The 54,806-nt window shown below is 75.6% G+C and carries 52 protein-coding genes (1 of these 52 running past the window's edge); 20 read left to right on the forward strand and 32 right to left on the reverse strand.

Annotated elements, in window-relative coordinates:
• From M0638_RS20715 to M0638_RS20740, 6 genes are all read right to left on the reverse strand, one after another.
• Positions 1-553: ATP-binding cassette domain-containing protein (locus tag M0638_RS20715; RefSeq protein ID WP_248668911.1), on the reverse strand; the 553-nt coding region annotated here is incomplete at its 3' end.
• 26 nt (positions 554-579) lie between these two features.
• On the reverse strand, positions 580-1,713 hold the full coding sequence (locus M0638_RS20720) for an ABC transporter permease (RefSeq protein WP_248668912.1): 1,134 nt from the start codon (positions 1,711-1,713) through the stop codon (positions 580-582).
• Positions 1,713-2,813, reverse strand: coding sequence for a microcin C ABC transporter permease YejB (locus tag M0638_RS20725; RefSeq protein ID WP_248668913.1), 1,101 nt, complete (start codon positions 2,811-2,813; stop codon positions 1,713-1,715). The genes M0638_RS20720 and M0638_RS20725 overlap by 1 nt, the downstream gene beginning before the upstream one ends.
• Positions 2,814-2,824: 11 nt before the next feature.
• Positions 2,825-4,741 (reverse strand): extracellular solute-binding protein, encoded by a 1,917-nt coding sequence (locus tag M0638_RS20730; RefSeq protein ID WP_248668914.1) that lies wholly within the window; start codon positions 4,739-4,741, stop codon positions 2,825-2,827.
• 200 nt (positions 4,742-4,941) lie between these two features.
• Positions 4,942-5,730 (reverse strand): inositol monophosphatase family protein, encoded by a 789-nt coding sequence (locus M0638_RS20735; RefSeq protein ID WP_248668915.1) that lies wholly within the window; start codon positions 5,728-5,730, stop codon positions 4,942-4,944.
• An 8-nt stretch (positions 5,731-5,738) separates the two neighbouring features.
• Complete coding sequence (locus tag M0638_RS20740) at positions 5,739-6,410, reverse strand: c-type cytochrome (RefSeq protein WP_248668916.1); 672 nt, start codon at positions 6,408-6,410, stop codon at positions 5,739-5,741.
• A gap of 314 nt (positions 6,411-6,724) precedes the next feature.
• On the opposite strand from M0638_RS20740, the gene M0638_RS20745 reads away from it, so the two are divergent.
• Together M0638_RS20745 and M0638_RS20750 are read left to right on the forward strand one after the other, a co-directional pair.
• A complete protein-coding gene (locus tag M0638_RS20745; RefSeq protein ID WP_248668917.1) occupies positions 6,725-7,468 on the forward strand; it encodes a 3-deoxy-manno-octulosonate cytidylyltransferase in 744 nt (247 codons plus the stop codon).
• Complete coding sequence (locus tag M0638_RS20750; protein WP_248668918.1) at positions 7,465-8,457, forward strand: prephenate dehydratase; 993 nt, start codon at positions 7,465-7,467, stop codon at positions 8,455-8,457. The genes M0638_RS20745 and M0638_RS20750 overlap by 4 nt, the downstream gene beginning before the upstream one ends.
• Positions 8,458-8,471: 14 nt before the next feature.
• Here the strand turns inward: M0638_RS20750 and pqqE are convergent, their stop codons facing one another.
• The 10 genes from pqqE to M0638_RS20795 all read right to left on the reverse strand — a co-directional run bounded on the left by pqqE (position 8,472) and on the right by M0638_RS20795 (position 17,752).
• On the reverse strand, positions 8,472-9,611 hold the full coding sequence (gene pqqE / locus M0638_RS20755; RefSeq protein WP_408903652.1) for a pyrroloquinoline quinone biosynthesis protein PqqE: 1,140 nt from the start codon (positions 9,609-9,611) through the stop codon (positions 8,472-8,474).
• Positions 9,608-10,558: a pyrroloquinoline quinone biosynthesis protein PqqB gene (gene pqqB / locus M0638_RS20760; protein ID WP_248668919.1), complete on the reverse strand. Its 951-nt coding sequence runs from the start codon at positions 10,556-10,558 to the stop codon at positions 9,608-9,610. The genes pqqE and pqqB overlap by 4 nt, the downstream gene beginning before the upstream one ends.
• A 48-nt stretch (positions 10,559-10,606) precedes the next feature.
• Positions 10,607-10,684 carry a pyrroloquinoline quinone precursor peptide PqqA gene (pqqA, locus tag M0638_RS29260; protein ID WP_408903653.1) on the reverse strand — a complete coding sequence of 26 codons (78 nt, stop codon included), beginning with the start codon at positions 10,682-10,684 and terminating at the stop codon, positions 10,607-10,609.
• 100 nt (positions 10,685-10,784) lie between these two features.
• Positions 10,785-11,153: a hypothetical protein gene (locus M0638_RS20765; RefSeq protein ID WP_248668920.1), complete on the reverse strand. Its 369-nt coding sequence runs from the start codon at positions 11,151-11,153 to the stop codon at positions 10,785-10,787.
• A 33-nt stretch (positions 11,154-11,186) separates the two neighbouring features.
• Entirely contained in the window at positions 11,187-11,984 is a 798-nt protein-coding gene (locus M0638_RS20770; protein ID WP_248668921.1) for a lipid-binding SYLF domain-containing protein, read from the reverse strand.
• Positions 11,985-12,104: 120 nt separating this feature from the next.
• Positions 12,105-12,764 (reverse strand): histidine phosphatase family protein, encoded by a 660-nt coding sequence (locus M0638_RS20775; RefSeq protein WP_248668922.1) that lies wholly within the window; start codon positions 12,762-12,764, stop codon positions 12,105-12,107.
• Positions 12,765-13,009: 245 nt separating this feature from the next.
• Positions 13,010-13,984, reverse strand: coding sequence for an ABC transporter permease (locus M0638_RS20780; RefSeq protein WP_456316049.1), 975 nt, complete (start codon positions 13,982-13,984; stop codon positions 13,010-13,012).
• The gene (locus M0638_RS20785; RefSeq protein WP_248668923.1) at positions 13,981-14,745 is read right to left on the reverse strand and encodes an ABC transporter ATP-binding protein; all 765 of its coding nucleotides are present in this window, start codon (positions 14,743-14,745) and stop codon (positions 13,981-13,983) included. The genes M0638_RS20780 and M0638_RS20785 overlap by 4 nt, the downstream gene beginning before the upstream one ends.
• Positions 14,746-14,933: 188 nt before the next feature.
• Positions 14,934-16,208 carry a hypothetical protein gene (locus M0638_RS20790; RefSeq protein WP_248668924.1) on the reverse strand — a complete coding sequence of 425 codons (1,275 nt, stop codon included), beginning with the start codon at positions 16,206-16,208 and terminating at the stop codon, positions 14,934-14,936.
• The gene (locus M0638_RS20795; protein ID WP_248668925.1) at positions 16,205-17,752 is read right to left on the reverse strand and encodes a hypothetical protein; all 1,548 of its coding nucleotides are present in this window, start codon (positions 17,750-17,752) and stop codon (positions 16,205-16,207) included. Before M0638_RS20795 ends, M0638_RS20790 begins: the two co-directional genes overlap by 4 nt.
• A gap of 208 nt (positions 17,753-17,960) precedes the next feature.
• Here M0638_RS20795 and M0638_RS20800 point away from each other — a divergent pair, with 208 nt between their 5' ends.
• The 3 genes from M0638_RS20800 (at position 17,961) to aroQ (ending at position 21,261) form a co-directional block, all read left to right on the forward strand.
• A complete protein-coding gene (locus M0638_RS20800; RefSeq protein WP_248668926.1) occupies positions 17,961-18,797 on the forward strand; it encodes a metallophosphoesterase in 837 nt (278 codons plus the stop codon).
• A 219-nt stretch (positions 18,798-19,016) separates the two neighbouring features.
• Complete coding sequence (locus M0638_RS20805) at positions 19,017-20,519, forward strand: PfkB family carbohydrate kinase (protein WP_248668927.1); 1,503 nt, start codon at positions 19,017-19,019, stop codon at positions 20,517-20,519.
• A 274-nt stretch (positions 20,520-20,793) separates the two neighbouring features.
• The gene (gene aroQ, locus M0638_RS20810; RefSeq protein ID WP_248668928.1) at positions 20,794-21,261 is read left to right on the forward strand and encodes a type II 3-dehydroquinate dehydratase; all 468 of its coding nucleotides are present in this window, start codon (positions 20,794-20,796) and stop codon (positions 21,259-21,261) included.
• A 277-nt stretch (positions 21,262-21,538) separates the two neighbouring features.
• Here the strand turns inward: aroQ and M0638_RS20815 are convergent, their stop codons facing one another.
• The 3 genes from M0638_RS20815 to M0638_RS20825 all read right to left on the reverse strand — a co-directional run bounded on the left by M0638_RS20815 (position 21,539) and on the right by M0638_RS20825 (position 25,297).
• On the reverse strand, positions 21,539-23,056 hold the full coding sequence (locus tag M0638_RS20815) for a coiled-coil domain-containing protein (RefSeq protein WP_248668929.1): 1,518 nt from the start codon (positions 23,054-23,056) through the stop codon (positions 21,539-21,541).
• Positions 23,057-23,390: 334 nt separating this feature from the next.
• Positions 23,391-24,218, reverse strand: a complete 828-nt coding sequence (locus tag M0638_RS20820) for an MBL fold metallo-hydrolase (protein WP_248668930.1) — start codon at positions 24,216-24,218, stop codon at positions 23,391-23,393.
• 704 nt (positions 24,219-24,922) lie between these two features.
• Positions 24,923-25,297 (reverse strand): antibiotic biosynthesis monooxygenase family protein, encoded by a 375-nt coding sequence (locus M0638_RS20825; protein ID WP_248668931.1) that lies wholly within the window; start codon positions 25,295-25,297, stop codon positions 24,923-24,925.
• A gap of 173 nt (positions 25,298-25,470) precedes the next feature.
• On the opposite strand from M0638_RS20825, the gene M0638_RS20830 reads away from it, so the two are divergent.
• From M0638_RS20830 to M0638_RS20850, 5 genes are all read left to right on the forward strand, one after another.
• On the forward strand, positions 25,471-26,706 hold the full coding sequence (locus M0638_RS20830; protein ID WP_248668932.1) for a C13 family peptidase: 1,236 nt from the start codon (positions 25,471-25,473) through the stop codon (positions 26,704-26,706).
• Between the two features lie 144 nt (positions 26,707-26,850).
• Entirely contained in the window at positions 26,851-28,413 is a 1,563-nt protein-coding gene (locus M0638_RS20835; protein WP_248668933.1) for an acetolactate synthase large subunit, read from the forward strand.
• Positions 28,414-28,726: 313 nt separating this feature from the next.
• Positions 28,727-30,118, forward strand: coding sequence for an efflux RND transporter periplasmic adaptor subunit (locus tag M0638_RS20840; protein ID WP_248668934.1), 1,392 nt, complete (start codon positions 28,727-28,729; stop codon positions 30,116-30,118).
• A 428-nt stretch (positions 30,119-30,546) separates the two neighbouring features.
• Complete coding sequence (locus M0638_RS20845) at positions 30,547-32,121, forward strand: TolC family protein (protein ID WP_248668935.1); 1,575 nt, start codon at positions 30,547-30,549, stop codon at positions 32,119-32,121.
• 144 nt (positions 32,122-32,265) lie between these two features.
• Positions 32,266-33,417: a GGDEF domain-containing protein gene (locus M0638_RS20850; protein ID WP_248668936.1), complete on the forward strand. Its 1,152-nt coding sequence runs from the start codon at positions 32,266-32,268 to the stop codon at positions 33,415-33,417.
• Positions 33,418-33,456: 39 nt separating this feature from the next.
• Here the strand turns inward: M0638_RS20850 and M0638_RS20855 are convergent, their stop codons facing one another.
• The 4 genes from M0638_RS20855 to rplM all read right to left on the reverse strand — a co-directional run bounded on the left by M0638_RS20855 (position 33,457) and on the right by rplM (position 36,463).
• Entirely contained in the window at positions 33,457-34,044 is a 588-nt protein-coding gene (locus M0638_RS20855) for a gamma carbonic anhydrase family protein (RefSeq protein ID WP_456316050.1), read from the reverse strand.
• A gap of 155 nt (positions 34,045-34,199) precedes the next feature.
• Positions 34,200-35,171, reverse strand: coding sequence for an N-acetyl-gamma-glutamyl-phosphate reductase (gene argC / locus M0638_RS20860; RefSeq protein ID WP_248668937.1), 972 nt, complete (start codon positions 35,169-35,171; stop codon positions 34,200-34,202).
• Positions 35,172-35,469: 298 nt separating this feature from the next.
• The gene (gene rpsI / locus M0638_RS20865) at positions 35,470-35,976 is read right to left on the reverse strand and encodes a 30S ribosomal protein S9 (protein ID WP_248668938.1); all 507 of its coding nucleotides are present in this window, start codon (positions 35,974-35,976) and stop codon (positions 35,470-35,472) included.
• A gap of 4 nt (positions 35,977-35,980) precedes the next feature.
• Complete coding sequence (rplM, locus tag M0638_RS20870; protein ID WP_248668963.1) at positions 35,981-36,463, reverse strand: 50S ribosomal protein L13; 483 nt, start codon at positions 36,461-36,463, stop codon at positions 35,981-35,983.
• 256 nt (positions 36,464-36,719) lie between these two features.
• On the opposite strand from rplM, the gene M0638_RS20875 reads away from it, so the two are divergent.
• Together M0638_RS20875 and M0638_RS20880 are read left to right on the forward strand one after the other, a co-directional pair.
• The gene (locus tag M0638_RS20875; protein WP_248668939.1) at positions 36,720-37,025 is read left to right on the forward strand and encodes a hypothetical protein; all 306 of its coding nucleotides are present in this window, start codon (positions 36,720-36,722) and stop codon (positions 37,023-37,025) included.
• Positions 37,026-37,282: 257 nt separating this feature from the next.
• Positions 37,283-38,935, forward strand: a complete 1,653-nt coding sequence (locus tag M0638_RS20880; protein WP_248668940.1) for a thiamine pyrophosphate-binding protein — start codon at positions 37,283-37,285, stop codon at positions 38,933-38,935.
• A gap of 95 nt (positions 38,936-39,030) precedes the next feature.
• Here the strand turns inward: M0638_RS20880 and M0638_RS20885 are convergent, their stop codons facing one another.
• From M0638_RS20885 to nfi, 6 genes are all read right to left on the reverse strand, one after another.
• Positions 39,031-39,672: a hypothetical protein gene (locus M0638_RS20885; RefSeq protein ID WP_248668941.1), complete on the reverse strand. Its 642-nt coding sequence runs from the start codon at positions 39,670-39,672 to the stop codon at positions 39,031-39,033.
• A 268-nt stretch (positions 39,673-39,940) separates the two neighbouring features.
• On the reverse strand, positions 39,941-40,162 hold the full coding sequence (locus tag M0638_RS20890) for a hypothetical protein (RefSeq protein ID WP_248668942.1): 222 nt from the start codon (positions 40,160-40,162) through the stop codon (positions 39,941-39,943).
• 517 nt (positions 40,163-40,679) lie between these two features.
• Positions 40,680-41,063 carry a hypothetical protein gene (locus tag M0638_RS20895; RefSeq protein WP_248668943.1) on the reverse strand — a complete coding sequence of 128 codons (384 nt, stop codon included), beginning with the start codon at positions 41,061-41,063 and terminating at the stop codon, positions 40,680-40,682.
• A gap of 238 nt (positions 41,064-41,301) precedes the next feature.
• The gene (locus tag M0638_RS20900) at positions 41,302-42,555 is read right to left on the reverse strand and encodes an MFS transporter (RefSeq protein ID WP_248668944.1); all 1,254 of its coding nucleotides are present in this window, start codon (positions 42,553-42,555) and stop codon (positions 41,302-41,304) included.
• A gap of 645 nt (positions 42,556-43,200) precedes the next feature.
• The gene (locus M0638_RS20905; RefSeq protein ID WP_248668945.1) at positions 43,201-43,503 is read right to left on the reverse strand and encodes a hypothetical protein; all 303 of its coding nucleotides are present in this window, start codon (positions 43,501-43,503) and stop codon (positions 43,201-43,203) included.
• A gap of 284 nt (positions 43,504-43,787) precedes the next feature.
• Positions 43,788-44,543: a deoxyribonuclease V gene (gene nfi, locus M0638_RS20910; RefSeq protein WP_248668946.1), complete on the reverse strand. Its 756-nt coding sequence runs from the start codon at positions 44,541-44,543 to the stop codon at positions 43,788-43,790.
• Positions 44,544-44,735: 192 nt separating this feature from the next.
• Between nfi and M0638_RS20915 the strand changes: the two genes are divergently transcribed.
• Complete coding sequence (locus tag M0638_RS20915; protein WP_248668947.1) at positions 44,736-45,488, forward strand: MBL fold metallo-hydrolase; 753 nt, start codon at positions 44,736-44,738, stop codon at positions 45,486-45,488.
• A 171-nt stretch (positions 45,489-45,659) separates the two neighbouring features.
• Here M0638_RS20915 and M0638_RS20920 read toward each other — a convergent pair whose 3' ends face one another.
• A complete protein-coding gene (locus M0638_RS20920) occupies positions 45,660-45,860 on the reverse strand; it encodes a hypothetical protein (protein ID WP_248668948.1) in 201 nt (66 codons plus the stop codon).
• 84 nt (positions 45,861-45,944) lie between these two features.
• Here M0638_RS20920 and M0638_RS20925 point away from each other — a divergent pair, with 84 nt between their 5' ends.
• Positions 45,945-46,286, forward strand: a complete 342-nt coding sequence (locus M0638_RS20925; protein ID WP_248668949.1) for an Hpt domain-containing protein — start codon at positions 45,945-45,947, stop codon at positions 46,284-46,286.
• Positions 46,287-46,441: 155 nt separating this feature from the next.
• Here M0638_RS20925 and M0638_RS20930 read toward each other — a convergent pair whose 3' ends face one another.
• The gene (locus M0638_RS20930; RefSeq protein ID WP_248668950.1) at positions 46,442-49,108 is read right to left on the reverse strand and encodes a hybrid sensor histidine kinase/response regulator; all 2,667 of its coding nucleotides are present in this window, start codon (positions 49,106-49,108) and stop codon (positions 46,442-46,444) included.
• 103 nt (positions 49,109-49,211) lie between these two features.
• Here M0638_RS20930 and M0638_RS20935 point away from each other — a divergent pair, with 103 nt between their 5' ends.
• The 5 genes from M0638_RS20935 to M0638_RS20955 all read left to right on the forward strand — a co-directional run bounded on the left by M0638_RS20935 (position 49,212) and on the right by M0638_RS20955 (position 51,868).
• A complete protein-coding gene (locus tag M0638_RS20935) occupies positions 49,212-50,024 on the forward strand; it encodes a substrate-binding periplasmic protein (protein ID WP_248668951.1) in 813 nt (270 codons plus the stop codon).
• A gap of 361 nt (positions 50,025-50,385) precedes the next feature.
• Complete coding sequence (locus M0638_RS20940) at positions 50,386-50,901, forward strand: CinA family protein (RefSeq protein ID WP_248668952.1); 516 nt, start codon at positions 50,386-50,388, stop codon at positions 50,899-50,901.
• 166 nt (positions 50,902-51,067) lie between these two features.
• Positions 51,068-51,214, forward strand: a complete 147-nt coding sequence (locus M0638_RS20945) for a hypothetical protein (RefSeq protein ID WP_248668953.1) — start codon at positions 51,068-51,070, stop codon at positions 51,212-51,214.
• Positions 51,215-51,239: 25 nt separating this feature from the next.
• A complete protein-coding gene (locus tag M0638_RS20950; RefSeq protein WP_248668954.1) occupies positions 51,240-51,491 on the forward strand; it encodes a PepSY domain-containing protein in 252 nt (83 codons plus the stop codon).
• Between the two features lie 176 nt (positions 51,492-51,667).
• Entirely contained in the window at positions 51,668-51,868 is a 201-nt protein-coding gene (locus tag M0638_RS20955) for a hypothetical protein (RefSeq protein WP_248668955.1), read from the forward strand.
• Between the two features lie 219 nt (positions 51,869-52,087).
• Here the strand turns inward: M0638_RS20955 and M0638_RS20960 are convergent, their stop codons facing one another.
• Positions 52,088-52,492, reverse strand: coding sequence for a hypothetical protein (locus tag M0638_RS20960; protein WP_248668956.1), 405 nt, complete (start codon positions 52,490-52,492; stop codon positions 52,088-52,090).
• A 456-nt stretch (positions 52,493-52,948) separates the two neighbouring features.
• On the opposite strand from M0638_RS20960, the gene M0638_RS20965 reads away from it, so the two are divergent.
• A protein-coding gene (locus M0638_RS20965; RefSeq protein ID WP_248668957.1) for a molybdopterin-containing oxidoreductase family protein crosses the window boundary here: on the forward strand, positions 52,949-54,806 show its 5' portion. Its footprint extends 278 nt past the window's final position; only the first 1,858 of its 2,136 coding nucleotides appear in the window; its start codon is at positions 52,949-52,951; its stop codon lies beyond the right edge, outside the window.

Genomic DNA, 54,806 nt, shown 5'->3' on the forward strand with positions numbered 1-54,806 from the left:
CGTCGAGCGCCGTGGTCGGCTCGTCGGCGATCAGCAGCTTCGGGTCGTTGGCCAGCGCCGCCGCGATCATCACCCGCTGCCGCTGCCCGCCGGAAAGCTGGTGCGGATAGGCGCCCAGCCGGTCCGCCGCGTTGCGCAGCCCGGCCCGCTCCAGCAGCGCCACCACCCGCTCGCGCAGCGCCTCGCCGCGCAGCGGCCGGTGCAGCGTCACCGCCTCGCCCACCTGCCGCCCCACCGTGTGCAGCGGGTTGAGCGAGGTCATCGGCTCCTGGAACACCATCCCCGCCGTGCCGCCGCGCAGGCCGCGCATCTCGCGCTCGGAGGCGCGCAGCACCTCGGTGCCGTCGAGCACGATCCGCCCGGCCGGGTTGGTGCCGCCCGGCGGCAGCAGCCGCAGCACGGACAGCGCGGTGAGGGACTTGCCCGAGCCGCTCTCGCCCACCAGCGCCAGCGTCTCGCCCGGGCGTATGGCGAAGGACACGTCCTGCACCACGCGGCGCGGCCCGAAGGCGACGGAGAGCTTCTCGACCGTGAGCAGCGCGTCCCCGCCCATGCGCGCTTCCGTCGGGCCATTTTTCATCACGCCTGGCCCACCTTCGCGTCGGCGCCGCCACCGCCCGCCTGGTCGGCCACCTCCTGCGGCGAGGCCGGCACCGTCGCCGCCTCGGCCGCCGCGAGGGCGCTTCCCCCGGGCAGCTTGCGCGGGTCGAAGGCGTCGCGCACCGCCTCGCCGACGAAGATCAGCAGGGAGAGCACGCCGCCCAGCACGATGAAGCCGGTGAAGGCGAGCCACGGCGCCTGGAGGTTGTTCTTGCCCTGGTTCACCAGCTCCCCCAGCGAGGCCGAGCCCGGCGGCAGGCCGAAGCCGAGGAAGTCGAGGCTCGCCAGCACGGTGACGCTGCCGGAGAGGGTGAAGGGCAGGAAGGTCAGGGTGGCCACCATCGCGTTGGGCAGGATGTGGCGCCACATCAGCCGCGTGTCGGAGACGCCGAGGGCGCGCGCCGCGCGCACGTAGTCGAGGTTGCGCCCACGCAGGAATTCCGCGCGCACCACGCCGGTCAGGCTCATCCAGGAGAACAGGAGCAGGAAGACCAGCAGCGTCCAGAACCCCGGCTCGATCACGCTGGCCAGGATGATGAGGAGAAACAGTTGCGGCATCCCCGACCAGATCTCGATGAAGCGCTGGAAGACGAGATCGACCCAGCCGCCGTAGAAGCCCTGCACCGCCCCCGCCATCACCCCGAGCACCGAGGAGACGATGGTGAGCGTGAAGCCGAACAGCACCGAGATGCGGAAGCCGTAGATCACCCGCGCCAGCACGTCCCGCGCCTGGTCGTCCGTGCCGAGCCAGTTGCGCAGCGTCGGCGGCGAGGGGGCCGGCTGCCCGAGGTCGCGCACGATGCTGCGGTAGTCGTAGGGGATGGGCGGCCAGACCAGCCAGCCATGCGCGCGTATCTCGGCCTGCAGCGCCGGATCGTGCCAGTCCGCCTCGGTCGGCAGCCCGTCGGGCAGGATGTCGCTCTCGGCGTAGTCGACCAGCACCGGGAAGTACCAGTGCCCGTCCACCCTCGCCACCAGCGGCCGGTCGTTGGCGATCACCTCGGCGAACAGGGTGATCACGAACAGCACGCTGAACACCCATAGGCTCACCCAGCCGCGCCGGTTGGCGCGGAAATTGGCCAGCCGCCGCCGGGTGAGGGGGGAGAGCGCCATCAGCGCGACTCGAAGTCGATGCGCGGATCGACCACCGTGTACATCATGTCGCCCACGATCTGCATGACGAGGCCGAGCAGGGTGAAGATGTAGAGGGTGGCGAACATGATCGGGTAGTCGCGCCGTATGGCCGCGTCGAACCCCAGCAGCCCCAGCCCGTCCAGCGAGAAGACGATCTCGACCAGCAGCGCGCCGGTGAACAGGATGCCGATGAAGGCCGAGGGGAAGCCCGCGATGATCAGCAGCATCGCGTTGCGGAAGACATGCCCGTACAGCACCCGCTTCTCGTCCGCCCCCTTGGCGCGGGCGGTGACGACATACTGCTTGCCGATCTCCTCCAGGAAGCAGTTCTTGGTCAGCATGGTCAGCCCGGCGAAGCCGCCGACCACGAGGGCGATGGTGGGCAGCACCATGTGCCAGGCGTAGTCGAGCGCGCGGGTCGGGAAGGGCGCGCCCTCCAGCCCCGGGCTGAGCAGGCCGCGCAGCGGGAACCACTGCAGGAAGGTGCCGCCCGCGAACAGCACGACGAGCAGGATGGCGAACAGGAAGCCCGGGATGGCGTAGCCCACCAGCACCACCGCCGAGGACCAGAGGTCGAAGCGCGAGCCGTCCCTGACCGCCTTCCTGATGCCGAGCGGGATCGAGATCAGGTAGATGATGAGCGTGGACCAGAGGCCGAGCGAGACCGAGACCGGCATGCGCTCGGCGATCAGGTCGATCACCGGCCGGTCGCGGAACAGCGAGCGGCCGAAGTCGAATTGCAGGTAGCCGCGCAGCATCAGCCAGAAGCGTTCGCTGGCCGGCTTGTCGAAGCCGAAATTGTGCTCGATCTCGCGGATGATGGCGGGATCCAGCCCGCGCGCGCCGCGGTAGCGCGGGCCGGAACCGCCGCCCGAATTGTCCGTGGCCGGCGCCCGCGTCTCGCCGCCGCCCTCGCCGCTGATGCGCCCGACCGAGGAGCCCGCCTGACCGCGCAGCTCGGCGATCATCTGGTCCACCGGCCCGCCGGGCGCGAACTGCACCACGGCGAAGTTGATGAGGATGATGCCGAACAGCGTCGGCACCACCAGCAGCAGGCGGCGGAGGAGATAGGCGCCCATGCCGGCCTCGGCTACTGCGTCTGCTGCTGCCGGCGGCCTTCCTCCACCGTGCCGACGCGCGCCTGCTCGATCCACCAGGAATCGAGGGCGAGCGCGTGGCGCGGGTTGCGCGGCGGCCGGCCGAACTTGTCCCAGTAGGCGACGCGGAAGACACGGCTGTGCCAGTGCGGCACCACGTGCCAGCCCCAGAGCAGCACGCGGTCCAGCGCCCGGGTGCGGGCGATCAGCGCCTCGCGGTCGGGCGCCGCGATCAGCAGCTCCACCAGCTCGTCGATCGCCGGATCGGCGATGCCGGCGACGTTCTGGCTGCCGTGCTCGGCGGCGGTGCGGCTGGTCCAGTAGTCGCGCTGCTCGTTGCCGGGCGAGGCGCTCTGGCCGATCACGTCCACCGTCATGTCGTAGTCGAACCCGTCCATCCGCACCTGGTACTGGGCGGGATCGACGGTGCGCACCTTCGCCTCGATGCCGAGCCGCTGGAGGCTCTGGATGTAGGGCAGGGCGACGCGCTCGAAGGTCGGCGTGTTGAGCAGGATCTCGAACTCGAAGCGCCCTCCGGCGGCGTTGCGCAGCTGCCGGTCGCGCACCTCCCAGCCCGCCTGCTTCAGCAGCGCCAGCGCCTGGCGCAATTGCTCGCGGTTGTTGCCCGAGCCGTCGGTGACGGGCAGCCTGAATTCCTCGGTGAACACCCGCTCCGGCACGTGCCCGCGGAAGCGCTCCAGCACCGCCAGCTCCTGCCCCTGCGGCAGGCCGGAGGAAGCCAGCTCGGAGTTGGAGAAGTAGGACTCGGTGCGCGTGTAGCTGCCGTAGAACAGGTTCCTGTTCATCCACTCGAAGTCGAAGACCAGCGTCAGCGCCTCGCGCACCTTCGGGTCCCGGAACAGGTCCCGGCGGTGGTTCATGGTGAAGGACTGCATCCCGGTCGGGATCTCGTGGCGTATCTCGTCGCGCTTCACGAGGCCGCGCCGCACCGCCGGGAAGTCGTAGGCCGTGGCCCAGTCCTTCGCCACGTTCTCGGTGCGGAAGTCGATGCCGCCCGACTTGAACGCCTCCAGCGCCACGGTGTTGTCGCGGAAGTACTCGTAGCGCGTCGCGTCCCAGTTCGCCGTGCCGCGCATCGTGTTGAGGTCGCGCCCCCAGTAGTCCGCCACGCGGCGGTAGACCAGCGTGCGGTTCGGCTCGAACCGCTCCAGCCGATAGGGGCCGGAGCCGAGCGGCACCTCCAGCGAGGGCCGGGTGAAGTCCCGCCCCTCCCACCAGTGCTTCGGCAGCACGGGAAGCTGCCCGAGCACCATGGCCAGCTCCCGGTTCTCGTCGTTCCTGAACCGGAACACGACCCGCTTGGCACCCTCGGCCTTCACCTCGGCAACGTCGGCGTAATAGCCGCGATAGAAGGGCCGCCCGTGCCGGCGCAGGGTCTCGAAGCTCCACACCACGTCCTCGGCGGTGATCGGCTTCCCGTCGTGCCAGCGCGCCTCGTCGCGCAGGGTGAAGGTCACGCCCAGCCGGTCGGCGGGCAGCTCCACCTCGCGGGCCAGGTGGCAGTAATTCGTGCTCGCCTCGTCGCTGCTGTCCTTCATCAGCGTCTCCCAGAGCTGGGTGATGCCGACGGCCGGGGTGCCGCGCAGGATGAAGGGGTTGAAGCTGTCGAAGGAGCCGAGCGCGGTGAGCGCGATCTCGCCGCCCTTGGGCGCGTCCGGGTTCACCCAGGGCCAGTGCGGGAATCCGGCGGGCAGGGCGGGCTCGCCCAGCAGCGACAGGGCGTGGGTGCGGGTGACGCCGCCGCTCCCCGGGGCCGTCGTGCTCCCCTGGGCGCCCCCCTGGGCGCCCCCCTCGGCAGTCCCTTGGGCAGTCCCTTGGGCGCGCGCCTCTCGGCCGGCGGAAAGAAGCGCGAGGGCGGCGCCCCCGGCGAGGAGATCGCGTCGGAACATCGGCCGAGGATGCGGGTTTGCGGGGCGCGGGACAACGGGGCGCGTGGGGCTTCCGGGGCGCCGCACCGGGGCCCGATAGGAAGAGGGGGGAGAGGGCGCCGCCCTCTCCCGCCAGGAAGGCCGGGTTCCCGGACCGCGGCCGGCTTCCGGCGCCGGGGCAGGCCGCGCCGCCGGAAAGGGAGCGGGGCCGGAACCCGCCTTCAGCCCAGCAGCCGCACCGCCTCGTCCAGCATCGCCGCGTCGCCCACCGCGAGCACGCGCCCGCCCTCGGCCTCGGCGCGCTCCGGCGTCAGGGGCCGCCCGTCCCAGCCGGTCAGCCGCCCGCCGGCACCCTCCACCACGGGCACCAGCGCCGCCCAGTCCCACAGCTTCATCGTGGATTCGGCGATCACGTCCACCAGCCCGAGCGCCAGCAGCCCGTAGCCGTAGCAGTCGCCCCCCCAGGTCACGCGGCGGGCGGCGGCGCGCAGCCGCTCGAAGCCCGGCCGGTCGGCGGGGGCGAACATGTCGGGACTGGTGCAGGACAGCTCCGCCTCGGCCAGCCGCGCGCAGGGGCGGCAGCCGACGCGGCCGCCCAGCGGCGCGCGGAAGCGCGTGGGCTCGCCGTCCAGGCCCAGCCAGCGCTCGCCGGTGGCGGGCTGGTCGATCAGGCCCAGCACCGGCCGGCCCCGGTGCAGCAGCCCGATCAGGGAGCCGAACAGCGGGCGGCCGGTGACGAAGGCGCGGGTGCCGTCGATCGGGTCCAGCACCCAGACCCATTCGGCGTCGGGCCGGTCGGCGCCGTATTCCTCGCCGACGATGCCGTGCGCCGGGAAGCGCGCGGCGAGCAGGGCGCGCATCGCCCGCTCGGCGCCGCGGTCGGCCGCGGTGACCGGGCTGGCATCGCCCTTGGCCTCGACCAGGAGAGGGGAGCGGAACAGCGGCCGGATGACAGCGGCGGCGGCGTCGGCGGCCGCCCCGGCCGCCTCGGCCAGCGCCGGGTCGGGCATGTCCGGGCTCAGTGCGCCGGGGCGTTCGCCGGTGCCGGCGGCGAGGCGGGGGCGGCGCCCTGCTGCGGCTGGCTGCCCTGCTCGGTGGCCGGCGGCGTGCCGCCCGGCACGGCGCCGGCGGGAGTCGCGGCGGGCGCCTCGGCCGGCGGCGGCGGCGGGGCGTTGGGCGAGATCGAGCGGATGAAGGCGATCACGTTCGCCCGCTGCTGGTGGTTGCTGATGCCGGCGAAGGCCATGCGCGTGCCGGGAGCGTAGGCGCTCGGCTTGTGCAGCCACTCGTTCAGCATGTTGTCGTCCCAGGGCCCCGGCTTGCCCTTGAGCGCGGCGGAGTAGTTGAAGCCCTCGACGTGACCGTGCGGCGCGCCGTCCACGCCGTACAGGTTGGGCCCGACGCCGGAGCGGCCGCCCTGGTTGAAGGTGTGGCAGGAGGCGCAGAGGCGCTGCGCGAGCTGCTGGCCCTCGGCGACGTTGGCCTGGGCGAGCAGCGGGCCGAGCGGCGGCAGCGCCTCGGGGGCCGCCGGGGCGGCGGCGGGGGCGGCGCCGACTCCCTCGATGTGGATCGCGCTGTGTTCCAGCCGGTGCGGGTGCACCAGGACGCCACCGACCAGCCCGGCCATCATGAAGGCGATGCCGGCGGTCAGGATGGCCCCGAACGCCTTGTTGAGCTCCAGACTGCCCATCTCAGACCGCACCCTTTTCGACTGACGTGCCCGATCCACGTCGGCTGGCGTACCCGACCCGCGCCGGCCGCCATGCCCGACCCGCGGGCGGCGGGCGCATCGGGCCGTCATCCGCGACCCGTTTGCGCCCGCGCGACGCCGCGACTAGAAGCCCCGGACCATAAAGAGGGCGCCAACGCCCATCAACCCACCGGGTCCGGCACCGGAACCTTCGCGGCGGGGTGGGGCGCCGGGGCATCGCCCGCTGCCTCCTCCCGCCCGGCCGGCGCCGCCCGGACAGACTGGCCCGAAGCCTCATCTCAAGCCGCGGAAGCATGACCCCGATCGTCCTGATCCCCGCCCGCATGGCCAGCACCCGGCTGCCGGGCAAGCCCCTCGCCGCGATCGCCGGCCGCCCCATGATCGTGCAGGTGCTGGACCGCGCGCGGGAGGCGGGGATCGGCCCGGTCGCCGTCGCCTGCGCCGAGCCGGAGATCGCCGCGGCGGTGGCGGCGGCGGGCGGCACCGCCGTGACGGTGCCCGAGGACCTGCCGAGCGGCACCGACCGCATCGCCCGGGCGCTGGCGCGACTCGACCCCGAGGGGCGGCACGACGTGGTGGTGAACCTGCAGGGGGACCTGCCGACGCTCGACCCCGCGCTGCTGCGCGCCGTGCTGCTGCCGCTGGCCAATCCGGCGAACGACATGGGCACGCTGGTCGCCGAGATCGCCACCGCCGAGGAGGCGGAGGCGGAGTCGGTGGTGAAGTGCGCCTGCGCCTTCCGCGAGGGCGAGGCGGTGGCGCCGGCGCTGTACTTCTCGCGCCGGGCGGTGCCCTGGGGGGCGGGGCCGCTCTGGCACCACATCGGCGTCTACAGCTACCGGCGCGCGGCGCTGGCGCGCTTCGTCGCCCTGCCGGCCTCGCCGCTGGAGGGGCGCGAGAAGCTGGAGCAGCTCCGCGCGCTGGAGGCGGGAATGCGCATCGGCGCGGCGCGCGTGCCGCACGCGCCCTTCGGCGTGGACACGCCGGCCGACCTCGCGCGCGCGCGCGCCGTGCTTGAGAAGGGGATCCACGCATGACCCAAGGCAGCAGCGACCAGGGCCAGGTGGGGGGCCAGGTGGGGGGGCCGGTGGGGGACCAGGGGGGGAGCCAAACGGGGGGGCGAGCGGGGGAACGGGAAGGCCGGGCGGGGGAGCGGACGGGCGGCGCCATCGCCTTCCAGGGCCTGCCCGGCGCCTATTCCGACCTCGCCTGCCGGCACGCCTATCCCGGCATGACGACGCTGCCCTGCCCGAGCTTCGAGGCGGCGATGGCGGCGCTGCGCGACGGCCGCGCCGACCTCGCCATGCTGCCCTGCGAGAATTCCCTCGCCGGCCGCGTGCCCGACATCCATCGGCTGCTGCCGCAGTCCGGCCTGTACGTGGTGGGCGAGCATTTCGAGCGGGTGGAGCACTGCCTGATGGCGCCGGCCGGCGCGACGCTGGCCACCATCCGGCGCGCGCACAGCCATCCCGTGGCGCTGGGCCAGGTGTTCAACGTGCTGCGCGAGCTGTCGCTGACGCCGGTGATCGAGGCCGACACGGCCGGCGCCGCCGCGCTGATCGCCGAGCGCGGTGGGGTGGAGGACGCGGCCATCGCCTCGGCGCTGGCGGCGGAGATCTACGGCCTCGACGTGCTGCGCCACAACGTCGAGGACGCGCCGCACAACACCACGCGCTTCTACGTCATGGCACGCGAGCGGGCCGACGCGCCGGCCGACGCGGCCGCCAGCGGGGGCGATTTCGTGACCACCTTCGTCTTCCGCGTCCGCAACATCCCGGCGTCGCTCTACAAGGCGCTGGGCGGCTTCGCCACCAACGGCGTGAACATGACCAAGCTCGAGAGCTACATGCTCGACGGCGAGTTCACCGCGACGCAGTTCCTGTGCGACGTGGACGGCCACCCGGCGCAACCGGCGCTGCGGCTGGCCTTCGAGGAGCTGGAATTCTTCTCGGCGGAGATGCGCGTGCTCGGCGCCTACCGCGCCAGCCCGGCGCGGCGGGAACGCGGCGCGGCGGGCGCGCTGTAGGCGGCGCGCCGCCCTCAGCGCGCCCGCATCTCGCGGTAGCGGAAGGCCGCGTCGTCCGGCGCCGCCATCGCCTCCCGCACCGCGAGGTCGAGCAGCGCGTGGTGCGGCGACAGGGCGCAGGCCGGGTCGGTGGCGGCGGCATCGCCGGTCAGGGCGTGCGCCTGGCAGCGGCAGCCGCCCCAGTCCCGCTCGCGCCGGTCGCAGCCGCGGCAGGGCTCCGGCATCCAGCCGGTGCCGCGGAAGCGCCGGAACGCCGCCGATTCCGTCCAGATCCGGCGCAGCGGCATGGCGCGCACGTCGGGGAAGTCGAAGCCGGGCAGGCCCTCGGCGGCGTGGCAGGGCAGGGCGCGGCCGGCGGGCGTCACCACCAGCACGGCGCGGCCCCAGCCGCCCATGCAGGCCTTGGGGCGGCGCGCATGGTAGTCCGGCGTCACGTAGTCGATGACGAGGCGGCCGCGCAGCGATTCCCGCGCCGCCGCCACCGTGGCGGTGGCGGCGTCGAGCTGCGCGCGCGAGGGCAGCAGCGCGTCGCGGTTGCGCAGCGCCCAGCCATGGTACTGCACATGCGCGACCTCCAGCCGCCCGGCGCCGAGCCGCAGCGCGAGGTCGATCAGCGCGGGCAGGCGTTCGAGGTTCTGCCGGTGCACCACGGCGTTCAGCGTCAGCGGCAGCCCGGAAGCCGTCACCAGCGCGGCGAATTCCAGCTTGCGCGCATGCGCGCCGGCGAGGCCGCCGATCCGGTCGGCGGAGTCCGCCTCCGCGTCCTGCACCGAGAGCTGCACGTGGTCGAGCCCGGCCCGCACCAGCGATTCCAGCCGTGCCGCGTCCAGCGTGACGCCCGAGGTGATGAGGTTGCTGTAGAGGCCGGCGCGCGCGGCATGCGCCACGATCGCCGCGAGGTCGCGCCGCGCCGCCGGCTCGCCGCCCGAGAGGTGGAGCTGCAGCACGCCGAGCGCGGCCGCCTCCTCGAACACCCGGCCCCATTCGTCGGCGGAGAGCTCCGACGAGGCGCGCGCGAGCGACAGCGGGTTGGAGCAGTAGGGGCAGCGCAGCGGGCAGCGATGCGTCAGCTCCGCCAGCAGGCCGAGCGGCGCCGGCGGCGGGGGCTCCGGGGGAATGCCGGGGGCGGCTTCCGGCGCGGCGGCGTCGCTCACAGCACGAATTCCATCCCGTCCTCGGCGACCTCCCAGCCCGCCGCCGACACCTCGGCGCGTGCCGGGCTGTCCGCCAGCAGCACCGGGTTGGTGTTGTTGAGGTGGATCAGCACCCGGCGGCGCACGCCGAGCCCGGCGAAGGCCGCCAGCGTTCCCGCCGGCCCGGACAGCGCCATGTGGCCCATCCGCGCGCCGGTCTTCGTGCCCGCGCCGAGGCGGATCATCTCGTCGTCGTCGTACAGCGTGCCGTCGAACAGCACGGCGGCGGCGCCGCGCAGCCGCGCGCGCAGCGGATCGGTCATGGCGGCGCAGCCGGGGATGAAGAACAGCGAATCGCCGGCCTCGCGGCCATCCGGCATGGCCGCCGCGAGGCGCAGCCCGATCGTCTCGCCGGAATCGTCGCGGCCGGGATCGGCCTCGCCGGTCTCGCGGAACAGCGGCACCTTGCCGGGAACGGCGAAGGCCTCGGCGACGAGGCCGAGGGGGGCGCCGCCGGCATCGGCCAGCCTGTCGGCCGCGTCCAGGCGCAGCGCCCGGCGCGGCACCAGCGCGGGCGATAGCACGCCGAAGATCGGGTTCTCCGCCAGCACCGCCAGGGTCGGCGGCGCGGCGTACAGGGCGAAGGGATGCCGCTCGCGCAGCGAGAGCAGCCCGGCCAGCGTGTCCACCTCGCCGCCCGTCAGCAGCACGGCGGCGATGGGCGAGTGCCGGATGCCGTGCGCCGGGCGCGGGTGCAGGGCGGGGGACGCCTCGATCTGCAGGCGCAACTCCGGCGCGGCGTTCAGCAGCACCCAGCGCTCGCCATCGGCGCTGACGGCCACGGAAGCCTGGGTGCGCGGCCGTGCCGCCGGATCGCCGGCCCGTGCGCGCCGGCAGCCCGGGCCGGCCGAGTTCCATTGCGGGAAGCCGCCGCCCGCGGCGGCGCCGAGCACCAGGACGCGCAGCATCTCGGCCTTCACCGCCGGCCGCGGCCGGCGGCGCCGGCCTGCCCGGCCTCAGTCCTCGGCGGTGGCGTAGCAGTTGATCTCCATGGCCATGGAGATCTCGATCACGCGGGGGGTGGTCCAGGCCATCTGCGCTCTCCCTCGGTCTGCGCTGCGGGCTTGCGGGCCCGTCGTACCGGGCGCGGGGCCCGGCAGCGGCGATGCTAGAGCATTTTCAGGCCGGGTGTACTCACCCAGCGACCCGGGAAATGCGAAAACCCGACAGGCTGGAGCCGTTCCGGCCTGATACGGTCAGGCCGGAACGGCTCCAGAGCGGATCGCGGCGGGCGGACACGCCCGAAGGCGTGAAGCCGCCCCGAAAACGGCGAGCGGCGGCGAAGCGGGCCTGCCGGCCGGAGCGCGGTTCGCCGCAGGGCACGAGCACGGCGGGCGGAACGCCGCGATGCCGTGGATCGGCCGGCAGGCGGCGGACGGCCTGCCGCCGCGAGGCCACGGTGCCGATGGCCGCGATGGCCGGCGGTCGCGATGGCCGATGGCGGTGATCGCCGATGGTGGTGATGGTGGAGGCCGTGGCGGCCGGGGGGGCGGCCGGGGGCACGGCGGCTGGCCGCCGCCCCGGGGCCGCCGCCGTTCAGCGCGGCGGCGGCAGCGATTCGCGGCTCACCGTGCCGCCCGGCGCCGCGCCCCCGTAGGCGGGGCCGGCGCCGTAGCCGCCCGGCGCGCCGCCGGCGACGGGCGGCGGCAGCAGCGGCCGCGCCTCGGCCGCCGCCTGGCGGCTGCCGTAGCGGGTCAGCACGGCGCGCAGCGGGTCGGCGCCCGGGTTGTGCGCCTCCATCCCGATCACGATCTGCTGCGGCCCCACCTCCTTGCCGTAGTAGGCGCGGTTCCAGCTGGAGCGCGAGCTGAGGATCGAGCCGGAGAGCGACAGCGAGGCGAACAGCCCGCGCGAGCGCGCATAGGCCAGGATGTCGGCGCCGATGGCCGCCGTGGTGGCGCCCTGCACGCTGCCGCCCAGCGTGGCCACGGCGATCGAGGCGTCGCCGCCGATCTTGAACTGGCTGTCCATGACCGCGCGCAGGCCGCGCTCGGTCATGATCAGCATCATCAGCTCCATCTCCTGGATGCCGGCGGTCAGGCCGATGCTGGCCGAGCCCATGGTGTAGAAGGCGGGCGAGGACCAGGAGCCGTTGGCGTCGCGCGCCAGCAGCGCGCAGTCGCCGCCCTCGCCGCCGAAGATGAAGCCGGCGCGGAAGATGCGCGGGCAGACCATCACGGCGCGGGCGCGGCGCAGCGTGTCGGCGGCGTTGGCGGCGTCGTTGCCGTAGCCGAGCATCTCCTGCACGGCCAGCGTGGCGCGGTCCACCAGCGCCTGCTGCTCGCCCTGCGCCAGTGCCGGACCGGACAGGGCGCAGCCGAAGGCCAGAACCATGAGACCGCGTGCAAGCATTGCCGCCCAACCCCCCTGAGTCGATTGAAGATTACGGGCAATCAAGAACGCTGTCCAAGCTTTCGGTACGGCGGGCGGCGCGCCGTCCGCCGACCGGCCGGCTCACGCCGTCGCGGGATGGGGCGCCGGCAGCGCGAAGGGCTCCTCGTTCACCGCCGCGACGCGCCAGTCCCGGCCGTGCCTTTCCAGGCGGGTGACCGACAGGTTGAGGATCGAGAAGGTCAGCGCCTGATGGGCCGTCAGCCCCAGCGCATGGGCGAGCGAGGCGCGGATCGAGCCGCCATGCGCCACCACCACGACGTCGCCGCCGGCATGCTCGGCCGCGAGGCGGTCCAGCACCGGGCCGACGCGCCCGACCACGTCGCCGAAGGATTCGCCGCCCGGCGGGCGCTCCTCGCCGGCATGCGGCCAGAAGGGGTGCGGCGGGTGCAGCAGCCGCTCGGCCACCACCTCGTGCGGCAGCCCCTGCCATTCGCCCAGGTGCTGCTCGACGAGGTCGGCCTCCTCGGCCAGCGGCGTCTCCGGGTAGCCGGCGGCGAAGATGGCGGCGGCGGTGGCGCGGGTGCGCGAGAGCGTGGTGCAGACCCAGCGCGCGGGCCGCGGCAGGCGGGCGGCGAGCCAGCGGTAGGAGGCCGCCTCCGCCGCCAGGGCGAGCCGGCAGAGCGGCACGTCCAGGCAGCCGTACAGCGTGGCGCGCGCGCCGGGTTCCACCAGCGCGTGGCGGACGAGGAAGAGCCGGGTGACGTTCGGATCGGTCTGCACGGGAGAGGATCTAGAGCATTTTCAAGCCGGGTGTACTCACCGGGCGGCTCGGAAAATGCGAAAACCCAAAAGCCTGGAGCCGTTCCGGCCTGATACGGTCAGGCCGGAACGGCTCCAGGCGGTCCGGCATCCGCGATCCATGGCCGTGGCCGTGGCCGCAGCCGTGCCATTCGCCGGCCGCGCCGGCTCATTGTCTTCCGGGCGGCTCCACGCCTCCGGCCGTCGCCGCCCTCCGGCGATCCGCTCTATTCGCCGATGCTCAGCAGCGCGCCCTGCTCCCGCGCGCGGCGGAACTGCCACAGGAAGGCGGCGACGGCCAGCGACAGCCAGAACGCGTCCAGCCCGAAGGCCCAGCCCAGCTCCGCCCACGCCACCCGCCCGTGCAGCAGCGCCGCGCGCATGCCCTCGAACACGTGCGCGGCGGGCAGGGCCAGGGCGATCGGCCGGATCCAGTCCGGCAATACGGCGACGGGGTAGAACACGGCCGAGAAGGGCGTCAGCCCCATCAGCACCGACCAGGCCAGCGCCTCCGCTCCCGCGCCGTGGCGCAGCACCATGGCGGTGACGCCGAGCGCCACCGCCCAGCCCATCACCAGCAGCGCCGCGACGAAGGCCACCAGCATCGGCCCCATGGCGAAGAGGTCGAATCCGTAGAGCAGGAAGGCGAGCAGCGCCGCCGGCAGCACGCCGGCCAGCATGCGCAGCACGCTCATCGCCATCAGCGCCGCCAGCAGCTCGCGCGGGCGCAGCGGCGCGACCAGGAGCTGGCCGAGGTTGCGGCTCCACACCTCCTCCAGGAAGGAGATGGAGAAGCCCATCTGCGCCCGCAGCGCCACCTCCCACAGCAGCACGCCGCCGAGCAGCGTGCCGGCCGCGACCGAGGCGAGGTTCTGCTGCACCCCGGCGAGGTAGGCGGTGACGAAGCCCCAGACCAGCATCTGCAGCAGCGGCCAGTAGGCCAGCTCCAGCAGGCGCGGCCAGGAGCGGCGGAACAGGGCGAGGTGGCGGTACATCAGCCCCCAGACCCGCCGCAGCGCGGCACGGGCGCCACCGTGGCGTGGTGCGGGGGAAGGCTCGCGCGGCGCCGCGGCCTGCCGCGGCGGGGCGGATCGCTCGCGGCGCGCGCAGCCGTCCCGCGGCGGGGCGGCGGGACCGCCCGCCGTTCCGGCGGACGGGCGCGGCGGCGGGGAGGGCGGGGCGTCGCCCGGCGCGCCGCTCATGCCGATCCCCCGGCCATGGCCGCGCCGGCCCGGCCGCGGTTGCGGGCGATGTCGAGGAAGACCTGCTCGAGATCGTCGCGGCCGTACCGTTCCAGCAGCGCCCGCGGGCTGCCCCGGTCGACGGCGCGGCCTTCCTTGAGCATCAGCACCTCGGTGCAGAGCCGCTCGACCTCGGCCATGTTGTGCGAGGCGAGCAGGATGGCGCAGCCGCTCTCGGCCCGGTAGCGCTCCAGCCAGCCGCGCACCCAGTCCGCCGTGTCCGGGTCGAGGCTGGCGGTCGGCTCGTCGAGCAGCAGCACCTCGGGGCGGTTGATCAGCGCCTTAGCCAGCGCGACGCGCGTCTTCTGCCCGGCCGAGAGCATCCCGGCGGGGCGGTCGAGCAGGTCGGTCAATTGCAGCTCCCCGGCCAGGCGCGCGATCCGCGCCTCGGCCCGCGGCACGTCGTAGAGATGCGCGTAGACGCGCAGGTTCTCGGCCACCGAGAGCCGGCCGGGCAGGGCGACGTAGGGCGAGGAGAAGTTCATCCGCGCCAGCGCCGCGAAGCGGTCGCGCGCCATGTCGTGGCCGAGCACGGCGGCGCGCCCGGCGCTCGGCAGCAGCAGGCCGAGCAGCATGGCGATGGTGGTGGTCTTGCCGGCGCCGTTGCCGCCGAGCAGGCCCCAGGTGGCGCCGCGCGGCAGGCTGAAGGAGAGGGAATCCACCGCCAGCGTGTCGCCGTACCGCTTGGTCAGGGATTCGGCCAGGATGGCAGGCGCGGTCATCCGGCGTGCATAGAGCATTTCCGGGCGTCGGCCGCACGTTTCGTGCGGCCTCGGCCTGCCGCCGGCCGCTCCGGAGGTCGCGCCCGCGGCGCGCCGCAGCCCGGCCGGGGCCGTCGTTCGCCGCGGGCCCGCGGGCCCGGTGCGGATCGCCGCCGGGCGCCGGTGGCCCGCCCAGGCCGGCGACCCGTTCAGGCCGGGATGCGCCGCATCTCGATCACGCGGCCCTGGAACAGCCGCAGCCCGGCCTCCCAGCCCCAGCCGATCGCGGCCGGCTGGTCGGCGCCGGCGAGCACGATGGCATCCGGGTCTTCCGGCAGCCGCGCCCGCAGCCGCGCCACCGCCCCGGCATCGAGTGAGGCCAGCGCGCCGCTCCAGCGGAGCTGCACCAGGTCGACGCCGAGCCGCGACGGCGGCAGAAGCGGCAGCGTTCCGGCAGCGGCATCGTCCAGGGCGAGGCGATAGCCGCGCGTGCGGGCAAGCTCGCCGGCCAGGGCGAAGCCGTCCGGATCGGCCAGGATGTCCTCGGCCGCGAAGCCCAGGGTGAACCCGGCGCGTTCCGCCGGGGTCAGCATCCCGTCGAGTCGCAGGAACGGCTCGTCGGCGAGGCTGGCGAGGCGGAGCGGCAGGTAGAGCGGCTGGCGCCGCCGCCGCGCCTCCGGCCGCAGCAGGTCGGCAAGCTGCCGCCGGTCGAGCAGCCGCAGCAGGCGGCGGCGCAGCCAGGGCGCGGCGCGCAGGTCGCAGCCCGGCGCCAGCGCGTCGCGCAGCGCCCCCAGCGCCACGCGGCGCTCCTCCCAGAGCGGCACCGGTGCGCCGCCCTCGGGATCGAGCCGGCAGACGGTCTGGCACCGCGCGAAGGCCGAGAGATCGGCCGTGGCGAGGCCGCGCTCCAGCCGCGCGAGGCCGGCCGAATCGAGCGGCGCCGGCACCGTGCCGCCGCCCGCCGCCGGGGCCACGTCGCGGATCCGGCCGGAGAGGGCCCCGGGCGGCGGCGTCCCGAAGCCCAGGCTCTCGCCCACCGCCTCCAGCAGCGCCGCCGCCTCCTGCGGCAGGCGCAGCAGCGCCACGGCCCCAGGCGGCGCATCCGGGCCGAGCAGGCCGAGCAGCGCCTCCCGCGCGGTCTCCAGCGCGGCGGCGGGCGGCGAGGCGACCGCCACCAGGTCGCCGCCGGGCAGCTCGAACAGCCGGGCGCGGGCGGTGCGCAGGGTGCTGCCCAGCGCCTCGTGCGCCAGGCGGCGGTGGTGCGGCCGGCGCAGCGCCGGATCGAGCGCGCCGAAGCGCAGGTGCAGCGCGCGCTTGTCCACGGCGGCGGCCACCGCATCCCGCACCAGCTCGGCCAGCTCCAGCGCGCCGGCCGTGGCGCGGCTCGGCGCCACGCCCCAGCGCTCCGCGCCCGGGTTGCCGGCGCTCGGGCGCACGGCCACCGGCACCAGCGTGCCGCCGCCGATCCGCGACGGGGTGCTCACGGCGCGGCTGCCTCGTCGGGGGCGGGCGCCGCGTCGGCCATGTCCGCTGCCGGGCCGGCGGTGCCGTCCGCCAGGAACGGAGTGGTCGGGGAAGGCGCGGCCGGTGGCTGGGCGGCCAGCGGTGGAACGGCCGGCGGCGGAACGGACGGTAGCGGAACGGGCGGAGGCGGGCCTGCCGGCGGCGCCGGGGAGGGCAGGGGGGAGGGCAGGAAGGCGGCGAGCAGGCCGGGCTCGCCGCAGCCGGCGCGCCCGGCGGGCGAGGCGGCGGCGGCGCGCCCGGCGCATTGCGCCACCGTGCAACCCGACGCGCGCGGGCAGGCCGCACGCCGCGCCGCGGCGGCCAGGCGTTCCGGCTGCCGGCCCTCGAACAGCCCGATCCCGTGCTCGCGGCCCCATTCCAGCGCCACCGGGTCGTCGCAGCCCTCCAGGATCAGCCGTGCGGGATCGAGCCGGCGCAGCGCCAGGGCGGCGGGGCGGTCGGCCAGCGCCGCGGACCAGGCGAGCCGCAGCCAGTCGGCCGCGATCGACTCGGGGGCGATCAGGCGCAGCGCGGCCGCGGAAAGCCCGTGCACCGCGAGGGCCCAGCCACGCCGGGCCAGCGCGTCCCGCAGCGTCGCCAGCGCGTCCGGGTCGGCCGCCTCGGACAGCTCGACGCCGATGGCCGGCGGCAGCCCGGCCAATGCTGCCGTGCCGAGCGCTGCCGTGCCGGGCGCCGCCGCGTCCGGCCCCTCGGCGGCGAGCCGGCGTGCCTCGGCGGCCGGCAGGTCGAGCAGCGGCGTGACGCCGTCGGCGGCACCGAGCAGGGCCAGCCTTCCCGCCGGCAGCGCCAGGGCGGACGGCAGCAGCCGGGCGAGCCGCTCGCCGGCATGGCGCAGCAGCGCCGGGTCGTGCCGCAGCACCGCCAGCCGTTCCGCCAGCCGGTCGGGCTGCGGCACGAGGCGCTGCGCGGCGAGTCCGGGCGGGCCGCCGGCGAGGCGCAGCACGGCGTGGCGGCGGCAGAGGGGCGGCAGCGGCACGCGCTCCAACTCGGTGTCCAGCGCGCCGATCCGGCTCCAGGCCTCGCTCTCGCGCGGGGGGGCGATCCGGGCGGGGGATGCGGGCCGGCCGGCGGGCGGCGCCCCGGGGCGGCTGGCGGCCTCGGCGCAGGCGCGCAGCGGCGCCGCCGCGCCGGGCAGGGTCCAGAGCGTCACCATCTCCCGCGCCGCCGCGCCGAGCAGCCGGTCGAGCAGGCCGCACAGCCGCTCGGCGACGGGGGCGGGCAGGCCGAGCAGCAGCGCCTCGCCCGCCGGCAGGTCGAAGAGTCGGCCGCCCGAGTCATCGTCCTCTCCCGCGGCGTGGTCGGGTTGCACCGACGCGCCCGCGGCCGCACCCGCGGCCGCGCCGGCGGTCGGGATGGAGCGTGGCGGCGGGGCGGTGGGCGGCAGGCCGCGCAGGGCCGCGCCCAGCAGCAGGGCCTGGGCCATGCGCCGGTGCTGCGGCGGGGCCTCGCCCAGGCGCACCCGCAGTGCCGTCCGGCCCTCCGGCTGGCGCAGGACCTGCCGCACGGCCTCGATCAGGGTCGGGGCAGGCGCCGCCGGCGCGCCGTGCCGGGCCGGCGGGGCGGCCGGCGGCAACGCGGGCGGCCCGGCGCGGCCCCCGGCACCGGCGGCGTGGCCTGCGGGGCGGCCCGGGGGGAGGTGCGGTGCCGGCATGGTTCTCCAGCCACGGGATTTGGCGGACGGCGCCGCCGCCCGGCACTACATTCACCGCCGCATGCTGAACGAACAGTTAGCCCCGGCCACCCTGCCGCCCGGTCTTCGCGTCTACGCCGTGGGCGACGTGCATGGCTGCGTCGAACGCCTCGCCGCGCTGCACGGGCAGATCGCCGAGGACGCCGCGCGCCGGCCGGTCGGGCGTGCCGTGCTGGTCCATCTCGGCGACTACGTCGACCGCGGCCTCGACAGCGCCGCGGTGGTGCAGCACCTGCTCGGCCCGCCGCCGGCCGGGATGGACGCGGTGGTCAACCTGCTCGGCAATCACGAGGCGATGATGCTGGCGGCGTTGCCGCCGCCCGGCGCGCCCGCCCCCGCCCCCGCCCCCGCCGGCGGCACGCCCCTCGCCGGTCCGGGCCGGGCGGGGCCTCAGGCCGGGGGCAGGGCGGAGGCCCAGATGGGAGCCCAGAGGGGAGCCCAGGCGGAGGCATCGGCCGAGATACGGGCGCTGTGGCTGGCCAATGGCGGTCGCGCCACGCTGCTGAGCTACGACTGCGACCCGGCGGAGCCCGACACGTGGCAGGTCCCGCCGGCGCATGTCGCGCTGCTGCGCGGCTGCGCCCTCTCCTGGCCGGCCGGCGGCTACCTGTTCGCCCATGCCGGGGTGCGGCCCGACGTGCCGCTCGACCGGCAGTCGCCGGACGACCTGCTCTGGATCCGCGAGCCCTTCCTGTCCTGGGGCAGGCCCCTGCCGGCCGTGGTGGTGCACGGCCACACGCCCGAGCCGCAGCCCTCGGTGCGGCCGCACCGTATCGGCATCGATACCGGCGCCGTGTTCGGGGGGGCGCTGACCTGCCTGGTGCTGGAGCGGGACCGCCTCGGCTTCCTCGTCGCCTGATCGCCCGCGCGGCGCGGACGGCGCGGCGCCGCCCGGGAGCATCCCCGGGCATCCCGGCGGGCGCGGATACGCGGCTTGCGTCACGCCTGACGGTTGCGGTAGGGCGTCGTCATGACAGGCCCCGAGCCCGCCGACCAGCCGCCGCCCGGGCCGCCATCTGGGCCGCCATCCGGGCCGCCGGGGCCGGTTCCCGCCTCCCCCGCTCCCGCCGCCCCCGCCATGCTGGCCGACGCGGTCCGCCAGCTCCGCCGCGCCTCGGTGCTGGTGGTGGGCGACGCCATGCTCGACCGCTACCTCTACGGCACCGTCAACCGGGTGAGCCCGGAGGCGCCGGTGCCGATCCTCTCGGTGGAGCGCGAGCTCGCCATGCCGGGCGGCGCCGGCAACGTGGTGCGCAACCTCACGGCGCTCGGCGCCGCGGTCGCCTTCATCTCGGTGGTGGGCGACGACCAGGCGGGCAGCGACCTCACCGGGCTGATCGGCGGCACCCACAACGTCGAGCCCTGGCTGCTGGTGCAGGGCGGCCGCCCCACCACCACCAAGAGCCGGTTCCTGGCCAGCGGCCAGCAGCTCCTGCGTGCCGACCAGGAGGTGGCGATGCCGATCCACCCGCGCCTCGCCGAGCGTCTGGTGAAGATCGCGGCGGACGCGGTGGCCGCGACCTCCGTGATGGTGCTCTCCGACTACCGCAAGGGCGTGCTGGCCGGCGACGTCGCGCCGCGCCTCGTCGCCGCCGGCAAGGCGGCCGGGCGGCGCGTGGTGGTGGATCACAAGGGCGCCGACTTCGCCCCCTATGCCGGCGCCGACCTCGTCACCCCCAACCGCGCCGAGCTGCGCGCCGCCACCGGCCTGCCCGTCGGCACCGCCGAGGAGGTGGCGGCGGCGGCGCGCCGGCTGCGCGACGCGCACGGCTTCGGCGCCGTGCTGGTGACGCGCGGCGAGCACGGCGTGACCCTGCTGGAAGGCACGGGCGAGGCCGAGTCGGTGCGCCACTTCCCGGCCGTGGCGCAGGACGTGTTCGACGTCTCCGGCGCGGGCGACACCATCACCGCGATCGCGGCGGCCGGGCTCGCGGTCGGGCTGCCGCTGGCGCTCGCGGCGCAGCTCGCCAACGTCGCGGCCGGCATCGTGGTCGGCAAGATCGGCACCGCGACGGTGCGCGAGAGCGAGATCCTGCAGGCGCTCAAGCCCGAGAACAGCGTGCTGCGCAAGGTGGTCACGCGCGCCCTCGCGGTGGACCAGGTGGACCGCTGGCGCCGGCGCAACCTGCGCGTCGGCTTCACGGACGGCTCCTTCGACCCGCTCCAGCCCGGCCATCGCCACCTGCTGGAGCAGGCGCGCGCCTGGTGCGACCGGCTGGTGGTGGGGCTGCGCTCGGATGACGGGGTGCGCCGTCTCAAGGGCGCGGGGCGTCCGGCGCAGACGGCGGTGCTGCGCGCCGCCACCCTGGCCAGCCTCGGCGTCGTCGACCTGGTGACGGTGTTCGAGGAGGACACGCCGCTGGAGCTGATCCGGCTGCTGCGGCCCGAGGTGCTGGTGCGCGGCCCGACGCAGGCCGGCGGCCGGGCCGGCGGGCAGGGGAGCGGGCTGGGGAGCGGGCTGGGCGCGCCCGCCGTGCCCGGCGCCGAGCTGCTGGCCGAGTGGGGCGGGCAGCTGCGGCTGGCCGAGCCGCTGAGCGGCGACGATCCGGCGCAGGTGGCGCGGCCCGTCGGCGCGCTCTGAGCGCCTGCCAGGAGAGGCCGGCGGCAAAAGGGGTGGCGAGGGGTTCTCCGCGCCGGGAAGGGGTTCGGCGCGCCGCGCCGAACGCCGCGCCCTGGCCCCGTCACCCGTTCCGGATCACCCGTTCCGGCGCCGCGGTCGCCTGCCCCTGTCGGGCGGCAGCGGCGCCGGCCGTTCCATTCCGCGCATTTTCCGGGTCGCCGGGCGTGAACGCCTTGCCCGAAGATGCCCGGCCCGGGATCGTGCGGCCGGCGGACCGGCCGCGGAGAGGAAACCCATGCCCGACACGCCGAACGAGGCTGGCGCCTCGCGCCTCGTCTACGTCCTGAACGGACCGAACCTGAACCTGCTCGGCAAGCGGCAGCCGCACATCTACGGCCACGAGACCCTGGCCGACGTGGAGCGCGACTGCCGCGGCCTGGCCGACGAGCTGGGCCTCTCGCTGCGCTTCCACCAGAGCAACCGCGAGTACGAGATCATCGACTGGATCCACGAGGCGCGCGAGACGGCGGCCGCCATCGTCATCAACCCCGCCGCCTTCACGCACACCTCGGTCGCCATCCTCGACGCGCTGAACGCCTTCGACGGGCTGATCTTCGAGGTCCACATCAGCAACGTGCACAGGCGCGAGGCCTTCCGGCACCACTCCTACGTCTCCGGAGTCGCGGCAGGGGTGATCGCGGGGTTCGGGACGCTGGGCTACCAGCTCGCGCTGCGGCGCGTGGCGCAGTTGCTGGAGGGCTGAGGCCGCCCCGCACGGGGCCCGGCGCGGGCGGGGCGCAATCCGCACGGGGCCGGTGGGGCGGCCCTGCGCGGGATCGGGCCGTCATGCCGGTCCGCATCCGGGCGGACCGGCATGGGACGGGCGAGGGGGCGGAGCCGGCGCGCGGCCCCGGACCGTCCCCGTCCGCTTCGTTCAGCCTACGGCGAACCGCGGTCCGGTCGGGACTGCGGTTCGCTGTCGCTCGTCGTTCCCGGCGCGGATCACGCCGCCGGGCGTGTCCGCCCGCCGGCGATCCGCTCTATTGCGGCTGAGCCTGCGGCTGCGGCTGCGGCTGCGGCTGCGTCGGGGGTTGGGGCTGGGGCTGCCGCGCCAGTTGCGCCTGCAGCGCCGCCAGCTCCTCGCGCCGCGCCGCGACGTTGCGCTCCACCTCGGCCAGCTCCGCCTGGCGCTGCTGCAGCGCCGGCCCGGCGGCGGCGAGGTCCGCCTGCAGCGCCGCCGCCCTGCCTTCCAGCGTGCGGACCCGCGCCGTCGCCTCCTCGATGCTGCGTGCCGCCTGGGCGGCCCGGTCCGCCGCCTGCTCGGCGGCGGCGCGGCGGGCGTTGAGCTCGGCCTCCGCCTTGCCCGTCGCGTCGCGCAGCGAGGCGAGGCGCTGCTCCATCTCGCCCTGCGCCTGCTGCCGCCCGGCCAGCGCCGCCTCGGCCGCGCTGACCTGGGTGCGCAGCTCGGTCGCCCGCGCCTCGGCGGCGGTGGCACGGCGGGAGGCATCGGCCGCGGCCTGGCCGGCGGCCGAGAGTCGCTGGTTCACCTCGGCGAGCCGGCTCTCGGCGGCGGCGCGCGCCTTCTCGGCCGCCTCGGCGGCGGTCTGCCGCTCGGCGGCGGCCTTGGCCGCGGCCTCGGTGGCGGTGCGCAGCTCGTCGAGACGCGCCTGGGCGGCATTCGCGGCGTTGGTCAGCTCGGCGCCGCGCGCCTCGATGGCGCGGAGCTGCGCCAGGGCCGCCTCGGCACGGCGCGTCACCTCGCTCAGCCGCGTCTCGGTGCCGGTCAGCTCGCCGCGGCGGGTGGCGAGCGTGTTCTCGGCGGCGGCGATCGCCTCGCGCAGCGATCGCGCGCGGCCCTCGGCACCCGCCACGGCGGCCTGCTGCGCCGTCAGCGCCTGCTGCGCCCGCCCCGCCTCCTCGGCCAGCGCCGCGAGGCGCTGCTGCGCCGCCTCGCCGCCGGCGGCGAGGTCGGCGGCACGGCTCTGCGCCTGGCTCAGCGCCGCTGCCGCCTGCTGCTGCTGCGCGGCGAGCTGCTGCAGCTCGGCGCGGCGCGCGGCCAGGGCGGATTCGGCCTCGGCCATCGCGCTGCGCAACGTGGCGAGGCCGGTCTCCGCCGTCCCCGCCGCCTGGCGCAGCTCGCCGAGGCGCGTCTCGGCGGCGGTCAGGCCAGCCACGCGCTGCTCGCTCGCCGTGATCTGCTGCCCCAGCTCGGCGATGCGGGCCTGGGCGGCATTCGCGGCGCCGGCCAGCTCGCGCCCGCGCGCCTCCGCCGCGGCGTTCGCCGCGCGCGCCGCCTCGGCCTGCTGCGCCAGGGTCGCGAGGTCGCCCGCCGCCTGCCGCTCCTGCTCCAGCGTTCCTTCCAGCGCCCTGATCCGCGAGGTCAGGCGCACCGACTGGGCACGGCCCTCCTCCTCGACCGCCTCGATCTGGCTGCCGCGCGTCATCGCGACCGTCCAGCCCAGGATCAGCAGCAGCAGCGCCGCGCCGGACAGGCCCAGCACGGACCAGGACCGCCAGAAATTACCCGCCGGCGTCACGCCGGGCTCGCCACTCGCCATGTCTCTTTCCTCGATGAGGTGGTGGTCTCGGATCGGGCCGCCGGAGGCCCCGGCATGGCCGCGTCGCCGCGGGCCGGGGCATGGTCCGGTGGAAGCGGCGTCCCGGCCCGACGCTTCGTTGCCGGTGCTTTCCCCGGCGCTCTCCCCGGCCCTCTCCCCGGCGCCTTCCCCTGGTGGCGCCCCCCGGGGCGTTTTCCCCCGGTGCCGGGCGGAGCGGGCTTGGCCGGCTCCGGGCCGCTCCCCGGCTATCCGTCCCGCGCCGCGGTCCGGCCGTGGAGCCCCGGGGTGGACAGGTTGGCGGGGCGGCCGCCGGGAGGGGCCGGCGGCCCCGCGCCTAAGGCGCGGCCGACCATGCGTCCGCCACCCAGCGGTAGCCTGCCCCGTCCTTGGCAACGTGGCCGAGCGCCGGGAACGGCCAGTGGAAGCCCGCGATCCGCAGCCGCTCCGCCGCCGCCATGTCCAGCACGCGGCGGCGCGTCGCCTCGGCCATCACCGGGTCCACGTCGAAGATCGCGTGCCAGCCGGGGTTGCGCACGAACAGCTCGGGGCGGTTGGTGATGTCGCCCAGCACCAGCAGGCTGTCGCCGCCGTCCGACACCACGTAGGAGGTGTGGCCCGGCGTGTGGCCGAAGGTGGCGAGCGAGCGCACGCCCGGCAGCACCTCGGCGCCCGGCTCGAACCGGCGGACGCGGTCGGCATAGGGCGCGAAGCGGCGCTTGGCGTTGGCGAAGCCGGCCCGCGCCGCCTCCGGCACGCGCGCCGCCTGGGCGTCGTCCATCCAGTAGGCCCATTCCGGTGCCGGCACGTGGATCTCGGCGTTCGGGTAGAGCGCGGCGTTGCCGGCATCGGTCAGGCCGGAGCAGTGGTCGGCGTGGAAATGGGTGAAGACGATGTGCGCGATGCGCGCCGGGTCGATCCCGGCGGCGCGCAGGTTGCCCGCGAGCCGCCCGCTGGTCGGGCCGAGATGCCCGCCCGTGCCGATGTCGAAGGCGACGATCCCCTCCGGCGTCTCCAGCAGCGTCACCGTGTAGGAGATTTCCAGGTACCCGGTCGGCAGGAAGGCGTCGCGCAGCGCGGCCTCGACGGCGGCCTTGTCGGCGTTGCGCACGAAGCCCTCGCCCGGGTTGGGGCGCCGCCCGAAGCCGTCGTTCACCGTGGTCACGAGCCGGCTGCCGAGGCGCGTGCGATAGAAGCCGGGCGCCTGGGCCGGGCCGGGAGGCGCGGCGGCCGGCTGGGGCGCGGACGACGCCGCGGACGGGGCCGCCGCGGATCGTGGCGCTGTCTGTGCCTGGGCCTGGGCCTGGACCTGGGCCTGGGTTTGGGCCGGCCACGGCAGGGCGGGCAATGCCGCCGCGGCGGCGAAGGCGGTCCGTCGTGTCAGCATGGCGACCCCCGGCCGGGCCTCGTGCGTGCCCGGTGCGGCGCGGAGCCTACCAGCGTGACCCTGGCTGTGCCACCGGGGGCGGCGACCGGCCTGCCGGCCCCGGCACGCCACTCCCGGCAGCGTGAACCGGATGGGCGCGGCATCGGCGGGCACCGTTCCCGGCGCCCCGCCATCCGGCCGCGGCCCCATGCCGCCGGTCGTTCACCGTCCTCGGCGCGGCGCCATGCCCTCGGGCACCGCCCCCCTCCGGCGATCGGGCCGGCGGCGAGCCGCGGTCCGGCCGGGACTGCGGCCTGCCGCATCGCGCCGCCTTCAGGGCGGACTCATGCCGGTTGGCGTCGGCGCGGCCCGGCATCGTGCCCCCGGGCGTGTCCGCCCGGCGGCGATCCGCCCCGGGCAGGCTCGCGCGGCCTGCCCCAAGGTCGGATTCCGGCGGCGGCGGGCCTGCCCGGCCATCCGTGCGCGAGCCTCCGGCGGCGTGCTCAGCCGGCGGCCGCCTTCTGCAGGATCTCGTCCGGGGTCGAGGAGACGACCTCGACGTATTGCGGCGTGAAGGCGGCCGGGCCGCCCTCGACCAGACCGACGAATTGCGGGCGCAGCGCCTTCAGCACGTCCAGGATGCGGCGGTGCTCCTCGATGCTCGCCCATTCGGCGATCAGGAAGTAGCGGCCCGGATCGTTGACGTCGCGGCAGAGCACGCCGTCCTTCACCTGCGCCGCGGATTTGTGCATCGGGTTCTCGTCCGAGTAGTCGAAGGTCTCGAACAGCCGGATGAACTCCGCCTCCCGCCCCGGGATCACCCGGAAGTCGTAGATGTGGAGGAAGTTGCCCTTGTTCGCCAACGGCGCGTTCGCCATGCCGGTCTCCTCTGTCAGGCGGATTAGGAAGTATGCCCCATAAATCGGCGGCAGGTGAGGCGGAATCGCCCGGCACCGCCGTCGACGCGCCGGCGGCCGGCCCGCCGTCACGGGTGCAATCGTCAGGCATGGCCGCTACGCTGCCCGTCTCCGAGCGCCGAGGAGACCAGCGCATGCACCGACCCGAGCAGGAACGGCAGGAAGGCACCATGCCGCCGCGGGGCGGAACGCCGGGGGAAGGGATGCCGGCGGCGGGACCGCGAGGCGGGCTGCCGCGCCTGCTGCGGCTGGCCGCGCTGCTGCCTCTGCTGCTGCTCGGCGCCGCGGGCAAGCCGCCGCCGGCCGACGCGGGCGGCGGCTACGCGGCGCCGCCGCAGGGTGGCTACGCGGCTCCGCCGCAAGGGGGCTACGCGGCGCCGCCGCAGGGCGGCTACGCGGCGCCGCCGCAGGGTGGCTACGCGGCTCCGCCGCAGGGCGGCTACGCGGCTCCGCCGCAGGGCGGCTACGCCTCCCCCGGAACGGGTCGCGCGATGCCCGCCTACCCGCCGCGGCAGCTCGCGGCCACGCGCTTCCATGCCGTGCTGGTGGCGGGCGACGGCAGCCTGCCGGTGTTCGACAACGCCGTGTCCGGGGTGCAGCGCGGCCTTCTCGCCGCCGGCGTGCCGCCCGCTGCGATGCAGCGGCTGAGCTCGCAGCCCGCCGTCGTCGCCGAGGGGCAGGCGCGGCCCGCCTCGGTGCCCGCCGTGCTCGCGGCGGTGGCCGCGATGCGTCCCGGCCCCGGCGAGGGCTGCCTGGTCTTCGCCACCTCGCACGGCGCGCACAATGGCGGCTTCATCGTCGGCGGCAGCACGGGCGGGCTGCTCTTCCCGGCACAGCTCGACGCGGCGCTGCAGCAGGGCTGCGGCGACGCGCCGACCGTGGTGGTGATCTCCGCCTGCTTCTCCGGCGGCTTCGCGCGCGGGCCGATGGCGCGGCCCAACCGCATCGTCCTGACGGCGGCGCGGCCGGACCGGCCCTCCTTCGGTTGCGGCGCCGGCTACACCCACACCGTGTTCGACGGCTGCCTGCTCGGCGCGCTGGACCGCGACGCCGCGTCCGGCTGGGTGGCGGTGGGGCGCGCCACGCGCGGCTGTGTCGAGCGCGCCGAGGCCGAGATGGGCGAGCGGCCCTCGGAGCCGCAGGCCTATGTCGGCCCGGCGGTGGCCGAGGGGCTGGCGGTGCCGTTCCGTGCCGGCACGCTCATGGCCGCGCCCGCCGGCCCGCCGGGCGCGGGGACGGGTCCGGGCGGCAAGCCGGGCCGGGCGCCCGGCACGATGCCCGTGCCGGCGATGCCGCCGCAGGCGCTGCCCGGCCCCGCCATGCCGCCGCCCGCCATGCCGGGCCCCGGCGGCAAGCCCATGCCGCTCTGAGAGCCTGTCCGGGCGGCCGGCGGCGACGGGACGGCGTGGGCTTCCTGCCGCCGGGCAGCCGGTCGCGTTCCGGAGAGGTCCGGCTTGCACCCCTCGGCATCGGCGCGCACCCTGCCGCCGAACCGGAAGGGGGAGAGACGAGCGGTGAACGGCGCGGAAAGCCTGGTGCATACCCTGCTGCGGAGTGGCGTGGAGGTCTGCTTCGCCAATCCCGGCACCAGCGAGATGCATTTCGTCGCGGCGCTGGACCGCGTGCCCGGCATGCGCTGCGTGCTCGGGCTGCAGGAGAACGTCGTCACGGGCGCCGCGGACGGCTATTTCCGCGTCACCGACCGGCCGGCGGCGACGCTGCTGCATTGCGGCCCCGGCCTCGGCAACGGGCTGGCCAACCTGCACAACGCGCGGCGGGCGCGCTCGGGCATCGTCAACATCGTCGGCGACCAGGCGACCTATCACCGCCCCTTCGACGCGCCGCTGACCGCCGACACGGAGGGCTGGGCGCGCGGCGTCTCCGGCTGGGTGCGCACCGCGGCGAAGGCGACCGAGGTGGGTTCGGACGCCGCCGTCGCGGTGCAGGCGGCGCGCACCGCGCCGGGCCAGATCGCGACGCTGATCCTGCCCTCCGACACGTGCTGGGACGAGGGCGGGGCGGTGGCCGACCCGCTGCCGGTGCCCGCCGTGCCGCAGGCCGACCCGCTCGCCATCCGCAACGCCGCGCGCACCCTGCGCGAGAAGCGCAACGTGCTGCTGCTGCTCGGCGGCCGCGCCGTGCGGGCGGGGGCGCAGCGCCTCGCCCGGCGGATCGAGGCGGCGACCGGCTGCCGCCTGCTCGCCGAGGGCTCCAACGCCCGGATGGAGCGCGGCCGCGGCCGGCTGCAACTGGAGCGCGTGCCCTACCCGGCGGACCAGGCGCTCGCGGCGCTGAAGGAGGTCGAGCACCTGATCCTGGTCGGCAGCAGGGCGCCGGTCGGCTTCTTCGCCTATCCGGGGGTGCCGAGCCGGCACTATCCGGAGAGCGCCTCGGTGACGGTGCTGGCGCGGCCGGAGCAGGATGCCGAGGCGGCGCTGGCGGCGCTGGTGGAGGAGCTGGGCGCGCCCGAGGCGGCGATCCCCGATCCCGGCCCGCGCCCCGAGCCAGGGCGCGGCGCGCCGACGCCGGAAGGGCTGGCGCGCACGCTGGCCGCGCTGATGCCGGAGAACAGCATCGTCGCCGACGAATCCGTCAGCTTCGGGCGCGGCTTCTTCCGGGAGAGCCACGCCGCGCCGCCGCACGACTGGATGCAGATCATGGGCGGCGCCATCGGCTGCGGCCTGCCGCTCGCCACCGGCGCCGGCATCGGCGTGCAGGCCATGCGGGATTCCGGGGGGGGCGACCGCCGGGTGATCGGCCTGCAGGCGGACGGCTCGGCCATGTACACGCTGCAGTCGCTCTGGACCCAGGCGCGCGAGAAGCTGCCGGTGACGACGATCATCCTGGCCAACCGCAAGTACCAGATCCTGCTCGGCGAGTACCGCAACGTCGGCGCCAACCCCGGGCGGACGGCGATGGACATGCTCGACCTCGGCAACCCGGATCTCGACTGGGTCCGGCTCGCGGCGGGGATGGGCGTGGAGGCGGCGCGGGCGGAGACGCTGGAGGCGTGCGGCGACCTGCTCACGCAATCCTGCGCCCGGCCGGGGCCGTTCCTGATCGAACTCGTGATCTGATCGGTTCGTTGCGCGGGCACCGGGCGGTCGCCATGCGCTGGTCGCCGTCCGGGATCCGGGGCATCGGACGGGGCGGCGGCCGGGCCGTCGGAAAGGTGGCGCCGGCCACCTGGTTGCCCCGGGGGCCGGCACCTGCCTCCCGACCTGTCTCCCCGGCGGATACATGGCGCCGAATTCAGGCGCTCCGTAAGGCCGGCGTAAGCCGTGGCGCAGCACCTTCACGGCGCTGCGAGCACACGGTTACCGCGACTGGTTTCCGCGGAGGCCGTGTGCGACTCACTGCCGACCAGCACGCCGCAGCGCAGGAAGTGACATGAATATGATTCACACGCCGCCGGCAGCGAAGAACGAGGCGAAGGAGATGGTACCGCCCGCCGGTCAGTCGCCGGTTTCGCTCTCGCTCTCCCCGGAGCTTGCCGCTACGCCGCGGGAGGGCGGCCGGGAAGCGCCGAAGGGGTCGGCGCAGGCGCAGGCCGCGCCGGCGCGTCGCGGGATCGGCCGCTACACGACCTGGGGGCTGGTGCTGGCCGTCGCCGGTGCCGGCATCTGGTACGAGTTCCTGCGCGACCCGGCCGGGGTGCACGAGCCCGCGGCGCCGCACGCCGCCACCGCCGGCCTGCCGCCGGGCGAGTTCCGGCTTTCCGAGACCGAGATCAGGTCGCTGCGCATCGAGCCGGTGCAGGCGCGCGCCTTCCACGCCGAGCGCGCGGCCGAGGGCCGCATCGCCTACAACGACGACCGCTCGACGCCCGTCTTCACCCCCTACACCGGCCGCGTGGTGAATGCCGGGCCGCGCCTCGGCGAACGGGTCGAGGCCGGGTCGATGCTGTTCGAGGTCGAGACCAACGACCTGGTGCAGGCCGCCAACGACCTCCTCTCGGCGGTGGACGCGCTGAACAAGTCGCGCACCTCGCTGGCGCTGTCGCAGCGCAACGCGGCGCGCCAGGCCGACATGTATGCCGGCCGCGCCGCCTCGATGCAGGCGCTGGAGCAGGCGCGGGCGGACGCGGCCAACGCCGCCGCCGACCTGCGCGTGCAGGAGACCGCCGTCGCCGCCGCGCGCGACCGCATGCGCGTGCTCGGCCGCTCGCCCGCCCAGATCGCCGAGGTGGAGCGGACGCGGCACGTCGACGCGACGGTGGCGGTGAACGCGCCGATCGCCGGCACCGTGTCGCAGCGGCGCATCGGCCCCGGCCAGTGGCTGAACGCCGGCGGCAGCGACCCCGTCTTCACCATCGCCGACCTCTCGACCATGTGGCTGGTGGCGGCGGTGCGGGAGATGGACGCGCCGCTGGTGCGGGTCGGCCAGGCCGTGCAGGTGACGGTGGGCGCGCTGCCCGGCCGCACCTTCGACGCGCGGATCACCAACATGGCGACCGGCCTCGATCCCGTGACGCGCCGCCTGGAGGTGCGCGCCGAGGTGCAGGACCCCGACCGGCTGCTCAAGCCCGAGATGTTCGCGAGCTTCCGGATCGACATCGGCCGCGACAGCGACGCCGTGGCGGTGCCGGTCAGCGCCGTGATCTTCCGCGGCAGCGATGCGAGCGTGTGGGAGGCCCTGGACGACAACCGCTTCATCCTGCGCCGCATCACCCTCGGCATGCGCTCCGGCGACATGCTGGAGGTGGTGCAGGGCCTGCCACCAGGTGCGCGCATCGTCACCGGCGGCGCCCTGTTCGTGGATCGCGCCGCCCGCATCGACTGACCCGACGCGCCGGCCCCGGCCCGGAACCGCCGGGCGCGATGCCGTCCGGCGGGCGACGCCGCCTTCGGCCCGGCGTCGCGGCGCGCCATCCTGACAACCGCCGAATCGACCGCCGCCGAGGGGACCCGATGGCTCGCCGCGTGCTTCCTGCTGTCCGTTCCCCGAATCGCCGCCCGCTCCCGCGCCGTCCGCTTCCGCGTCGCCCGGCCTGCCTGCCGGGCGCTCTCCTGGCGTTGCTGCTGCTCGGCCAGGCCGGGCCGGCCGCCGCGCAAGGCATCGTGGCGACACCGGGGGTGCCCCTGGGGGCGCCCCTGGTCGTGCCGCCCGGCGCGCCGTCCGGCACCCGCCTCGCCGCGCCGCCCCCGACCGCGCCGGCGCCAGCCACGGCATCGCCGCTTCCCGGTGCCGTTCCGGGGCGCGGCGCGGCGATGTCGGTCACCGTTCCGGGCCTCGTGCCGCTGCCCTACGCCGCCACCATCCGGCCGATGACGCTGGAGCAGGCGGAGCGGCTGCTGGTGGAGCGCAACCTGACCGTGCTGGCGGCACGGCGCGGGGTGGATGCGGCGCGGGCGCAGGTGCTGGTCAACAGCAGCATCCCGAGCCCCACCTTCTCCTTCGGCAACACGGCCTTCAACACCAACGAGCGGGTGAACGGCGGCCTCCAGGGCTCGCGCTTCTTCGGGCCGAACAACAATTTCAGCACCGGCCTCTCCATGCTGGTGGAGCGCGGCGGCAAGCGCGAGCTGCGCACCCGCTTCGCCGACGAGCAGATCGGCGTCGCCGAGACGCAGGTGCTGGACGCGATGCGCACCCAGCTCTTCGGGTTGCGGCAGGCCTTCCTGAACGCGCTGCTGGCGCGCGCCAACCTGGAGGTGGCGCTGAGCAACCGCGGCTCGCTGGACCGCACCGAGGCGCTGCTGCGCCGCCAGCTCGCCAACGGCGCCATCCCGGAAGGCGACCTGATCCGCTTCCAGGCCGGGCGGCTGCAATTCGAGCAGGACGTGCTGACCCAGGCGCAGTCCTACGCGGCGGGCGTGGCGCAGGTGGCGGTGTTCCTCGCCGCCGACGCCGCCGCCTTCGTGCCGGGGGCCGGGCAGCTCGACCGGCTGGGAATCCGGCCGAGCGTGCCGGGAGCGCTGGCCCTGCCGGCCAACCCGGTGCCGCGCCCCGGCTCCCGCCTCGCCGAGCAGGAGGCGCGCGGCGAGGCGCCGGACGCGGGCGGGACGCCGGGCGCCGTGGGCGCCACGCCGCCGGCCGGGCGCGGCGCGGCGCGCGGCCCGGCCGCGCCGGGAGGGGCGCGGGGCCCCGTCGTCGCGCCGATGCAGCCGGTCGCCCCCGTGGTGCTGCCGCCCGTCGCCTTCGACCTGCGCGGCCGCATCGACCGCGCGCCCGAGCTCGGCGTCGCGCGCGAGGTGCTGGCCGAGGCGGTGGCGCAGCGCCCCGACGTGGTGGTGGCGGCGCGGCAGGCGAGTGCCGCCGCGGCCAACACGCGGCTGGCGGAGGCGGGGCGCGCGCGCGACGTGACCATCGGCGCCACCTGGTCGCGCTCGCGGCTCTCGCAGGACCTGCCGAATTCGCGGCTGTCGGATCTCTACGCCAACAACTCGCTCGGGCTCTCCTTCTCCATCCCGCTGTTCACCAACCGGATGGTGGAGGGCAATGTGGGCGTCGCGGCGGGCCAGCAGGGCCAGGCGGAGGCGCAGGCGCGCGCCACGCTGGCGCAGGCGCGCGCCGACTTCGCCGTGGCCTGGGCCGGCTACGAGCAGGCGCGCCTGCTGCTGACGCGCTACGGCCCCGGCGCCATCGCGCAGGCCGAGGATTCCTATGCCATCGTCGAGCGTTCCTACTTCGCCGGCGGCAACTCGCTGATCGACGTGCTGGACGCGCTGCGCACGCTGAACGCGACCCGGGTGGCGGTGAACACGGTGCGGATCAACTACCTGCTCGCGCTGGCGCAGCTCGAGCAGGCGACCGGGGTCTCCGGCCTGGCGCCGCGGCCCTGACGCGGCGCCCCCGATGCGGCGTCCCGACGGCGCCCCGGCGGCGCCCAGTGCGGGCACCGGCCGACCGGGCGGACCGGCACGGGGTCGTAACCACGACCGGAACGAATTCACCGAACGTCAAGGAGGATACGCGATACGGGGGACATGCGCTCCTCCTCCGCCAGGGCGGGCACCGATGGTGCCACGGCCCAGCCCCCCGCCGCCGGCGCGACCGAGACGCCGGAGCAGATCCGCCGCCTGGCTGCGCGGGCCTGGCTCGAGATGGACAGCCTTGGCGTGCTGCCGACGCCGCAGCATTTCGAGATCTGGTACACCCATCTCTGCGGCAGCAGCCCGGAGCTGAGCCGGCGCCTCGCCACGCTGCTGGCGGGCGACTCCTCGCCGACCGCCGCCGAGCTGGCCGTGCTGCACGCCGAATGCATCGGCCCCGAGCTGGACGTGGACGCGGTCGGTGACCGCATCGACGCGATCCAGCAGGCCGCCGACGCCATGGTCGAGCAGATCAACGGCAACGGCAGGACGCTGAACGCGTACGGCGCCGTGCTGTCGGTCGTGGCGGACCGGCTCGGCCAGGACACCTCGATGGAGGGCCTGCTGCGCGCGGTGGAGATGCTGACCACGGAGACGGTGCGCGCCAGCGAGCGCAACCGGCTGCTGGAGCAGCAGCTCGCCGCCTCGGCGTCGCGGATCTGCACCCTGCGCCGCAGCCTGGCGGAGGTGCGGCAGGAAGCCACCACGGACGGCCTCACCGGCCTCAGCAACCGGCGTGCCTTCGATGCGAGGCTGCGCCGGGCGCTGGTGGCGCGGAACCGGCCCGAGGGCTATCCGGTGTCGCTGCTGCTGCTGGACGTGGACCACTTCAAGCAGTTCAACGACGTGCACGGGCACAAGGTGGGGGACCTCGTGCTGCGGCTGGTGGGCCGGCTGCTGGCGCAGAGCGTGAAGGGGCGCGACACGGCGGCGCGCTACGGCGGCGAGGAGTTCGCGGTCATCCTGGCCGGCGCGGACCTGCGCGCGGCGTCGATCGTGGCCGAGCAGATACGCGCGGCGCTGGACGGCAAGCGCCTGGTGAACAAGGGCTCGGGCGAAGGGCTGGGCAGCGTGACCGTCTCGATCGGCGTCGCCGAGGCGGGGCGGAACGAGCATGCCTCGTCCCTGCTCGAACGGGCGGACGCGGCGCTCTACCGGGCCAAGCATGCCGGCCGCAACATGGTCTGCGTCGACGAAGGCGTCGGGAGAGGCGAGGACGCGGCGGCCGGCCCCGGCGATCCCGGCCGCCGCGTCGCGGCGGTCTGATGCCGGCCCGCACGGGCCGGGCAGGCCCCGGGCGCGGCTTCAGCCTGCGTCGCCGCGCGCCAGGGACGCCTTGTGCCGTCGCGCCAGCTCCACGTAGTGCGGGGCGGTGCGGTCGAACACGGCGCGCTGCTCCTCGGTCAGCACCCGCACCAGCTTCGCGGGCGAACCCATCCACAATTCGTTGCGCCCGATGCGCTTGCCTGGCGGCAGCACGCCGCCCGCGCCGAGCACGCCGCCCTCCTCGATCACCGCCCGGTCCAGCACCGTGGCGCCCATGCCGACGAAGGCGCGGTGGTGAAGCGTGCAGGCATGCACGATGGCGGCGTGGCCCACCGTCACGTCGTCGCCGATCAGCGTCGCCTCGGCGCCGGCGTTGACGTGGATGATGGTGCCGTCCTGGATGTTGCTGCGCGCGCCGATGGTGATGTCGTTCGTGTCGCCGCGCAGCACGCAGTGGTACCAGATGCTGGAATCGGCGCCGATGACGACCCGGCCCAGCACCAGCGCGGTGGGGGCGACGAAGGCGGAGGCCGCGACCTGCGGCACCGTGCCCTCGAAGCCGCGCACGGGGCCATCGGCCGGTCCCCCGGCCATGCCGCCCAGCGCGGCCTTCACGAAGTCGTCCATCCTCGCCTCCTTCCCCGTCGATCCGTTGCCGCCCTGCCGTGGCGGCCGGCAGGCTCCGCTTCGCCCGTTGCGTGTCCCGCCTCGTCGCGTGCCGGCCGCCGGTCACGCGGGGACGTGGCGGGCCGGGCCCGCCGCGTCCGGTCCGGCCGAAGGGCCTACTCGGCCGCCGCGGCCGACGCCGCGCCGAGCGCCGCCGACACGTCGAGGCCGAGCATCAGCCCGATGTTCTGCACCGCCGCCCCGGAGGCGCCCTTGCCGAGGTTGTCGAGCCGCGCCACCAGCACGGCCTGGCCGTTCTGCGTGTTGCCGAAGACGCGCAGCTCCAGCAGGTTGGTGTCGTTCAGCGCCTGCGGCTCCAGCTTGCCGTTCGCCTCGGCCGGCACCACGCGCACGAACTGGCTGCCGCGGTAGTGCTCGCGCAGCGCCGCCTCCAGCATGGCGGGCGACGGGGTGCCCGGGAGCGTGTCGAGGTGCAGCGGCACCGAGACCAGCATGCCCTGCCGGAAATCGCCCACCGAGGGGACGAAGATCGGCCGCCGGCTCAGGCCCGAATACTTCTGCAGCTCCGGCACGTGCTTGTGCCCGAGGCCGAGCCCGTACAGCTCGAAATCCGGCGCGGTGCGGGCCTCGTAGGCGGCGATCATCGACTTGCCACCGCCCGAGTAGCCGCTGACCGCGTTCACCGCGACGGGATGGTCGGCCGGCAGCAGCCCGGCATCGACCAGCGGCCGCAGCAGGGCGATCGCGCCGGTCGGGTAGCAGCCCGGGTTGCTGACGCGGGGCGCCGCGGCGATGCGGGCGGCCTGGTCGGCTGCCAGCTCGGGGAAGCCGTAGGTCCAGTCCGGCGCCACGCGGTGCGCGGTGGAGGCGTCCAGCAGCTTGGGCGCCGCCGCGCCGAGCCCGGCGGCCAGCGCCGTCGTCTCCTTCGCCGCGTCGTCGGGCAGGCAGAGCACGACGAGGTCCACCGAGGCCATCAGGTCGCGCTTGGCGGCCGGGTCCTTGCGCAGCGCCTCGGGGATGGAGCGCAGCGACAGCCCTCGGATGCCCTCCAGGCGCTCGCGGATGCCGAGGCCGGTGGTGCCCGCCTCGCCGTCGATGAACACCGTGGGGGTCTGGCCCTTGGCCATGGCAACGCCCTCTCAGATAGCCCGCTGGCGCGGGTCCGGTGCCGCCGGACCATCCGGCGGCACCCTGCCCGCAGTTAAAGCATTTCCAGGCGGGGCTTGTACGCCCCGGCGCCTGCCAAATGCGTGACGGTACGGGTTCCGGCCGTGTTCCGGCGCCCGGGTTGGCCTTGCAGGGTGGCGCACCAAGGGCGGCATCCCTGGCCGGAAGCCGGAACGCAGAAGGGGCGGACCCTTGCGGATCCGCCCCCCCGATCTCGAAGCCTTGCGGCCCGGCGCGTGACGCCGGATCCGCCCGGCGTCAGCGCTTGCTGAACTGGAAGCTGCGTCGCGCCTTGGCGCGGCCGTACTTCTTGCGCTCGACGGTACGCGGGTCGCGCGTCAGGAAGCCGGCCTTCTTGAGGATCGGGCGCAGGCCCGGCTCGTAGAAGGTCAGCGCCCGGCTGATGCCGTGCCGCACCGCGCCGGCCTGGCCGGACAGCCCGCCGCCGACCACCGTGCAGGTGACGTCGAACTGCTGGTAGCGGTCGGCCACCAGGAAGGGCTGGGTGATCAGCATGCGCAGCACGGGGCGGGCGAAGTACTTCGCCGCCGGCTTGCCGTTGACCTCGATGGTGCCCTTGCCCGGCTTCACCCAGACGCGGGCGACCGCGTCCTTGCGCTTGCCGGTGGCGTAGGAGCGGCCCTGCGCGTCGCGCTTGGGCTCGCGCACGATCGCCACGCCCTCGTCCGGGGTGCCGGCGGCGGGCGTGCCCTGCACCAGCGTCTTGAGGTCCGCGAGGCTGCGGCCGGTGGTCTGCTCGCTCATCGGTTCAGGCCGCCTTCTTCACGCCGCCGGCGACGTTCTTGCTGTTGAGGGCCGCGACGTCGAGCGCCTGCGGCTGCTGGCCGGCATGCGGGTGCTCGGGGCCGGCATAGACGTGCAGGTTCTTCATCTGCTTCCGGCCGAGCGGCCCGCGCGTGATCATGCGCTCGACCGCCTTCTGGATCACCCGCTCCGGGTAGCGGCTCTCCAGGCGCTGGCGGACCGTGCGCTCCTTGATGCCGCCGGGATAGCCGGTGTGCCAGTAGAAGACGGACTGCTCCGCCTTGTTGCCGGTGACGCGCACCTTCTCGGCGTTCACGATCACGACGTGGTCGCCGCAATCGACGTGCGGGGTGAACTGGGGCTTGTGCTTGCCGCGGAGCCGGTTGGCCACGATCGAGGCGAGACGGCCGAGAACCAGCCCTTCCGCGTCGATCAGAATCCAGCCCTTCTGGACTTCCGCGGGCTTCAGCGAACGGGTGGTCAGCATCGTCGTCCTGAAGTCCTCGAACAGGCGGCGGGTTATGACGGCGTGCGTGGGTACGGTCAAGGCGGAACAACGAATTTCCGCATGCGGTATCCTGATACCATAATCCGCCCAGCTGCCGTCGCCGGCCCGGGCACGCCCGGATGCGGAGCCGGTCGGAAAGCAAATATTCACGGACGGACACTATGAAGAGAAAGAATCACGTTTTGGGACACGATTCTTGCGAAACGAGATGTCGTATGCCTCCGAGATGCCGGCCATGCTCGTTGGCGTTTCGCTGCTGACCGCAGCGCTGCAGTATCCGGCCCTGCTCGTGCTCGACGCGATGTACGGCCTCCCGCCCATGAACTTCCCCCTGTCGCGCCCGCTGAGCATCGTTGCGATCCTGCTGCTCGTCGCCTTCTACGAGGTGCTGAGCTGCCTCGGGCCGCAGCGGCGACGGACCGCCGCCGTGCCCGCCGGCGCCCGTTCCGTGCCCCGGCACGCCGCGTCGAGGCGGCGGGGCCGGCGCGGGACGCCGGACGGGTGGCGGACGGCGACGCGCCTGCCGGCCATCGCCCGGTGACGCGCTCCGTCCGGCGTCGCCGGGATGGCGCCGGCCCCTGAGCCGGCGAAGTTTCCGCGCAGCCGGATGTGTCCGCCCCGCCTGAGGATGCTCCAGCCTTTTGATTCGGCGCGTTTTCCGAGCCGATGGGCGCGTGCGCTCGACCCGAAAATGCTCTAACCTTTTGGTTTTTCGCATTTTCCGGGTCGCTGGGTGAGTACACCCAGCTTGAAAATGCTCTAATGCCGGCTCGGGAAGAACGGTCCGGGAAGCAGGGCATGATCGAGGGTGGATCGGGTGGCGTCGCCGGCATGGGCACGGCGGCGGAGCGGCTGGTCGGCTTCCTGGCGGCGGCGGGGATCGACCGGGCCTTCTCGGTGCCGGGCGAGAGCTTCATCGCGCTGCTGGACGCCCTGCACGCCCATCCCACGATCGACCTCGTCACCTGCCGGCAGGAAGGCGGCGCCGGCTTCATGGCGCTGGCCGACGCCAGGCTGACCGGGCGGCCGGGCGTGGTGATGGTCTCGCGCGGGCCGGGGGCGTGCAACGCCGCGATCGCCGTGCACACCGCCGAGCAGGACGCGCTGCCGCTGATCCTGCTGGTCGGTCAGGTGGAGCGGCGCGACCTGCGCCGCCGCGCCTTCCAGGAGATCGACTACGCCCGGATGTTCGAGGGCGTGGCGAAGTGGGTGGGCGAGGCGACCGATCCCGACCAGGTGCCGGAGCTGATCGCGCGTGCCTGGGCGATGGCGCTGGGCGGCGTGCCGGGGCCGGTGGTGCTGGCGCTGCCCGAGGACGTGCTGGCGGCACCCTGCCGGGCGCCGGCGGTGCCGCCGACCGTGGCCCGCCCGGCGCGGCCGGCGGCCGGGGACCTCGCGGCGCTGGCCGCGCTGCTGCGGGCGGCGGAGCGGCCCATCCTGCTGGCCGGGCACGGCTTCGAGCGGGCGGGCGGGCGGGCGGCGCTGCTGGGCCTCGCGGAACGCTGGCGGCTGCCGGTGGCGGTCTCGTTCCGGCGGCAGGACCTGTTCCCGAACGACCACCCGCTCTACGCGGGCGACATGGGGCTGGCCAACCCGCGGGCGCAGCGCGAGGCGTTCGACGAGGCGGACCTCGTGCTGGCCCTGGGCACGCGGCTGACCGACGTCACCACCCAGGGCTGGCGGTGGCCGCGCGCGGGGCAGCGCCTCGTGCATGTCTGCGCCGAGCCGCGCTTCCTGGGCTGGCAGTTCCCCACCGGGCTGGCGCTGGCGGCGGATGCGCCGGAGGTGGCGGCCGGGCTGGCGACGGAGGATGCCTCGGCGCCCGCCGGGCGCGAGGGCTGGATCGCGCGGCTGCGCGCGTTGCAGCGCGCGGAGGCCGCCCACGCGCCGCGCCGGCGCGCGGACGGGCTGGAATTCGCGCGCGTGGCGCAACTCGTCGGGCGGGTGGCGCCGGCGGACGCGATCGTGACGCTGGATGCGGGGACGTTCGGCGCGCCCTTCTACCGCCAGGTGGCGTGGCGGCCGCCGCAGCGCCTGCTGGCGCCGGTCTCCGGCGCGATGGGCTACGGCGTGCCGGCGGCGGTGGCGGCGGCGCTGCGCCACCCGGGGCGCTGCGTGATCGGCGCGGTCGGCGACGGAGGCGCGCTGATGACGGGCGGCGAGATGGCGGTGGCCGTGGCGCGCGGGGCGGCGGTGAAGCTGCTGCTCTCCGACAACGGCGCCTACGCCTCGATCCGCATCCACCAGGAGCGCGCCTATCCGGGGCGGGTCTCGGGCACCGACCTCGCGAACCCCGACATGCTGGCCTGGGCACGCGCCTTCCGCGTGCCGGTGCTCGACGTGCGCGGCGAGGAGGACCTGCCGGCGCTGGAGGCGGCGCTGCGCGCGCCGGGGCCGCTGATCGCGGTGATCGCCACCTCGCTCGCGGCGGTGCTGCCCGCCGGGGAGTGATGCCCATGGCGGCGTCCGCCGATCCGGCCGGGCCGGTCAGGCGCGCCGCGGTGGCGGGTGGCGCGTTCCACCGTGCCCGGCAGGCTCGGCAGGAGTCAGTAGGAGGAGGAGCCGCCGGCCTTCCCGGCGCCGCCGCTGACCGGGCTGGTGGTCAGCTCCATGTAGGCGCCGAAATCCTTCATCATCTCGTCCGAGGTGGAGGAACGGGTGGCGTCGGGCACGATGACGAGGTAGCCGCTCAGGCTCTCCCAGGGGAAGACGCTGTCCTTGACGATCTGCTTGTAGAGGTTGTCCGGCGTGTCCAGCCCGTCGATGCCGTCGGCGCGGATCAGCCCGGCCGCGCGGCAGGCGCGCGAGGCGTGGGTGGAGCAGTTGTTGCCGACGATGGTGAAGCCGTCGGTCTTGGCGCGCATGGCGATCCAGGCGTCGCGGAACGCCTTGGCGGCGGTCTTGCCGCAGCTGCTCACCAGGATCGTGGAGACGCAGGACTTCGACTTGGCGTCGTCGTAATTCACGTATTGCGGCCGGTTGGAGAGGAAGCGCGAATAGGTGAAGACCACCCCGTCGCCCACCGCGCCCGTGCCGAAGTAGCCCACCGGCGCGCCGGTCTGCAGCAGGCAGTCGGAATGCCCCTCGTCCGGCGGCGCCTTGGTGTGGGACGGCTTGTAGCGGACGACGTAGGCCACCTTGTCCTCGCCCAGCGCGATCTTCAGCGACTGCCCGACCTGACCCGCCATCCGCCCCGTTGCCTTTCCGATTCGTTGCTGCCGCGACGGTCGGGATGGTGCCCCCGCATGCTTACGATGTGATGATGAATTTTCATCCGGGGGGACCTCATCGGGGCGCCGGCGAACGCCGCGCGCCGGCTGCCCGGCGTGCCCGGGTGCCATGGTCCGGATCGGTGGGCGCATGCGGCCGGAAAGCCCGCGCCGCGCATCGCTCGTCGGTGTCGGGGAGCGGCATCGGGTCGCCGCCGATGCGCGGGTCCTTCGGCAGCGGGGTCCGTCAGAGACAGGCGCCGCAGGGCCGCGCCCGGAGCTGCTCGTCCGCCAGACGCGCCGCCTGCCGCGCCTCGGCGAGTTGCCCGGGGATCGGCCTGCCGCTCCGGGAGAGGGCGTCGAGCCGCGCACCCAGCTCCAGCAGCACGCGGGCGGCGCGCCGCAGGTCGTGCGCGTCCCGCAGGGAGAGCGGCAGGGAGACGCCGCCTGCGGCCCGAGGCGGGGCCATCGCCGGCCTATCCGTGGCGGACATGGGGCCGGCCGGCGGGACGGGAGATGGCGGAACGGGCCGGCGCATCATCGGTGCCGGCTGCCGCCGCGCCACCATCGCGGCCATGGGCGAAGAAGGCGCCTTCGCGCGGCGACCGGGCGGCGAAGGCGGCGCGCAGGGATGCGCGGGAAGGCGTGAGGCGGGACATCGGTGCGGTCCTCGGAGCCTGGGGCGTGATGGCCGGCGGGAGCGGGCTCCACGCTGGCCGGGCCGTGCGGACCAAAGGATGCGGCCGGGCCCGCCGCCGGACCAATCGGAAGGCGCGATCCGCGCCATCCATCGTACCGATGGGCCGGTGCCGGCCGGGCCGCGGCCGCGCCGGGCCGTCTTGTGCCGGCTGGACCGTCCTGTTCGCCCCCTCAGGCCGGTTCGCGGAAATTGCGGACCGGGGCTGCTCCTCGGCCCGGCGCACGGCCGCCCATCGGCCCCGTGCGCGATACCGCTCCGCGCAGGCCGGGACCCGTGCGGAGCGGTGTCAGTTCTGGGGCGAGCCGACGCCGAGCGAGGAGCGCGGCAGGTCGCTCGGCAGCCTGCCCTCGGCCTCCGGGCGGCCGACGGTGGGCTGGTTGACCTGGCGGTCATCGGCGAACTGGCTGGTCAGCGGCGCGCCGGGCGGCGGGACGTTGCGCGTCTCGCGCCGCGATTCGCCGGCGCGGTCGGCGCTGATGCCCTCGCGGAGCTGTTCCGCGGCTCGGGCCACCGGCGTGCGGCCACGCACCGTGGCACCGTCGCCGCCGGGCTGGGGGGCCTGACCGGGGACGGGGGCGGGGGAGGCGCCGGAAGGCTGGGCCGGGGCGGCCCCGGGCAGGGCGCCGAGCAGCGGCAGGACGAGCAGGGGAGCGAGGAGGGCGCGGCGCACGGCGTCGGTTCCAATCGTGTCGCGATGGGTGGAAGCGCATTGCCGGCGGAGCGGGCACGGGCGCGCTGCCGGGGGGAACGCGACGGGACGGGTCGCCGTACCTTCACGATCCCGGCAACGATTCTACGGCGAACCGCAGTCCGGTTGGGACTGCGGTTCGCTGTCGCTCGTTGTTCCCGGCGCGGATGCACGCCGCCGGCTTTCCACGCCGGCCCCGGCCGGCGCCCGATGCCGACTCTCAGCCCGCCACCGTCTCCCGCGAGACGGTGACCAGCTCCGTGCCCACCGGGGTGGGCGGATGCACCTGGAAATCCTCCTTCCGCGCCGGCGCCGCGCGTCGCGCCATCTGCCAGGCGCCGCAGAGGGCGATCAGCGCCTGCGCCAGCACCGTCAGCCACAGCAGGCTGCGCGGGCCGCCCGCGGTCATCGCCGCCCCGATCGCCAGCGGTCCCAGCGCCGCGCCCGCCCCCTGGACGATCAGCATCCCGCCCGAGGCCGCGACGAATTCCGACGGCGCGACGGAGTCGTTCACGTGCGCCAGCACCACGCTGTAGGTCGGCACCACCAGGCCGCCGAACACGAAGACCAGGGCGAGGTAGAGCCAGGACGGCGCCTCGGCGGGGGTGAGCAGCGCCATCGCCCCCAGCACGGCGGCGGCGACCAGCGCCGTCGCCACCACCAGCATCCGGCGGTCGATCCGGTCCGACAGGGCACCGAGCGGCCAGGTCATCGCCGCCGCCCCCGTGGCGCCCGCCGCCATGAAGAGCGCGATTCCCCGCTGCCCGAAACCGATGGCACCCGCCAGCACCGGGCCGAGCGAGAAGAAGGCGCCGACGCTGACGCCGCAGAGGAAGGCGGCGACGACGCCGAAGGGCGCCTGGGCATGGAGGCGCAGCAGGTCGATCCGGACCGGCTCCCCCGACGTGGCGGGCGCCTGGGCCTGGGAAAGGGTGACCGGCAGGACGGCGATGGTCAGGATGATCGACACCACCGCGAAGGGCACGAAGCCGGCGGGGTCGGCGACCGGCAGCAGGAGCTGGCCGACCACGCCCGCCACCAGCCCCGTCATGCCGTAGAGGGAGAGGATCTGGCCGCGCACCTCGTTGGCGGCGGCGCCGTTCAGCCAGCTCTCCACCACCATGAACAGGCCGGCGAAGCAGAAGCCGGTGAGCGCGCGCGCCGCGACCCAGGCCACCGGATCGATCCAGAGCAGGTGGATCAGCGGCACCATCGAGGCCAGGGAGGCCAGGGCGGCGAAGCTGCGGGTCTTGCCGACGCGGCGGATCATCCGCCCGGCGGCCAGCGAGCCGGCCATCATCCCGGCGAAGAAGGCGCCGCCGATCAGGCCGATCACGGTGGGCGAGAAGCCCTCCATGCCGCCGCGTACCGCCAGCAGCGTGCCCTGCAGCGTGTTGCCCATCTGCAGCAGCCCGAAGCCGACCAGCAGCGCGGCGATGACGGGCAGGGTCGAGGCGAGTGGTGTGCTCCGCATGGCGGCACTCCTACCATCCCGCCCGGCGGATCGGACCCGCCAGCGGGAATGCATCCGCACGGGGAACGACGGCCCGTTGGTACGGATCGGCGGCGACCGGGGGGAGGGGAGCGGTGCGCTGGCCCGTGCTCGGGCGGCGGCTGCCTCCCGGCAGCGGCCGACATGCCGCCGCGTCCCGCCATGCGACACCAGCCGCCGCGGCGGCGCGCACCGCGATCTCCCCGGGCGGTCGCGCAGCCTGCCGTCGCGCCGGTGCGGCGCCGGCCCGTCCGGCCGGTCGCGGCAGGTCATCGCCGGCCCCGCCCGCACCGCGCGCCCCGCCGGCACCTCCGCGAGGCCCGGCCGGCGGTGCTCGCCGGCGGTGCTCGAGCGTCTCGCCGAAGCCGACGCCGCGGGAGCCGTGCCGGGCGCGGCCATGCGCCGTCCCGGCGCGCCGGTTCAGCGGCATGTCCCGGGGCGTGGTCACTAGAGCATTTTCAAGCTGAGCGTCCTCGCTCAGCGGCTCGGAAAATGCGAAAAATCAAAAGGCTAGAGCCGTTCCGGCCTGATGCAGTCAGGCTGGATCGGCTCTAGGCCGCGCCGGGCGGCCAGCAGGCGGGGCCGCACGACGAGCGCCGCCGGCGCCCGCCATTCGCGCCGCGGGCGCTACGGCCTCGGCTGGCGCTCCGCCGGGTTGGCGGGGCGGGGCTGTCCGGCGGGCCTGGTCGCAGGCTGCCGGGCCTGCTGCCCGGAGCGGCAGGCCGACCGCGCGCCGCTGGTCGGCCGACCGCCGAAGGCGCAGGGGATGTCGTCCTGGAAGAAGTGCGGGATGTCGCGCTGGAAGGTCCGGCGCGCCCCGTCGAAGAAATCCGCCCGGCCGGCGGAGGGCGCCAGGATGGAGGGCACCAGGATCCAGAGGGCCAGCGCCCCGGCGGCGAGCGGGACGGGGCGGAGACGTCGTGCGGTCATGGGGTTTCTGATCTCCCGGCTGGCGCCGCGGCACATGGCGCGCCGGACCGCGACGCCGGAAGAGGGCGCCGGACGGGCGCGCCGGACGGCCCGTCGAAGGCCACGGCAATGGTGCAACGCCGGCGGCGTCGCTTCGTGGCACGATCGCGCCGGTCCGGCTGCCGGCATGGGGAGGCGGGGCCGGCGCGACCTTGCCCGACAGGGCTTACGCTCCTCTTCGCACCGGTTCCGCGGGCCGCTCTCCCCCCCAAGGGGATGCCGGGGGATGCCGGGGGAAGCCGGGCCTACCCTGCGCCGTCCGCCGGGTGGCCGGCGGGCGCGTGCATCCCGCGCGCCCGGCGCAGCGCGTTGGCGGCCAGGTGCGCCTGCCGCGTCGGCTCCGGCAGGCGGTAGCCGCGCAGGGTGCGCAGCACCCATTCCACCGCCGTGTCCAGCGACACGCGATGCCCGACCGAGACGTAGAGCGGGTTGGCGCGCCGCCTCGTGCGCAGCACCGCCGCCAGCACGCGTCCCTGCCAGACGAGGTCGGTGCGGTCCCCGGGCTCCGGCCCCAGCGGTCCCGCCTCCTCGCCGAACAGGCGGGACTTGGCGACGCCGATGGTCGGCACGTCCAGCACCACGCCGAGATGGCAGGCGACGCCGAGTCCGCGCGGATGGCTCAGCCCATGCCCGTCCACCAGCACGAGGTCCGGCCGTCGCGGCAGGGCCGCCCAGGCCTCGACCAGCAGCGGTACCTCGCGGAAGCCGAGGAAGCCCGGCACGTAGGGCATCGGCGCCCGCGCGACGTGCTCGCCGGCAGCCACCGGCGCCAGCCCCCCGGGATCGAGCGCGACGGCGGCGGCGAAGATTCGGTCCTCGGGGTCGAAGCGGTCCAGGCTGGTATCCGCGCCGCCGAGCAGCCGCACCGGGCCGAGCGCGTCCTCCGCCACCACCCGCGCGGCCAGCTCCACCTGCACCCGGCGCGCCGTGGCGAGGTCGGGCGGGCGCAGCCACGTCGCGGGAACGGTCCCGCCCGCCGGCGGCGACGGCGCGCCGCTCACGGGCACCGCGGCGGGGCGGCGGCGGGGCGCCGGCCGGCGGCAGCTTGGCCGCCGGGCATCGCCGGCACGCCCATGCCGCCCGCCCTCGCCGGGCCGGCCCGGCGGCAGGCGGGACGGGGGAGGGCCACGCGCCGGGGTTCACCGGCGCCGGCGCAATCCCTACTCTGCCCACCCTGCCGGGAGGGAACGGCCATGTATCGCATCGACATCCTCGTCCAGGGCTATCCGGGCAAGAGCGTCTGCCACGGCGGCCTCGGCTGGAGCACCATCGCGCTGCTGCGCTCGGCCGGGCGGACCATCCTGGTCGACGTGGGCGCCTTCAACACCCGCCCCGAGCTGGGCCGCCAGCTCGCCGAGCGCGACGTGGCGCCGGCGCAGGTGACGGACATCCTGCTGACCCACGCCCACTGGGACCACTCCGTCAACTACACGCTGTTCCCCAACGCCACGATCTGGATCGGCCGCACCGAGATGGACTGGGCGACGCGGGAGCCGCCCGGCTTCAACCCGCTGCCCGAGCTCTACGTGCAGGACCTCGCGCGGCATCCGCGCCTGCGGCTCGTCGAGGACGGCGAGGAGTTCCTCCCCGGCTTCCGGGCCGTCGCCGCCCCCGGCCACACGCCGGGCTGCCTGCTGTTCCACATGACCGCCAACGACGTGCCGGTGCTGTTCTCCGGCGACGCCGCCAAGAACCGCGCCGAGCTGGTCTCGAACGCCGTGGACATGACCATGGATGCGGAGGCCAGCCGCGCCTCGCTGGCGAAGGTGTGGGAGCTGTGGCAGGCGGTGCCGGGCACCATCCTGATCCCCGGCCACGACCTCTCCATGCAGCTCGATGCCGAGGGGCGGCCGCAATATGTCGGGCAGCGCCGCGCCGGCATCAGCGCCTGGTTCGACGAGGATCTGGCGGTGACGCGGGAGTTCGACATCGGCGCGCCGCGCTGACGGCCCGTCGGGACGGCCGGCGGCGGGGTGGCGAGGGATTTCCCGCGTCGGGAAGGAAGGGCCTTCGGGCGCGGGCACGGTCCGCCGGACCGGCCCGCGAGCCACCCGAACCGGCCCCGAGGGCGGGCCGGGCCGGGCCCGCCGGCCCGGCGGCGCGTCGGGGGTGGCGCGTCAGGGATTGGAGGAGGCGCCGCTGCCCTCGCGGATGCCCGGGCCGCCGTTCGGCCCGCTCGCGCGCGGCGCCTGGCCCATGCCCGAATTGAGCGTGCTCGGCGCCTGGCTGACGCCGCCGCGCGGCGCGCCGCCCGGGCCGCACCCGACCAGGAGCACGGCGCCGAGGAGGAAGCCGGCCGCCAGCATCATGTTTCGCATTGCGATCTCCCGATTCCACGGGCAGCAACGACGCCGTGGCGCGCCGGTTCGACGGGCCCATGCGACGGAGTGCAGAAAGCAGCCATGAGCGGCATCGATCCGGACACCGCGGCGCAGCTCGCCGCCTCGCTGCGGCCGAGCGACCTGCAGCGCATCCTGCTGACCTTCGAGGCCGACCTCGCCGACCTCGCGGGGCAGATCGAGGCCGCCGCGAGGACGGGCGATGCCGAGACCTATCGCCGCGCCGCGCACAGCCTGGCCGGCGCCGCCGCCTCGGTCGGCGCCTTCGCGCTGGAGCGGGCGGCCCGGCTCGCCATGTCGCCCGACGCGGCCGCCTCGCCCGCCGAGGTGCTGGGCCGGATACGCGGGGAGACGGGCGCCGCGCTGCGCGATCTCGCCCGGCTCGCCGCGGTGGCGGCGGGCTGAGAGTTTGTGAAGGAATGCCCGTCAGCGTTGGAACCGGCCGAAAAAGACGGGTCTTTCCAACGGGCATTCTTTCGCGGGTTCGAGTTCGTTACACACTCTGAGCCGGATCGGGGCAGGGGCCGCGGGCGCGCGGGGCGGAGACCGGGCCGCCCGGGTCAGACGGTGTCCGACACGCCGATCGCCTGCAGCAGGCGCGCGCGTACCACCGGCTTGCCGATGTACTCGTCCATGCCGGCCTCCAGGCATTGCCGCTCGTAGCCGGGGCCGACCGCGGCGGTGAGGCCGACGATGCGCGTCCGCCGGTTCGGGCCGCGCCCGGCGCGAAGCTGGCGCGTCGCCTCCAGCCCGTCCATGACCGGCATCTGCACGTCCATCAGGATGATGTCGAACGCCTCGCGCCCGGCCAGCGTCAGCGCCTCGGCCCCGTCATGGGCGAACGCGACCTGGATGCCGCTGCGCTCCAGCACCGTGCCCATCACCAGCCGGTTGGTGGCGTTGTCCTCGACCAGCAGCACCCGCGGCGATCCGGCGGGCGGCGCCGGTGCGGGTGACGGCGCCGCGGCGGTCGGCGCGGCGGCCGGCCGGGCGTCGCCGCAGGCCGTCAGCACCGCGTCGCGCAGCCGCCCCGGCAGGACCGGCTTGACCAGCGTCACCGGCCGGACCGCCGCCATGCGCCCCGCCTCGATCGGGGCGACGCACACCACCTGGACCGGAGGCGGGAGGCCGGGCTCGTCGCGGATGCGCCGTGCCAGCGTGGCGGCGGGCGCCGCGGTCCTGCCCGGCAGGCCGTCGTCGAGCAGCACCGCCTCGATCGGCTGGCCGGCGGCGGCGTTCGCGCGCAGCCGGTCGAGGGCGGCATCCGCGTCCGCCGCCGACCAGGCCTCGCCGCCGAGCGCCGCCACCTGCTGGACGAGGCCGGTCCGCGCCTGCTCCAGCGGATGCACCACCAGCACGCGTCGGCCGAGCAGCGGCCCGGGCGCCGGCGAGGGCGGTTCCGCCTCGCCGGCGCGCATGCTGAAGCGGAACACGCTGCCGCCGCCGGGGCGGTTGTCGGCGGCGATGCCGCCGCCCATCGCCTCGGCGAGCCGGCGGCAGATGGCGAGGCCGAGGCCGGTGCCGCCGTAGCGGCGGCGGATCGAGGCGTCGGCCTGGGTGAAGCGCTCGAACAGGGTCGGGATCTTGGCCGCGTCGAGGCCGATGCCGGTGTCGGCGACGCCGATCGCGAGCCGCCAGCCGCCGCCGAGCGCCGCCTCCACCGGCTGCGCCGAGAGCGAGACCTCGATCCAGCCCGACTCCGTGAACTTCACGGCGTTGCCGACGAGGTTGAACAGCATCTGGCGGAAGCGGCCGGGGTCGCCCACCACGGTGGCGGGCATGCCGCGCTCGACGACGCAGAGCAGCTCGACGCCCTTGGCCGCCGCGCGCTGCGTGAAGGGATCGAGCGCCGTGCGCAGCTCCACCTCGATCTCGAACGGCACCGCCTCGAGCCGCAGCGGCCCCGCCTGCAGCGCCGAGTAGTCCAGGATGTCGTTCAGGATCAGCAGCAGATGCTCGGCCGAGCCCTGGATGGTCTCGGCGCAACGGCGCTGCTGCGGGTCGAGGCCGGTCTCCAGCAGCAGGCTGGTCATGCCGATCACGCCGTTCATCGGCGTGCGGATCTCGTGGCTCATCGCCGCGAGGAATTCCTCCTTCGCCGCGCTCGCCGTGCGCGCCTCGCGCTCGCTGGTGGTCAGCCGCAGGCCCTGCCGGCGCAGCGCCTCGGCCTGGCGCATCAGCAGCCAGAGCGCCAGCAGCACCACCAGGGCGGTGGCGACCATGCCGAGGCCGAGCTGCCAGAGCTGCCGCCGCGCCTCGGCCATCGCCGCCAGCCGGGCCTGCGCCACCTCCACCACGATGCCGCCCTGGCGGGAGACGGCGAAGCTCGCCACCACCTCCTCGCCGTCCTGGTCGCGCCCGGCCCAGGTGCCGCGCTCGCGGCGCGGCAGGAAGTCGCGGAAGGGCCAGGCGCTGGCGTTCAGCTCGCCGATCCCGTCGGCGCGGCCGTCGGAGCGGGCGAGCAGCAGCCCGCCGAAGGAGTGCAGCCGCACCGTGACGCCGAAGGCGTCGGCGTAGCGGCGGGCCGTGAGGGACAGGCTCTCCGGGTTCAGCAGCGCCACCGCCACCCCGGCGAAGGCGCCGCCCGGCCCCTGGAGGTTGCGCGCCAGCGGCACCGTCCAGCGGCCGGCCTGCCCCGGCGCGGCGGGCGTGGCGCCGTTGCCGGGGGTCTCCGCCGGATGCTCGCGCACGGCGCCGAGGTAGCGCCCGAATTCCGGCGCGCCGAGCCGCAGCGGCGGACCGCCGAAGCGGAGCTGGCGGAACCACTCGCGGTCATCGAGCCGCTCGCCGACCAGCTGGTCCACCGTGGCGGCGGTGACGACGCCGGCGGCGTCGGTGAACAGCAGCGCGCGCAGCTCGGGCAGGTCCTGCACGCGCTGCGCCAGGGCGCGCATCGCGGCCGGATCCCTGGCCATGGCGGCGGCGCGCGGCCCGGCCTCGACCAGCAGCAGGTCCGTCGCCTGCACCGTGCGGGCGAGCTGGTCGGCCAGCGTGGCGGCGATGCCCTGGGTCAGTCGCTCCGCGCGCCGCTCGGCCGCTTCCTGGCCGCGCAGGGCGATGATGGCGTAGAGTGCCAGCAGACACAGCCCGACCCCCCCCGCCGCGACGGCGAAGAGCCGCAGCGGCCGCGGCTCGCGCGGGGCCGGTTCACGCAGGCCGAGAGAGCGGCGCAGCTTGGCACGGAAGTCGGAGATGCGCTGGGTCCTGGCAATCCTTCGGGTGGTCATTATTGCGCTGACATCCTTGCTTGGCGAGGCTCGCGCCGGCCAGGGCGAGGCCGTGCCGGCCATGGCCGGCCGGCTCGGGGCGGCCGCCGGAAAGACCCATGGAATGGCCGCTGGAACGGCCGCTGGGACGACCGGCGGGATCGCGGGTGCGGCGGCGGCCGACCTGGTCTCCGAATACGCCCCCGGCGCCGCCGGGAGCCGGCTCCCGGCCATCCTGGCGCGCGGCGTGGTGCGGGTGTGCATCTGGCCGGGCGAGCACGCCTTCAGCCGCCGCAACCCGCACAATGGCGAGCTGGAGGGCTTCGACATCGATCTGGCCCAGCTGCTCGCGGCCCGGCTCGCGGTCGGCGTGGCGTTCGTGGAGGTCACCGGCGGCGCGCCCTCGGCGCCGCTGGAGACAGACCAGTGCGACGTGGCCCTGGCCGGCATCGGCGTCATGATGGCGGATCCGCGGCGGATCGACCTCTCGGCGCCCTACATGGAGAGCCCGCTGGTCGCCGTGACGCGGCGTGGCGGGGGCGGGCCGCGCCGTTGGTCGGAGATCGATTCGCCCGGCGTCGTGGTCGTCGTCGCGCGGGACACGGTGCCGGCGGAGGTGATGCGGCGCAGCCTGCGCCAGGGCAGCATGCTGCTCCTCGACGATGCGGACGAATGCCTGGCCGAGCTCATGACCGGCCGCGCCGACGTGCTGGTGAGCAGCCTGCCGCAGGCCCTGCATCTCGAACGGACCGAGGACTGGGTGCAGCTCTTCCGGGCGCCGCCGAACCTGCCGCGGCTGCGCCACGGCTACGCCATCCTGCCTGGCGACGGTGCCTGGAAGACCGAGCTGGACCGCTTCGTGGCCGCGATCCAGTCGGATGGCTCGCTGGCGCGCGCCGCCCGCCGGAACGGCCTGCCCGTGGCGTCGCCGCGCTGATACCCGACCGGCGCGGGACCCGGCCTGCGCCGGCCGGGTATCGGTGCCGGGCTGGCGGGCGGCCGCGCGCCGGACCGGGGCGCCATGCGGGCCGGCATTCGTGCGGACCCGCGCGGGAGCCTTTTCGGGGCGGCGTGCGGGGCGGTCCGGCGGGTTCTTTCCGCGGCGGCGTCCTCGCCTCGTCGCATCGCATTCGGCGGTCGGCGTGGCGTCGGCCGCCCGGCCCGTGCCGAACGCCGCGAAACGGCGTATCCCGGGGCGACGCGCCCGGCCCGTCGCCACCGGCGTCGCCGCCAGGGCCGGCCTTCAGCAACCGCCGCGCGGCCGGCCCGGCCCGACGGCAAGACGCGGAGTGCGCTGCATGCAGACCCTGCTTCCCCTCGCGACCGAGCTCTCGGCGCTGCTGCGGCAGCGCGGCGAGACGGTAGCGGTCGCGGAATCCGCGGCCGGCGGCCTGGTCTCGGCGGCGCTGCTCGCCGTGCCCGGCGCCTCCGCCTACTTCCTTGGCGGCGCGGTGGTCTACACGCGCGACGCGCGCGCCACGCTGCTCGATATCCCGGCCTCGGCGCTGGCGGATATCCGCCCCTCCACGGAGCCCTACGCGCTGCTGCTGGCGCGCGGCGCGCGCACGCGTCTCGGCGCGAGCTGGGGGCTGGGCGAGACCGGCGCCGCCGGCCCGGCCGGCAACCGCTACGGCGACCCGGCGGGCCATGCCTGCGTCGCGATCAGCGGCCCGGGCGGCGGGGGTTCGGCGGGCCTGCTGGAGCGGTCCCTGACCCTCGCCACCGGCAGCGACGACCGGGCGGCGAACATGCGCGCCTTCGCGCACGGCCTGCTGTCGCTGCTGCTGGCCGGGCTGCGCGAGTCGGCCGGATAGGTCCGCCCCGCCGGCCGGGGCGCCGGGATGGGGAGCCGGGATGGGGCGCCGGGATGGGGCATCCCGGCCCGCACGCCCTGGCCGGAGGACCCTCGCGCGCCGGTCCGGTCGCCTGAACGCCGCCTGAACGGCCGGCTCAGCGTCGGTTCAGGCGCGCCGGGGCATCATGCCATCCATCGAGGCGGCCGATGCGCCGTCCGCCGGACCGATGGAGAACGCCATGCCCTACCTCGACCCCTCCCTGCTCACCCTCGCCGGCTTCATGGCGGCGGTCGGCCTCCTTCCCGCCTGCCTGGCCGCCCTCGACCGCTGATCGCCGACGCCGGGAGACGAACGCCATGCGAGCCCTCGCGACCGGGCTGCTGCTCGCGGCCCTTGCCACCGCCGCCCACGCCGATCGGCCCGGGCCCGACTGGATCAGCCTGGAGCGCGTGACCGCCATCCTCCAGGCCGCCGGCTACGGCCCGGTGACCGGAATCGAGGCCGATGACGGCCGCTGGGAGGCGACCGCCTATCGCGATGGCCGCCGCTTCGAGCTGCACCTCGACCCGCGCAGCGGCGCCATCCTGCGGGTCCGGCCGGAACGCTGATCCGCCATCCGGGCGGTGGGCATCCGGGCGCGGGTGTCATTCATGCGGTGGATGGTCGCGATCCTGCCTTCCGATTGGCGCCGGAACGGCGCGGGCGCCATCTTGCCGGCCAAGCAGGGCGCTTCGGCCGGGCCCAGCCCCTTCGGCCGACCCGCCCAGGACTTGAGGATCATCCCGTGTCAATCCAAGTCGCCGTCCGTATCGGCCTCCTCACCCTGTCGATCGCCAACAACACCGCCTTCGCCCCGGTCGCGAACTCGCTGGAGGCCGACTGCCTCGCCGCCTGCTCGGCCGTGATCGGCGACGACGGCGGGCAGCCCGCCAGCGTGCCAGTGGCCGCCCTGCACCTCGCCGAGCGGACCGCCCACCTCTTCTGACGTCGTCCCGCTACCGGTCCCGACCGGCGCAGGGCGGTACCGCGCACGGGGTTGCCGGGAGGCCCGCCGGTCCGTGTCCGGGCGGGCCGGCGTGAGCCGGAGCGGGGGAGAGGCTCCCTACAGCGAACCGCAGGCCGGTTGGGACCGCGGTTCGCTGTAGCTCATTGTTCTCGGCGCGGATTCACGCCGCCGGGCGCGTCCGCCCGTCGGCGATCCGCTCTACCCCTTTTCCTCGCGCGCCTTCCGTGCCGCCGGGCGGGCATGTCCGGCCGGGGAGTGCCCGCGGCGCGGCCGCGCCGAGGCCCGGCCGCGCCACACGGCACGGCCGGTCAGGCCGGCGGCCGCCGCCACGCCGGCCCACAGCACGAAGCCCGCCCCGGCGAGCGCGCCGAGCCCGGGGTCCCATCCCATGGCCGCCAGGAAGCGCCCGACCGCATCCTTGCCCGCCTGCGGCAGCCAGGCGACAGGCCACAGGATGGGCGCAGCCCAGCTCACCTGAAGGACGTTCCAGAGGTCGATCGCCGTGGTCCGGCCGTTCCGGTTCGGGTCCCACCCGACCAGGGCCCCGATCCGCAGGAACACGGCCACGAAGACCAGGGCGGCCAGGCCGATGCTCGCCGCCATGCCGCCCGGGGCCCATCCTGACGGGCCCCATCTTGGCAGGCCCCGTCCTGATGCGCCCCGTCCTGATGGGCCCGGTCCTGACGGGCGCAGTCCGGCTGGGCCGGCGCCGTGCGGGCTGCCGGGCGGGCGGTTGCCGGGCCGGGGGGCGCTGCCCGCACGGGGCGTGCGCCTGTCGCGGGAGGTTTGTCGGACCATCGGGTGCGGCGGGCCTCGCGCCGCCGGACGTCCGATCCGCGGCGGTCCGCCCCTACCAGCCATCGGGAGGGCCGGGCAACCTGCCCGCCCCCCCCCGTCGCGGTGCGACGAACCTGCATTCCATCGCGGTGCCCATCGCGGTGCGACGAACCTGTAGCCGCCCCGGTGCGACGAACCCGCGCCCGTCATGGCACGACGAGGCTTGCCCCCGGACGCGCCCTGTGCCGCGATGCCGCCCGCGAGGGCAACGGAGAACCGGCCATGGGCGAGGCGGCGTCCCGGGTGATCCCCAGCACCTGCTGGGAGTGCTCGGCCTATTGCGGCTCGCTGCTCACCGTCGGCGGCGACGGCCGGGTGACCAAGGTCGCGCCCAACCCGGCGAGCCCGGTCTCGCGCGGCGCCTTCTGCGTGAAGGGCATCCGCGCCCTGCCCGAAGCCACCTACCAGGAGGGCCGCCTGCTGCACCCGCTGCGCCGCCTCGGCGAGCGCGGCTCGGGGCGCTGGGAGCGGGTGAGCTGGGATTCGGCGCTCGACGAGATGGCCGCGCGGCTCGACGCGACGCGGCGCCGCCACGGCCCGCTCTCGCTGACGGGCGCCGTCAGCGGCGCGGCCTTCAGCCGCGGGCCGGTGATGGCGCTGCTGCTGCGCTCGCTCGGCTCGCCCAACTGGATGATCAACCAGGACCTGTGCGGCGGCTGCCGCGCCGTCAGCGACCGGGTCACGGGCACCGCCATGACCGGCGGCGAGGACGTGGCCAACGCGGCCTGCCTGCTGGTGGTCGGCCGCAACCCGGCCGCCGCCGACCCGCCGCAATGGATCGAGATCAGGCGCGCGAAGGAACGCGGCGCCCGCCTCGTGGTGATCGACCCGTTCCGCACCCAGGCGGCGGAGATCGCCGATCTCTGGCTGCGCCCCGAGCCCGGCACGGACGCCGCCATCGCCCTGGCGATGATCCGCCATCTGGTCGAGACCGGCGCCTGGGACCGCGGCTTCGTCGAGCGCCATTGCCACGGCTTCGACGCGCTGGCGGCGCGCGCCGCCCGCTACACGCCCGGGCACGCGGCCGCGCTGACCGGCGTGCCGGCCGACGACATCGAGCGCGCCGCCGCGATGTACGCGGACGGCCCCGCCTGCTTCCTCTCCGGCCACGGCATCGACGCGGCGAGCAACGGCGTGCAGACCTTCCGCGCCTTCCACGCCCTGGTCGCGATCAGCGGCAACCTGGACCGGCGCGGGGGCAACCGGCGTTCGAAGCGCCCGCCGGGCTTCCGCACCTGGATGGACCTGCTGCACGATCCGCGCTTCCGCCTGCCCGAGGCGGTGGCGAACCGGGCCATCGGCGCCGACCGCTACCCGCTCTGGGCCGGGCCGCTCGGCTGGCAGACCGCCTGCCACAACAGCTCGGTGCTGGAGGCGATGCTGACCGGCGAGCCCTACCCGGTGCGCGCCCTCTACGCGAGCGGCGTCAACATCGCGGTGATGTACCCGGACACGCGGCGCACCCTGGCGGCGCTGCGCTCGCTCGACTTCCTCGCGGTCGCCGCCCACACGATGACGCCGACCGCCGCCCAGGCCGATCTGGTCCTGCCCAAGACCACGGGGCTGGAGGAGGAGGAGGTCGCGCTGAACCAGAAGGTGCCCTGCGTCACCTACACCGCCGCCGCCGGGCCGCCGCAGGGCGAGGCGCGCTCGGACCTCGACATCGCGGTCGCGCTGCTCGACCGGATGCGCGCGCTCGGCGCCGTGGCGCACGAATTCCTGCCCTGGCGCAGCCGCGACGAATTCAACCGCGACCTGCTGGGCGATTCCGGCATCGCGCTCGAGGATCTGCGCCGCGACGGCTTCGCGGAATTCCCCTATGCGCTCGGCGACTTCGATCGGCAGGTCTTCGCCACGCCGACCGGCAGGGTGGAGCTGCACTCCACGCTGATGGAGCGCTTCGGCCTCGACCCGCTGCCCGACTACGTGCCGCCGCTCGACCGGCGCGCGGTGCGGCCCGACGGGTTCCCGCTGCGCCTGCAGACCGGCATGCGCGAGAAGACCTACCACCATTCCCGCTTCCGCGAGCAGGCCTGGGCGCGCAAGGTCTCGCCCGACCCGAAGGTGCACGTGCATCCCG

This window comes from Roseomonas acroporae (genome assembly GCF_023223525.1).
Classification (GTDB): Bacteria; Pseudomonadota; Alphaproteobacteria; order Acetobacterales; family Acetobacteraceae; genus Roseomonas_E; species Roseomonas_E acroporae.

Excerpts from the sequence above, each read along its gene's own strand:
- argC (WP_248668937.1), bottom strand. The coding sequence starts at position 35,171 with ATGGCCAAGGGCCAGACCCCCACGGTGTTCATCGACGGCGAGGCGGGC.
- M0638_RS20840 (WP_248668934.1), top strand. The coding sequence starts at position 28,727 with ATGAATATGATTCACACGCCGCCGGCAGCGAAGAACGAGGCGAAGGAG.
- M0638_RS20905 (WP_248668945.1), bottom strand. The coding sequence starts at position 43,503 with ATGACCGCACGACGTCTCCGCCCCGTCCCGCTCGCCGCCGGGGCGCTG.
- pqqA (WP_408903653.1), bottom strand. The coding sequence starts at position 10,684 with ATGGCCTGGACCACCCCCCGCGTGATCGAGATCTCCATGGCCATGGAG.
- M0638_RS20855 (WP_456316050.1), bottom strand. The coding sequence starts at position 34,044 with ATGGACGACTTCGTGAAGGCCGCGCTGGGCGGCATGGCCGGGGGACCG.
- M0638_RS20730 (WP_248668914.1), bottom strand. The coding sequence starts at position 4,741 with ATGTTCCGACGCGATCTCCTCGCCGGGGGCGCCGCCCTCGCGCTTCTT.
- M0638_RS20915 (WP_248668947.1), top strand. The coding sequence starts at position 44,736 with ATGTATCGCATCGACATCCTCGTCCAGGGCTATCCGGGCAAGAGCGTC.
- M0638_RS20750 (WP_248668918.1), top strand. The coding sequence starts at position 7,465 with ATGACCCAAGGCAGCAGCGACCAGGGCCAGGTGGGGGGCCAGGTGGGG.
- M0638_RS20875 (WP_248668939.1), top strand. The coding sequence starts at position 36,720 with ATGCTCGTTGGCGTTTCGCTGCTGACCGCAGCGCTGCAGTATCCGGCC.
- M0638_RS20920 (WP_248668948.1), bottom strand. The coding sequence starts at position 45,860 with ATGCGAAACATGATGCTGGCGGCCGGCTTCCTCCTCGGCGCCGTGCTC.
- M0638_RS20925 (WP_248668949.1), top strand. The coding sequence starts at position 45,945 with ATGAGCGGCATCGATCCGGACACCGCGGCGCAGCTCGCCGCCTCGCTG.
- M0638_RS20825 (WP_248668931.1), bottom strand. The coding sequence starts at position 25,297 with ATGGCGAACGCGCCGTTGGCGAACAAGGGCAACTTCCTCCACATCTAC.
- M0638_RS20740 (WP_248668916.1), bottom strand. The coding sequence starts at position 6,410 with ATGGGCAGTCTGGAGCTCAACAAGGCGTTCGGGGCCATCCTGACCGCC.
- M0638_RS20720 (WP_248668912.1), bottom strand. The coding sequence starts at position 1,713 with ATGGCGCTCTCCCCCCTCACCCGGCGGCGGCTGGCCAATTTCCGCGCC.
- M0638_RS20770 (WP_248668921.1), bottom strand. The coding sequence starts at position 11,984 with ATGGTTCTGGCCTTCGGCTGCGCCCTGTCCGGTCCGGCACTGGCGCAG.
- M0638_RS20950 (WP_248668954.1), top strand. The coding sequence starts at position 51,240 with ATGCGAGCCCTCGCGACCGGGCTGCTGCTCGCGGCCCTTGCCACCGCC.
- M0638_RS20735 (WP_248668915.1), bottom strand. The coding sequence starts at position 5,730 with ATGCCCGACCCGGCGCTGGCCGAGGCGGCCGGGGCGGCCGCCGACGCC.
- M0638_RS20945 (WP_248668953.1), top strand. The coding sequence starts at position 51,068 with ATGCCATCCATCGAGGCGGCCGATGCGCCGTCCGCCGGACCGATGGAG.
- M0638_RS20900 (WP_248668944.1), bottom strand. The coding sequence starts at position 42,555 with ATGCGGAGCACACCACTCGCCTCGACCCTGCCCGTCATCGCCGCGCTG.
- rplM (WP_248668963.1), bottom strand. The coding sequence starts at position 36,463 with ATGCTGACCACCCGTTCGCTGAAGCCCGCGGAAGTCCAGAAGGGCTGG.
- pqqB (WP_248668919.1), bottom strand. The coding sequence starts at position 10,558 with ATGCTGCGCGTCCTGGTGCTCGGCGCCGCCGCGGGCGGCGGCTTCCCG.
- M0638_RS20850 (WP_248668936.1), top strand. The coding sequence starts at position 32,266 with ATGCGCTCCTCCTCCGCCAGGGCGGGCACCGATGGTGCCACGGCCCAG.
- M0638_RS20725 (WP_248668913.1), bottom strand. The coding sequence starts at position 2,813 with ATGGGCGCCTATCTCCTCCGCCGCCTGCTGCTGGTGGTGCCGACGCTG.
- M0638_RS20805 (WP_248668927.1), top strand. The coding sequence starts at position 19,017 with ATGCTGGCCGACGCGGTCCGCCAGCTCCGCCGCGCCTCGGTGCTGGTG.
- M0638_RS20745 (WP_248668917.1), top strand. The coding sequence starts at position 6,725 with ATGACCCCGATCGTCCTGATCCCCGCCCGCATGGCCAGCACCCGGCTG.
- M0638_RS20780 (WP_456316049.1), bottom strand. The coding sequence starts at position 13,984 with ATGAGCGGCGCGCCGGGCGACGCCCCGCCCTCCCCGCCGCCGCGCCCG.
- M0638_RS20815 (WP_248668929.1), bottom strand. The coding sequence starts at position 23,056 with ATGGCGAGTGGCGAGCCCGGCGTGACGCCGGCGGGTAATTTCTGGCGG.
- M0638_RS20845 (WP_248668935.1), top strand. The coding sequence starts at position 30,547 with ATGTCGGTCACCGTTCCGGGCCTCGTGCCGCTGCCCTACGCCGCCACC.
- M0638_RS20830 (WP_248668932.1), top strand. The coding sequence starts at position 25,471 with ATGCACCGACCCGAGCAGGAACGGCAGGAAGGCACCATGCCGCCGCGG.
- M0638_RS20785 (WP_248668923.1), bottom strand. The coding sequence starts at position 14,745 with ATGACCGCGCCTGCCATCCTGGCCGAATCCCTGACCAAGCGGTACGGC.
- aroQ (WP_248668928.1), top strand. The coding sequence starts at position 20,794 with ATGCCCGACACGCCGAACGAGGCTGGCGCCTCGCGCCTCGTCTACGTC.
- rpsI (WP_248668938.1), bottom strand. The coding sequence starts at position 35,976 with ATGAGCGAGCAGACCACCGGCCGCAGCCTCGCGGACCTCAAGACGCTG.
- M0638_RS20930 (WP_248668950.1), bottom strand. The coding sequence starts at position 49,108 with ATGACCACCCGAAGGATTGCCAGGACCCAGCGCATCTCCGACTTCCGT.
- M0638_RS20880 (WP_248668940.1), top strand. The coding sequence starts at position 37,283 with ATGATCGAGGGTGGATCGGGTGGCGTCGCCGGCATGGGCACGGCGGCG.
- M0638_RS20940 (WP_248668952.1), top strand. The coding sequence starts at position 50,386 with ATGCAGACCCTGCTTCCCCTCGCGACCGAGCTCTCGGCGCTGCTGCGG.
- M0638_RS20960 (WP_248668956.1), bottom strand. The coding sequence starts at position 52,492 with ATGGCGGCGAGCATCGGCCTGGCCGCCCTGGTCTTCGTGGCCGTGTTC.
- M0638_RS20890 (WP_248668942.1), bottom strand. The coding sequence starts at position 40,162 with ATGGCCCCGCCTCGGGCCGCAGGCGGCGTCTCCCTGCCGCTCTCCCTG.
- M0638_RS20885 (WP_248668941.1), bottom strand. The coding sequence starts at position 39,672 with ATGGCGGGTCAGGTCGGGCAGTCGCTGAAGATCGCGCTGGGCGAGGAC.
- M0638_RS20935 (WP_248668951.1), top strand. The coding sequence starts at position 49,212 with ATGGCCGCTGGAACGGCCGCTGGGACGACCGGCGGGATCGCGGGTGCG.
- M0638_RS20800 (WP_248668926.1), top strand. The coding sequence starts at position 17,961 with ATGCTGAACGAACAGTTAGCCCCGGCCACCCTGCCGCCCGGTCTTCGC.